This is a genomic window from Clostridium sp. AM25-23AC (genome assembly GCF_003435125.1).
In the GTDB taxonomy this organism is placed as follows: Bacteria; Bacillota; Clostridia; order Lachnospirales; family Lachnospiraceae; genus Pilosibacter; species Pilosibacter fragilis.
In genome coordinates, this window is sequence record NZ_QWGI01000001.1 from 1 (window position 1) to 57,671 (window position 57,671).

General features: G+C 48.3%; 52 protein-coding genes, 1 tRNA gene and 1 pseudogene (1 of these 54 running past the window's edge). 12 read left to right on the top strand and 42 right to left on the bottom strand.

Features of this window, described 5'->3' with window-relative positions; translation table 11 throughout:
* Nucleotides 1-36: 36 nt before the first annotated feature.
* From DW677_RS00005 to DW677_RS00055, 11 genes and pseudogenes are all read right to left on the bottom strand, one after another.
* Nucleotides 37-255 (bottom strand): annotated as a pseudogene (locus DW677_RS00005) (replication initiator protein A); the annotation flags it as partial.
* 15 nt (nucleotides 256-270) lie between these two features.
* A complete protein-coding gene (locus DW677_RS00010; RefSeq protein WP_117566265.1) occupies nucleotides 271-1,146 on the bottom strand; it encodes a ParB/RepB/Spo0J family partition protein in 876 nt (291 codons plus the stop codon).
* A complete protein-coding gene (locus DW677_RS00015; RefSeq protein ID WP_117566266.1) occupies nucleotides 1,130-1,915 on the bottom strand; it encodes an AAA family ATPase in 786 nt (261 codons plus the stop codon). Before DW677_RS00015 ends, DW677_RS00010 begins: the two co-directional genes overlap by 17 nt.
* A gap of 20 nt (nucleotides 1,916-1,935) precedes the next feature.
* Complete coding sequence (locus DW677_RS00020) at nucleotides 1,936-2,115, bottom strand: hypothetical protein (protein ID WP_117566267.1); 180 nt, start codon at nucleotides 2,113-2,115, stop codon at nucleotides 1,936-1,938.
* Nucleotides 2,116-2,137: 22 nt separating this feature from the next.
* Nucleotides 2,138-2,578, bottom strand: a complete 441-nt coding sequence (locus DW677_RS00025) for a DUF6075 family protein (RefSeq protein WP_117566336.1) — start codon at nucleotides 2,576-2,578, stop codon at nucleotides 2,138-2,140.
* A gap of 269 nt (nucleotides 2,579-2,847) precedes the next feature.
* Entirely contained in the window at nucleotides 2,848-4,530 is a 1,683-nt protein-coding gene (locus DW677_RS00030; RefSeq protein ID WP_117566268.1) for a recombinase family protein, read from the bottom strand.
* Nucleotides 4,531-4,633: 103 nt separating this feature from the next.
* Complete coding sequence (locus tag DW677_RS00035) at nucleotides 4,634-4,825, bottom strand: hypothetical protein (protein ID WP_117470730.1); 192 nt, start codon at nucleotides 4,823-4,825, stop codon at nucleotides 4,634-4,636.
* Nucleotides 4,818-5,798, bottom strand: coding sequence for a MobV family relaxase (mobV, locus tag DW677_RS00040; protein ID WP_117470671.1), 981 nt, complete (start codon nucleotides 5,796-5,798; stop codon nucleotides 4,818-4,820). The genes DW677_RS00035 and mobV overlap by 8 nt, the downstream gene beginning before the upstream one ends.
* Nucleotides 5,798-6,013, bottom strand: a complete 216-nt coding sequence (locus tag DW677_RS00045) for an LLM class flavin-dependent oxidoreductase (RefSeq protein WP_117470672.1) — start codon at nucleotides 6,011-6,013, stop codon at nucleotides 5,798-5,800. Before DW677_RS00045 ends, mobV begins: the two co-directional genes overlap by 1 nt.
* Nucleotides 6,014-6,453: 440 nt before the next feature.
* Complete coding sequence (locus DW677_RS00050; protein WP_242990665.1) at nucleotides 6,454-7,773, bottom strand: phage/plasmid primase, P4 family; 1,320 nt, start codon at nucleotides 7,771-7,773, stop codon at nucleotides 6,454-6,456.
* Nucleotides 7,739-8,371, bottom strand: coding sequence for a CHC2 zinc finger domain-containing protein (locus DW677_RS00055; protein ID WP_117566269.1), 633 nt, complete (start codon nucleotides 8,369-8,371; stop codon nucleotides 7,739-7,741). Before DW677_RS00055 ends, DW677_RS00050 begins: the two co-directional genes overlap by 35 nt.
* A gap of 229 nt (nucleotides 8,372-8,600) precedes the next feature.
* Between DW677_RS00055 and DW677_RS00060 the strand changes: the two genes are divergently transcribed.
* The 5 genes from DW677_RS00060 (at nucleotide 8,601) to DW677_RS00085 (ending at nucleotide 13,020) form a co-directional block, all read left to right on the top strand.
* On the top strand, nucleotides 8,601-8,798 hold the full coding sequence (locus DW677_RS00060; RefSeq protein WP_117470674.1) for a helix-turn-helix domain-containing protein: 198 nt from the start codon (nucleotides 8,601-8,603) through the stop codon (nucleotides 8,796-8,798).
* A 26-nt stretch (nucleotides 8,799-8,824) separates the two neighbouring features.
* The gene (locus tag DW677_RS00065; RefSeq protein ID WP_117470675.1) at nucleotides 8,825-9,664 is read left to right on the top strand and encodes a helix-turn-helix transcriptional regulator; all 840 of its coding nucleotides are present in this window, start codon (nucleotides 8,825-8,827) and stop codon (nucleotides 9,662-9,664) included.
* Nucleotides 9,651-10,292, top strand: coding sequence for a sigma-70 family RNA polymerase sigma factor (locus tag DW677_RS00070; protein ID WP_177610473.1), 642 nt, complete (start codon nucleotides 9,651-9,653; stop codon nucleotides 10,290-10,292). The genes DW677_RS00065 and DW677_RS00070 overlap by 14 nt, the downstream gene beginning before the upstream one ends.
* 692 nt (nucleotides 10,293-10,984) lie before the next feature.
* Nucleotides 10,985-11,545 carry an RNA polymerase sigma factor gene (locus DW677_RS00080; RefSeq protein ID WP_117470678.1) on the top strand — a complete coding sequence of 187 codons (561 nt, stop codon included), beginning with the start codon at nucleotides 10,985-10,987 and terminating at the stop codon, nucleotides 11,543-11,545.
* Nucleotides 11,542-13,020 (top strand): hypothetical protein, encoded by a 1,479-nt coding sequence (locus DW677_RS00085; RefSeq protein ID WP_117566270.1) that lies wholly within the window; start codon nucleotides 11,542-11,544, stop codon nucleotides 13,018-13,020. Before DW677_RS00080 ends, DW677_RS00085 begins: the two co-directional genes overlap by 4 nt.
* A gap of 65 nt (nucleotides 13,021-13,085) precedes the next feature.
* Here the strand turns inward: DW677_RS00085 and DW677_RS00090 are convergent, their stop codons facing one another.
* The 10 genes from DW677_RS00090 to DW677_RS00135 form a co-directional block, all read right to left on the bottom strand.
* Nucleotides 13,086-13,334 (bottom strand): DUF6061 family protein, encoded by a 249-nt coding sequence (locus DW677_RS00090; protein ID WP_117470680.1) that lies wholly within the window; start codon nucleotides 13,332-13,334, stop codon nucleotides 13,086-13,088.
* An 11-nt stretch (nucleotides 13,335-13,345) separates the two neighbouring features.
* The gene (gene rlmD, locus DW677_RS00095; RefSeq protein ID WP_117566271.1) at nucleotides 13,346-15,013 is read right to left on the bottom strand and encodes a 23S rRNA (uracil(1939)-C(5))-methyltransferase RlmD; all 1,668 of its coding nucleotides are present in this window, start codon (nucleotides 15,011-15,013) and stop codon (nucleotides 13,346-13,348) included.
* Between the two features lie 166 nt (nucleotides 15,014-15,179).
* Nucleotides 15,180-15,497, bottom strand: coding sequence for a hypothetical protein (locus tag DW677_RS00100; protein WP_015554931.1), 318 nt, complete (start codon nucleotides 15,495-15,497; stop codon nucleotides 15,180-15,182).
* Between the two features lie 653 nt (nucleotides 15,498-16,150).
* Nucleotides 16,151-18,511, bottom strand: coding sequence for a UvrD-helicase domain-containing protein (locus DW677_RS00105; RefSeq protein WP_117566272.1), 2,361 nt, complete (start codon nucleotides 18,509-18,511; stop codon nucleotides 16,151-16,153).
* Nucleotides 18,512-18,859: 348 nt separating this feature from the next.
* Nucleotides 18,860-20,599: a dihydroxy-acid dehydratase gene (ilvD, locus tag DW677_RS00110; protein WP_347473009.1), complete on the bottom strand. Its 1,740-nt coding sequence runs from the start codon at nucleotides 20,597-20,599 to the stop codon at nucleotides 18,860-18,862.
* Between the two features lie 289 nt (nucleotides 20,600-20,888).
* On the bottom strand, nucleotides 20,889-22,244 hold the full coding sequence (locus DW677_RS00115; protein ID WP_117566274.1) for a gluconate:H+ symporter: 1,356 nt from the start codon (nucleotides 22,242-22,244) through the stop codon (nucleotides 20,889-20,891).
* Nucleotides 22,245-22,609: 365 nt separating this feature from the next.
* Nucleotides 22,610-23,347 (bottom strand): FadR/GntR family transcriptional regulator, encoded by a 738-nt coding sequence (locus tag DW677_RS00120; protein ID WP_117503007.1) that lies wholly within the window; start codon nucleotides 23,345-23,347, stop codon nucleotides 22,610-22,612.
* Nucleotides 23,348-23,519: 172 nt separating this feature from the next.
* The gene (locus DW677_RS00125; RefSeq protein ID WP_117566275.1) at nucleotides 23,520-25,187 is read right to left on the bottom strand and encodes a Na/Pi cotransporter family protein; all 1,668 of its coding nucleotides are present in this window, start codon (nucleotides 25,185-25,187) and stop codon (nucleotides 23,520-23,522) included.
* Between the two features lie 205 nt (nucleotides 25,188-25,392).
* Nucleotides 25,393-26,106 (bottom strand): peptidoglycan recognition family protein, encoded by a 714-nt coding sequence (locus DW677_RS00130; protein WP_117470647.1) that lies wholly within the window; start codon nucleotides 26,104-26,106, stop codon nucleotides 25,393-25,395.
* Between the two features lie 167 nt (nucleotides 26,107-26,273).
* Nucleotides 26,274-26,930: a Crp/Fnr family transcriptional regulator gene (locus DW677_RS00135; RefSeq protein WP_117470646.1), complete on the bottom strand. Its 657-nt coding sequence runs from the start codon at nucleotides 26,928-26,930 to the stop codon at nucleotides 26,274-26,276.
* A 289-nt stretch (nucleotides 26,931-27,219) separates the two neighbouring features.
* On the opposite strand from DW677_RS00135, the gene DW677_RS00140 reads away from it, so the two are divergent.
* Both DW677_RS00140 and DW677_RS00145 read left to right on the top strand, forming a co-directional pair.
* A complete protein-coding gene (locus DW677_RS00140; RefSeq protein ID WP_117566276.1) occupies nucleotides 27,220-27,975 on the top strand; it encodes a 4Fe-4S binding protein in 756 nt (251 codons plus the stop codon).
* 120 nt (nucleotides 27,976-28,095) lie between these two features.
* Nucleotides 28,096-28,599, top strand: a complete 504-nt coding sequence (locus tag DW677_RS00145; RefSeq protein WP_117566277.1) for a hypothetical protein — start codon at nucleotides 28,096-28,098, stop codon at nucleotides 28,597-28,599.
* A gap of 375 nt (nucleotides 28,600-28,974) precedes the next feature.
* On the opposite strand, the gene DW677_RS00150 is transcribed toward DW677_RS00145, so the two are convergent.
* Nucleotides 28,975-29,799, bottom strand: coding sequence for an EFR1 family ferrodoxin (locus DW677_RS00150; protein ID WP_015554939.1), 825 nt, complete (start codon nucleotides 29,797-29,799; stop codon nucleotides 28,975-28,977).
* A 525-nt stretch (nucleotides 29,800-30,324) separates the two neighbouring features.
* Between DW677_RS00150 and DW677_RS00155 the strand changes: the two genes are divergently transcribed.
* Entirely contained in the window at nucleotides 30,325-31,248 is a 924-nt protein-coding gene (locus DW677_RS00155) for an Rpn family recombination-promoting nuclease/putative transposase (protein WP_117552058.1), read from the top strand.
* A 124-nt stretch (nucleotides 31,249-31,372) separates the two neighbouring features.
* On the opposite strand, the gene DW677_RS00160 is transcribed toward DW677_RS00155, so the two are convergent.
* Together DW677_RS00160 and DW677_RS00165 are read right to left on the bottom strand one after the other, a co-directional pair.
* Nucleotides 31,373-32,494: a DNA/RNA non-specific endonuclease gene (locus tag DW677_RS00160; RefSeq protein WP_117566278.1), complete on the bottom strand. Its 1,122-nt coding sequence runs from the start codon at nucleotides 32,492-32,494 to the stop codon at nucleotides 31,373-31,375.
* 168 nt (nucleotides 32,495-32,662) lie between these two features.
* Nucleotides 32,663-33,070: a ribonuclease Z gene (locus DW677_RS00165; RefSeq protein ID WP_117566279.1), complete on the bottom strand. Its 408-nt coding sequence runs from the start codon at nucleotides 33,068-33,070 to the stop codon at nucleotides 32,663-32,665.
* Between the two features lie 412 nt (nucleotides 33,071-33,482).
* Between DW677_RS00165 and DW677_RS00170 the strand changes: the two genes are divergently transcribed.
* Nucleotides 33,483-33,555, top strand: a tRNA-Ala gene (locus DW677_RS00170).
* A 249-nt stretch (nucleotides 33,556-33,804) separates the two neighbouring features.
* Here the strand turns inward: DW677_RS00170 and DW677_RS00175 are convergent.
* From DW677_RS00175 to DW677_RS00195, 5 genes are all read right to left on the bottom strand, one after another.
* Nucleotides 33,805-34,959 (bottom strand): N-acetylmuramoyl-L-alanine amidase, encoded by a 1,155-nt coding sequence (locus DW677_RS00175; protein WP_181968269.1) that lies wholly within the window; start codon nucleotides 34,957-34,959, stop codon nucleotides 33,805-33,807.
* A gap of 158 nt (nucleotides 34,960-35,117) precedes the next feature.
* The gene (locus DW677_RS00180) at nucleotides 35,118-37,280 is read right to left on the bottom strand and encodes an SH3 domain-containing protein (protein WP_242992079.1); all 2,163 of its coding nucleotides are present in this window, start codon (nucleotides 37,278-37,280) and stop codon (nucleotides 35,118-35,120) included.
* Nucleotides 37,281-37,477: 197 nt separating this feature from the next.
* Nucleotides 37,478-38,428: a DUF1177 domain-containing protein gene (locus DW677_RS00185; protein ID WP_117470638.1), complete on the bottom strand. Its 951-nt coding sequence runs from the start codon at nucleotides 38,426-38,428 to the stop codon at nucleotides 37,478-37,480.
* A 200-nt stretch (nucleotides 38,429-38,628) separates the two neighbouring features.
* A complete protein-coding gene (locus tag DW677_RS00190) occupies nucleotides 38,629-39,606 on the bottom strand; it encodes a TAXI family TRAP transporter solute-binding subunit (RefSeq protein ID WP_165860006.1) in 978 nt (325 codons plus the stop codon).
* Nucleotides 39,603-40,889, bottom strand: a complete 1,287-nt coding sequence (locus DW677_RS00195) for a galactokinase family protein (RefSeq protein WP_117566281.1) — start codon at nucleotides 40,887-40,889, stop codon at nucleotides 39,603-39,605. Before DW677_RS00195 ends, DW677_RS00190 begins: the two co-directional genes overlap by 4 nt.
* A 361-nt stretch (nucleotides 40,890-41,250) precedes the next feature.
* Here DW677_RS00195 and DW677_RS00200 point away from each other — a divergent pair, with 361 nt between their 5' ends.
* Nucleotides 41,251-42,183 (top strand): TIGR01212 family radical SAM protein, encoded by a 933-nt coding sequence (locus tag DW677_RS00200; protein WP_117566282.1) that lies wholly within the window; start codon nucleotides 41,251-41,253, stop codon nucleotides 42,181-42,183.
* 370 nt (nucleotides 42,184-42,553) lie between these two features.
* On the opposite strand, the gene DW677_RS00205 is transcribed toward DW677_RS00200, so the two are convergent.
* The 6 genes from DW677_RS00205 to DW677_RS00230 form a co-directional block, all read right to left on the bottom strand.
* A complete protein-coding gene (locus tag DW677_RS00205; protein ID WP_117484590.1) occupies nucleotides 42,554-43,396 on the bottom strand; it encodes a DegV family protein in 843 nt (280 codons plus the stop codon).
* 429 nt (nucleotides 43,397-43,825) lie between these two features.
* On the bottom strand, nucleotides 43,826-45,007 hold the full coding sequence (locus DW677_RS00210) for an iron-containing alcohol dehydrogenase (protein ID WP_015554950.1): 1,182 nt from the start codon (nucleotides 45,005-45,007) through the stop codon (nucleotides 43,826-43,828).
* A gap of 190 nt (nucleotides 45,008-45,197) precedes the next feature.
* On the bottom strand, nucleotides 45,198-45,620 hold the full coding sequence (locus tag DW677_RS00215) for a hypothetical protein (RefSeq protein ID WP_117566283.1): 423 nt from the start codon (nucleotides 45,618-45,620) through the stop codon (nucleotides 45,198-45,200).
* Entirely contained in the window at nucleotides 45,617-47,167 is a 1,551-nt protein-coding gene (locus tag DW677_RS00220) for a DNA methylase (protein WP_242992080.1), read from the bottom strand. The genes DW677_RS00215 and DW677_RS00220 overlap by 4 nt, the downstream gene beginning before the upstream one ends.
* A 46-nt stretch (nucleotides 47,168-47,213) precedes the next feature.
* Nucleotides 47,214-47,858, bottom strand: coding sequence for a DUF4317 family protein (locus tag DW677_RS00225; RefSeq protein ID WP_117470633.1), 645 nt, complete (start codon nucleotides 47,856-47,858; stop codon nucleotides 47,214-47,216).
* 364 nt (nucleotides 47,859-48,222) lie between these two features.
* Complete coding sequence (locus DW677_RS00230; RefSeq protein WP_015554955.1) at nucleotides 48,223-48,441, bottom strand: hypothetical protein; 219 nt, start codon at nucleotides 48,439-48,441, stop codon at nucleotides 48,223-48,225.
* Between the two features lie 327 nt (nucleotides 48,442-48,768).
* Here DW677_RS00230 and greA point away from each other — a divergent pair, with 327 nt between their 5' ends.
* Both greA and lysS read left to right on the top strand, forming a co-directional pair.
* Nucleotides 48,769-49,251, top strand: a complete 483-nt coding sequence (gene greA, locus DW677_RS00235) for a transcription elongation factor GreA (RefSeq protein WP_015554956.1) — start codon at nucleotides 48,769-48,771, stop codon at nucleotides 49,249-49,251.
* A 97-nt stretch (nucleotides 49,252-49,348) separates the two neighbouring features.
* Nucleotides 49,349-51,289, top strand: a complete 1,941-nt coding sequence (gene lysS / locus DW677_RS00240; RefSeq protein ID WP_117515814.1) for a lysine--tRNA ligase — start codon at nucleotides 49,349-49,351, stop codon at nucleotides 51,287-51,289.
* Nucleotides 51,290-51,471: 182 nt separating this feature from the next.
* Here lysS and DW677_RS18195 read toward each other — a convergent pair whose 3' ends face one another.
* The 7 genes from DW677_RS18195 to DW677_RS00270 form a co-directional block, all read right to left on the bottom strand.
* A complete protein-coding gene (locus DW677_RS18195; protein WP_015554957.1) occupies nucleotides 51,472-51,639 on the bottom strand; it encodes a hypothetical protein in 168 nt (55 codons plus the stop codon).
* Between the two features lie 30 nt (nucleotides 51,640-51,669).
* The gene (locus DW677_RS00245; protein ID WP_117566284.1) at nucleotides 51,670-52,512 is read right to left on the bottom strand and encodes an LPXTG cell wall anchor domain-containing protein; all 843 of its coding nucleotides are present in this window, start codon (nucleotides 52,510-52,512) and stop codon (nucleotides 51,670-51,672) included.
* A gap of 39 nt (nucleotides 52,513-52,551) precedes the next feature.
* Nucleotides 52,552-53,556 (bottom strand): hypothetical protein, encoded by a 1,005-nt coding sequence (locus DW677_RS00250; protein WP_147324907.1) that lies wholly within the window; start codon nucleotides 53,554-53,556, stop codon nucleotides 52,552-52,554.
* A gap of 46 nt (nucleotides 53,557-53,602) precedes the next feature.
* Nucleotides 53,603-55,438, bottom strand: a complete 1,836-nt coding sequence (locus tag DW677_RS00255; RefSeq protein ID WP_117470629.1) for an isopeptide-forming domain-containing fimbrial protein — start codon at nucleotides 55,436-55,438, stop codon at nucleotides 53,603-53,605.
* A gap of 76 nt (nucleotides 55,439-55,514) precedes the next feature.
* The gene (locus tag DW677_RS00260) at nucleotides 55,515-56,231 is read right to left on the bottom strand and encodes a class C sortase (protein WP_015554961.1); all 717 of its coding nucleotides are present in this window, start codon (nucleotides 56,229-56,231) and stop codon (nucleotides 55,515-55,517) included.
* Nucleotides 56,232-56,237: 6 nt separating this feature from the next.
* On the bottom strand, nucleotides 56,238-56,894 hold the full coding sequence (locus DW677_RS19140) for a hypothetical protein (protein WP_347473006.1): 657 nt from the start codon (nucleotides 56,892-56,894) through the stop codon (nucleotides 56,238-56,240).
* A gap of 251 nt (nucleotides 56,895-57,145) precedes the next feature.
* Nucleotides 57,146-57,671, bottom strand: the 3' portion of a protein-coding gene (locus DW677_RS00270) for a hypothetical protein (protein ID WP_117484607.1). Its footprint extends 188 nt past the window's final position; the window shows 526 of its 714 coding nt (coding positions 189-714); its start codon lies beyond the right edge, outside the window; the stop codon is at nucleotides 57,146-57,148.

Consider the following 57,671-nt stretch of genomic DNA (forward strand, 5'->3'; position numbering starts at 1 on the left):
TTATTAGCCACTACTGTTACAACGTTAGTATAGCACTTCAACCGTATAAATGATATAGGCACGGTTTTCCTCATCCAGCCAGCCATTCTTCATAGACAGGGACATCCTGTCCAACATCAGGCCGTACAGGAGCTTAGCATCGCTGCTAAGCCCCTTAAAGCGTTCATCCTTAATCAACAGGCGCGGAACACGATAAAATGCAAATTGTTCGGCCTCGATCCCATAATAGTAGTCAAAGTTTATTTTGCCTTTCATCTGTCTCCGCCCCCTTTACTGCCTGTTTTTCCATTCCTCCAGCAGTTCATAAATAACTGTTTCAATCTGCTCATTGGAATAATCTTCCGGAAAAAACTGGCCAATTTTATCTGCCTTAATGGTCACTTTCCGGCTTTTTGGCTTTTCTTCTGATAAAATCAACCGCACCATTGCCATTGTCAGTTCCTGGCTTTTTCCGTACTCCTTTAGTTTCGCTGACTGTGCGGTAGTCATTACCACCCCAGTCTCCCGTAGGACTTCCAGAACCCAGCCCTGGTATTTCTTGTTCAAGAATGAAATATCGACTCCTTGCACCATACCGATCTTTTTACGATCCACCAGTTCCAAAAGTCCATCATTCAATCGTGCAAGCCATATGAAACGCTGAACCGTCTTTCCGCTTTCACCAGCCTTTTTTCCGACTTCATCCAGGCTGTTTCCAACGCCCTTTTTTCCCGGATGTTTCATTGCCTCATATTTCATGGCATATGCCCTGGCTTTTTCACTTGGTAAAATATCTTCTCGCTGAATATTGGTATCCACCATAATAATGGTTGCTTCGTCATCATTATAATTTCGGACGAATACCGGCATTTCTGCAATCCCAGCCAGTTCACAGCCTCGTTTTCTCCGATGACCGGCAATAATCTCGTATCCACCATCCTGACGTGGCCGCACAATTCCAGGTGTCAGAACACCGTAATTTTTTATGCTCGCCACCGTTTCCTGCATTTTTTCATCATCCAGAACTTTCAATGGATGATCCTTAAATTCATAAAGATCTGTCAACGGTACATATAACAGCTGTCCGGCTACCTGATTGGCAACGGTATCCATTCCCAAAAGATCTTCATAGGAAGTCAGCTGAATCTCTTTATTTCTCTTTCGCATGGTTCAGTACCTCCTGTGCAAGTTTCTGATAGCTTTCTGCCCCTTTTCCATTCTTCTCATAGGTAAAGATACTGACACCTTCTGAAGCTGCCTCTGAAATTGGTTCTAACCGGGGAATGGAATCATTAAATATCCGCAGTTCATTTCCATAAGCTGCCTTGATTGCTTTTTTATTTCGTTTGGAATTGTTATATCGACTCACATCCATCGTGTACAAAATGCCCTCTATTTCCATTTTAGGGTTAAATCGTGCCTTCGTTGCCTTATAGACCTTCAAAAGCTCTGTAAGGCCGTCAGAGGCATAATATTGGGGTTGTGTTGGTATCAGTACACTATCTGCCGCCGTCATTTCGTTAATCGTCAGCATTCCGAGAGATGGCATACCATCAATGATAATATAATCATAATCTGCTTTCAGCAAATCCAGGTATTCTTTAAGGACCTGTTCCCGGTCTTCCACCGTAATCAAAGACAAGTCCATTCCAGTCAGCAATTTATTGGATGGAATAATATCTATGCCCTCTTTATGATGTAATATTGCTTCCCGTGGATCAAACTCAATTCCCATGACAATATTTTCCATCATATTTTTCAGAGTCACTCTGAGATTTTTGGGAAATCCCAAGCCAAGAGTTAAATGTCCCTGGGGATCACCATCCACCAATAAAACTCTCTGTCCCAGTCTTGCCAGTCCAACTCCCAGATTGATGCTTGTGGTGGTCTTTCCAACACCACCCTTCTGATTTGCAATTACGATTACTTTACACATGATCAAATTCTCCTGTTCTTCTACTGTTTTTCTTTTACATTGCTCTTTTTAATTTCAGCATAGGCCCGGTAATACTGCCTGGTTCCTTTGTTGCTATAAAGCTCCGATAACTCCATTACCTCAATTTTCGGATGACGCATGATAATTTTCTGGAACCATGCGATGTCATTCTTTGTTCCCATTACCCTTATCTTTAACATTTATCCATTCCTCCGCAGGGTCTCAAAGTCCCCTATTTTCTGCTGTGTACTCCGGATAGCGGATCTGGATTGCCTGCCAGAAATATGGTGCGTAAGAACAACAAAACAACTCTTCCACGTTATACTGGCTACATTCCTGCAGCTGGTCTTCTGTGTCCTGATAATCGTCTACGCTGGGCGCACCATCGCAGTATAGATTAAAAGCCATTCGGATTGCCTTAACGCTTCCACTGGTCTGCCAGCCTTCCCGCAGGCATTCTGTTTTCACATATCCGGTTTTAAAATCATAAATCTGATCAATATGCTCTCTCGTATCCCGGTTCACTCCAAGGCAATATACCAATGCCTTGTGATACACATCCTGATACCGTACCTCTTTTAATTTTTCGTAGTAGAATTTTTCATGTGCATTGTTCATAAAGTTCATCTCTCTGTTTTCTGCTCCTAACGCTGTACCTTTCATCATCAATAACCTCCTTCGTGTATTGAAAAAGGCATCCCCTATGGAATGCCCTATAAAAAATAGGGACACTCATTTCTAAGTATCCCTACCATTTACCAGTTAATCTGATAACACTGTTCACTTTTATTTATTCAAAATTATTGTGTCTCACGTGTCGAGATTCAACGCTACAACCACACGAATTCGGTCCATAAGCACTTTTTCTTTATGATTTTCGCCCACAGTATTAAAAGTAAAAAACCTCACAAAGTAAGTAAATTCAAGGATTTCTACATATTTTTTCTGTGTAGCGCAATTACAGTCTCAACTTGTGTATCGTTGTCCAAACTTATTTCCATATCTTCCTCTATGATCGGGAGCTTGAATTTGATGGATTTCAGCCATTGTCCGTTCGGCTTCCGTTCCTCAAAGATATGGATTTCGGAGATCAGCGACTCCATAAGCTGTCGGCGTTCCTGTTCATCCATCACGGCGTACAGCTTATCAAAGTAAATCAAAACTTTGTAGATATTATCGGCAGTCAGCTTTTCAGCTTCGATTGCCATTTTCTTTGCTCTGGCTTCAATCAGCAGAGACTCCGTATCCTCGATTTTATCATACATCTTGTAAAGACGATCATCAAGGTCTGCCTTGCGTTTGATGTAATGTTTATCATCGGGGTCAAGTGTATCAATTTCCTCTATCAATCGGGACTTGATGGAATAGCTCTGGCGAAGCTGTTTTTCGTAGTTTGCAATCTCCTGTTCGATAGCGGAAGTATCCACTTTCATGCTGATTTTCTGCTGCATCAAAGCGGCAAACTTCGGATTGCTGACCAACTTGGTAATCACCTCTGCGACAGCGGTTTCCAAGAGTTCTTCGTGGATTTGCTTCTTATAGTCGCACTTGTGACCACGGGTCATGGTGCGGTGTTTGCAGCCGTAGTAGTAGAAATCCTTGTACTTCGTGCCGTCTGCCTTGTGCTTGACACTCTTATTGCCGTACATACCGGCTCCGCAGATCGGGCATTTGAGCAAGCCTGTCAGCAGATGCACCTTGTTATCCTTACCATGGTTGACCTTCTCGTATTTCTTTGCCTGGGCAACCAATTTCACCTGTGCATCGTGCCAGAGTTCTTCGGAAACAAGTGCTTCGTGCAGACCATCGACCAACAGATAGTTGTCCTGTTCAATAAGACGGTAATCGTTTCTTGTGCCATGCACCTTTTCCGTCCTGCGTCTGCCATAGGCGATCTTGCCGCAGTAAACAGGATTTTTCAGTATCCTGCGGATAAGCGCCGCATCAAACAGAGGATTCTTGCCGTTCTGTCTTTGGATTTTTCCAATGCCATGATTGGCGAGGTATCGGGCAAGACCGTTTGCGCCCATGTCGGTATGCACGTACTTGTCAAAGATGATGCGGATTGCTTCTGCTTCTTCCTCATTCACATACAGCTTGCCTTTTTCAAGCGTATATCCATAAGGAGCAAAGCCGCCGTTCCATTTGCCCTCACGGGCTTTCTGGATTCTGCCCTCCATCGTCTGAACACGGATATTCTCACGCTCGATCTCGGCAACCGCTGACAGAACGGAGATCATCAGTTTTCCTGCATCCTTGGAGGAATCAATACCATCCTCAACACAGATCAGATTGACACCGAAATCCTGCATAACCTGCAAGGTGGACAGCACATCTGCCGCATTTCTGCCGAAACGGGAGAGCTTGAACACCAGCACATAGGAAACACCGTCCTTGCCGGATTTGATGTCCTCCATCATGCGGTTAAACTCTAATCTGCCCTCGATGGACTTACCGGATTTACCGGCATCCTCATACTCACCGACAATCTTATAGTCATTGTACTCGGCAAATGCTTTCATTCTGGCTTTCTGAGCATCCAGAGAGTATCCATCCACCTGTATCGTGGTGGATACTCTCGTGTAAATATATACTTTTATCTTGTCTTTTTTCATATCGTTATCCTCATTCGTGCCGCCGTATGCAGCACCGTTATGTAACCCCTACTCCGAAATCACTCTCAGAGTAGGTTTGGACACTTATCACACGTATATTATATCATGCAATGTCCGTTTTTTCAATAGATTCCTCAAAAAGTTTGGAATTGTTTACAATTTCTTTTTTCTCGCTGTCCAAACAAATCGGCGGCTCCGGAAGATTTTCAATATCCAGAACCGCCGCATATTTCTCTATTAAGTTGGCAAGTAAATCGGCAAAGCCGCTCCATTCATCCTTTTTTCTGTTATCTATAATGGCGTACCTCCTGCGTTTTGCTGTCACGATGTGTATATGCTCGAATGATCTCCGGCGGGATGCGGTCAAGAATGCCCTTGATGCGCTCATAATCGCTATGCAGCCGCATTTCCTGCAACTTCTTGACGGTGCTTTCTTTCTCGCTCTTTTCCAGAGCGGCGGTCAGCTCGTCATTTTTCTTTTCCAACGCTTTCTGTTTGCCGTCCGCTGTTTTGAAGAACTTTTTGTATTTCTTCATCTGCGTTTCCATAGCGGCAACATCGGGGATATACTTTTCAAGAAACGCCGCAATCTGTGCCGAACGCTCCTTGTAGTTCGTGAACTTCATATCGGAGAGCAGTTCTGCCAGCTTGTCATGCTGCTTGTTCAGACGTGCCATCTGTTTGAATACCCTTGTGGGGATGTGGTCACGCCCGGTCTCGCTGGCACTTTCGCCACGTTCCAGATCGGGATATTTCTTTACCATGTGTTCCCAATACTTGTCCTGCCACTGTGTCAGCTTCTTTTTGTTCCCTAAAATCTCCTTGGCACACAACCTTTTATCCTCCGTCAGAGGTACAAAGCAAAGGTGCATATGGGGCGATTTCTCGTCCAGATGCACCACAGCGGATATGATCGTTTCGGGAGCTTGATTCTGCTTGATGAACTCCAACGCTTCATTGAAGAACTCACGGATTTCAGCTCGTTTCTTTCCCTTGAAAAACTCCGGCGTAGCGGTTATGAGAGCTTCCACCACACGAACGCTGTCCGAGCGTGTGCGGCATCCGGCTTCTGCAATCTGACACTCGGATTCAGCTCTGTACTTCCTTTCGGGCTTGATAAGATGGAAATTCAAGTGTGTACGGGACGGGTCAATGTCTGGATTGCTTGCGTATTTCTCCTTGGTGCGCTCGTTATGAGCTTCAATGCCGCTGATCTCCGGTCCCTTGTATTTCGCAAATCTTAAAATAGCGTACTGTGCATTTGCCATTATTTGCCCCTCCTTTTCTGCCATACGATGTCGTAGCCCAGCACATCGGCAAGCTCCACGACTTCCTTGTATCGGATACTTTCTCTCTGTAGTTTTGCGGACAGATTGGAAACGCTGTCGCTCCATCCGTACTCGTCCGAGAGCAGGTCAACAACTTCCTGCATAGTCATTCCGGTACGGATGATCTGTGCCTTTATTTCGTTGCGTACATTCATATTGATAAAATCCTCCATAAATTTTGTTTGTAATGCGGCGAAAACGGTACGCCCTACGGCATACCCATTTCACCGATTAGTGAAAATCTGCAATCTCTGAAATCCGTTCAGAATTTTGCTTGTGATGTCCTGCCCATATATGACCATATCCCACTTTACTGTTCCGTGTGATTTGCTCTGGAACAGAGAAAATACCTATTGTTCCGTAAGCGGGATACATTGTTCAGAGAAGCACGATTTCGTGAAATGGTTTTGTTCTGCGGTCAAAATCTTTCCTGTTTTCATTACCATTGATTTTCAATGCCCAAAAACAGGGCATCCGCCAACAGCATTGAAAAATAATAGTGAAACGGACTGAAAAGTACGTGTACCAAGTGTACTTGCTGTACCGTGGTACACTTGGTACGGATGGTACACGTATTTTCGGGTCAATATCATTTTTACAGAAATGGTCTTTGCAGAAGCTCGATGCCGACAAATCCTCTGGCATACCTCCCGCCGCCGATATTGACCTTATTGGTGTACTCGATGTTGTACCGACTCTCATTCTGTTTGAGAAACGAGCAGAAACTCTTTTGGGAAAGGCTGCTCAAAGCGTTATCATCACACCACAGCTTGTAAACGGCGTACAGGTCTTTGGAGCTGACCTCATAATCTGCCTTGAAGCGGATATACCCCTCGGAGCTTAAAAACTCGATGATGTTGTTTCCGTCCGATACGGCAGCGTCCATGTTGTCCTGTGCCGACTGGCTGACCGTAAACTTGTAATCGTTGTCGATCAAACGGTGCAAGCCCTCCAACGCCCACAGGAAGATGCCCTCCGCTTCGGCGCACATCTTTTCAGCGATATAGGGATCGTCCTTTCTGTTCGGGTCTTTCTCCTTGGTGGAGAGGATGATCTGTCTGCGGAAAAAACCAACGCTGCGGTCATAGAGAGATTGCAGGACACCGTTACCCAAGCCGATGAAGCGTACATACAAATCACCTTGATAGCTCTGCTGTCCCTTTTTCTCCAAATCCATCGGCAGCTCCGCTGTGATAATCGCCTTGATGTTGTTGGTCTGGGGGAGAGCTTCCAGTTTCATATCATCGTCCAGCATCACAAGTTCATGTTCCAAATCTGCACGAGCAAAGGGACTTGTCTCCACCTTTGCGATACTGCCTGTGTTCATGTTGCTGCCAAGCAGCGCACGAAGGACGATACCGATGCGGCTTTTCCCCTCGCCGCCCTTACCGATCAGCAGGAGCATCTTCTGTCCCTTGGTGGAGGGGATAAAGCAATATCCCATAAACTCCTGCAAGGTCAGAATGTCCTCCGGCTCTAAAAGTTGGGATAAAAAATGCAGCCATGTCACAGGCTGCGGAGCATCGGGATTATAGGCAACGGGCAGACGGTTGCGGCAGAAATCCTTTTCGGGACTGAATGTGCCGTTCAGATAGTACGTGCCGTTCGCCACATGGATACGGTCTTGGTACAGAGATAGCTTTGCGGTGCAGCACTCCATACGCATGACATCCAGCAGATTGGTGACTTTCTTTGCAACGCCGCTGGTCACATAATACTTGATGCGGTCATAGATGACCTTTTTCAAGCGGTTTTCATCGTGTACTCTGCCATTGACCGTGAAAAAAGCATCGTTCACCGTGACCATCGGATAATCACGGAGAAATTCTTCACAGAATACAGTTTCATTGATTTTCTTTCCGTCAAACCACGCCGGACACTCAAAGGGCGAGGTCTGCATCATTTCTTCGCTCATGGCGCATATCCTCCTTTTTCTTTCTTGTGGTGTAGTCCTGTAGGAACGTGATCTTGCCATTTTTCATCAGCTCGTCCACCACGGCAACACGTTCTTCCAGATCACCTACGGTCAAAATATCTGCCAGATATTCGATATAATCAATCATCTGGCAGGCTTCCACAAAGCGATCATCCAGAGCATCATCCGGCGTTTTCGGTGCATACCACACTTTCCAATCTTCCAGCAGATGCAAATAATCCGTCAGCACTCGGAAGCACAGCATTTCGTCCTCCCGGAACTGACGGATATAGGGATGCTTTAACTTGTGGGGAACTGCCACAGGCTGTCCCGGCTCGGTGCTGATACCGAAGTCCGCAGCCAGTCTTTGCGCCGCTTCGTAGCTGCTCAGATCAAAGAGCCTTGCCACGAAGTCGATCACATCCCCCTTGGCTCCGCAGCCGAAGCATAAGAAATATTCCTCGTTCAGCTTCAAGCTCGGATGCCTGTCATTGTGGAACGGGCAGCAAGCCATGCCGTTGCGGCTCACTTTCAGCCCGTAGTGTTCGGCGGATTGCTTTACGCTGATTGCCGCCTTGATGCTTTCATAAATGTTCATCGCATTCCTCCATAAATTTTTCTCGACGCTTTTGTTCGTCTGCTTGAATATACGGAGAAAATGTCTATAGACCGAAAAATCACGCACAAATGCAGGAAAACAAAAAAGCCGCCCTGCAATTTTGCAAAAATGCAAAACGCAGGACGGCGATTGTTCACAGTTATGATATTGATTTTATTCCACTTGTGGTATATAATATAAAGTAGTACAGGAATGGAGGGTAATACCGATGAAATATCTTTCTACCTTTGAGGTTGCAGAAAAATGGGGCATTTCCCACCGCCGTGTCGGTATCCTCTGCAATGAAAACCGCATCCCCGGCGCACAGAGGGCGGGTGGACGATGGATTATCCCCGAAAATGCAGAGAAGCCCGCCGATGCAAGAGTCAAGAGCGGAAAATATATCAAGTCAAAAACAAAAGATTGATGCCAATAGGAAAGGGGGCGCAGAGCATGGAGCGCAAATACTTATCCGGCAACATCAGAGAGCGTTTGCAGGATTTGATGAAAGAACGTAAGATCACGCAGAGTGAGCTTGCCGCAAAAATTGGAATGGATGTCAGCACACTCAGCAGATTTATCAGCAATGCAACAGGCAAACTCGGTGACGAGAATATCAAAAAGATCGCAAAGGAATTTGAGGTATCCACCGACTTCCTGCTCGGCGTTACCGATATTCCCGACCGCATGAATTACGATATAGCCGAACTCGGCTTGTCGGTACAGGCGGCAAAAAATCTCTACACAGGAAAGGTCAATGCTGAGGTTGTCAATCGCTTACTGGAAAACAAAAACTTCGCCGCAATGACCAATATGATCGCACATTATTTTGATGATACCCTTGCTGCCGGATATGCCGCACAGAATCAGATGTATGCCACATTGAGTGCGCTGTTGATGGGAGAAGCAAAGCAGCATCCCGAAGATAGAGAAGCCATTACAGAAGCCGCAAAGACTGTCAGCGTTTCAAGGATGCCGATGTATCAAGCTGATCTTACTGCTATTCAGAACACCTTTATGAATGTGTTGAAAGAAATCAAGAAGGAGATCGGCTCCAATGTCTCAGACGCACAAGCCATGAGCAAAGAAGCGGCACAGCATATGTACGCAGAGCTGACAAAGGGGCAGGATGTGACAAAGCCGAATATCACGCCCGAAATGGTTGCCGAAGCGATCACGGGCAGCGTCAGCGGCATGGAGGGTGTTGACCCCGAAGCATTAAAACAATTCAATCAGGCATTGATCGGACTGCTCACGGTCAAGCCAACAGAAGATGAACATGACGGCAGTTGATAACGAAAAACTGTGTGCGCTGGCGCAGAACGGGAACATGGATGCGCTGAACAGTCTTGTGGAAAACAATCTGCGTTTTATCAAAATGACGGCGCATGAAATATGGAGCGCACAGATAGAAGTCAATCGGGCACTCGGTGTTACCTTTGACGATCTTGTGCAGGAAGGCTGTCTGGGACTGATGGGATGCGTGGAGAAATTCAATCCCGATGGCGGCAACAAATTTCTGACTTACGCAGCTCCGGCAATTCGCAATTCCATGATCGACTACATCCGAAGTCAGAGTACATCCTTTGAAGCAAAGCACATGGGCGAGATCGTCAGTCTGGATGAGGTGACGAAATTTGAAAATCGGGATCGTCATGCCTTTGTCCCCGATTCCAATATGACCAATCCCGCACAGATTTATATTGCAAAGGAAACGCACGAAGAACTTCACGCCGCCCTTGATGCAATCAGCAATCGAGAGCGTGAATATCTGTTGTACCGTTTCGGATTTGAGGACAATATAGAGCATCCTTTGACGGAGACAGCGGAGCATTTCTTCCTGTCAGAGAGCAGAGCGAAATCCACGGAGAGGCTGGCGTTGGATAACGTATGGTTGGAACTGCCGTGGTGGTTTCACTAACGAGGGGAACAGACGCTGCGGCGGGTTTTATATACCTCTTGCGCCCCCGTTGTCACAGAAAATCTTTCCGCACAGCTTCAAGATTTCCTATGCCAACTACACACGAACAGGCGGATTTTGCTCATGCTAAATCCTTCGTTTTGTGTTCCTTTCAGCCCACAAAATCCGCCTGTTCTGCTTCCGCCGAAAAGTGTCTGTCTGGCGTGGGACAGCCCCTTTCCAGCGTCAGCGGTCGCCAAAGGTATAACACACTAGACTTTGCAAGCAAAATCGTGTGCCAATAGGGATGCTGCTCACCCCTATTGGAAACCCAGAGCCAAGGGATTTCACCCCTTTGGATACCCCCATCATTTTCTCACAAATGGTACCCACATTGAAAAAACTGCGTTTTACCATGTCGGACCTTTTCTCGAAAATGCCACAGCACACGACATTCATTTTTGCAGAGGCTTTGCAAAAATCTCAACCTGTGCCGTGGGGTGCCGAGCAAAAATTCCGTGTTTGCCAACACAGAAAATTTCCTCGTCACGCTGCTGCGGCAGAAAAACAATAGCGGACTTTTTGTTGATAGTACCTGGTCTGCTATCTCAAAAATATTTTTCAAAAAATTCCAATAAAAGTGTAGTGAACAGCGTGTAACCCCGGTGTATTAGGGTGAAAGGCCTTGATACAAACGAAAGGAGTGTGATGATATGGATGATAGCAAAATCATAGAGCTTTACATGGAACGTTCCGAACAAGCCATATCTGAAACTTCCAAGAAATACGGAAGATACTGCCACTACATTGCCTACAGCATTCTGCATAACGATGAAGATTCGGAGGAATGTGTCAACGATACATATCTCCGAGCATGGAACTCCATTCCACCTAAACGCCCGAGCAAATTGCAGACGTTTCTTGGAAAAATCACTCGCAATTTATCTTTGAATAAATGGGAAAAGCTCTCTGCTGAAAAGCGTGGTGCGGGACAAACCTCACTAATTCTCGACGAACTATCAGAGTGCATCCCTGCTGAACAAGATGCAGTAAATACTGTTGAGAATATGGTCATCAGAGATGTACTCGACCGTTTCCTTGATGAACTCCCAGCAGAAACAAGAAAAATATTTGTTCGTCGTTATTTTTATATGAGTCCCGTAAAAGAAATTGCAGATGAATATGGCCTTTCTGAAAGCAAAGTGACAGTTACCCTTTTCCGTACAAGAGGTAAACTTAAATCTGTATTGGAGAAAGAAGGTATAACGTTATGAAAAACAAACGTCTTTTAGACATTTTTGGAGAAATTGATGATCGACACATTGCCGAAGCAGCTCCCGTTGCAAAGAAATCTCGAAATAAGCCAATTTGGTTTAGATGGGGTACAATCGCTGCCTGCATGGTCTTAGTCCTGTCCGTTTGCTTCGGTTCCTTTGCGGTTGTTGCTGAAGCAAAGGAATATAAAGCTGCTGTTCAATTCTTTAATGACTATGGTATGTCTACGGAAGGACTTACTCGTGGTGAGATTAAGGAAGTGTATCGTGATATTACAACGAAGTCGTTCACTTATTCTAAGACCGCCGAAGTGATTCGAAACAGTATTTCTTCCGATAATATCGGTGGTTACGAGATTGTTCAAGACAATCCAACACCAGAGGATATTGAAAATCTTTGGAATTATAAAAATTATACCGGTGGTTTTATTGGTGCCACACAAACAGGCGTACACTATAAATACCATTCGGAATACAAAGAAGATGAATCTCTTGGCTTAGAGGTGCACGATAAGAGCTATCTCGAGAAATACGATGGAGATAACTTGCTTTGGAGTGTTTCTATTTCCGATTTTTGGATTGAAGATTATAGCATCGTATCGGATGGTGTAATTGCCTACGGTAGAACCGACACTTGGTCCAGTACTCAAATTTCCCATGCATGGATGGCTAAAATCGACTTAGATGGTAATCTCGTTTGGAAACACATGCTCAATAACGGATTTGACGATGAATACATCGCTTCCGTTTTGGAAAATGCTGATGGCAGCTATGCCGTAATCAGCCGTGGTGATCTGAAATATTTCTGTCTTAGCCAGTATACGGTGGATGGAAAAGAAACCTACTTCCATAAAGCCGAAGTAGGTAACTACGGGATTTGGAATGCAGCTCGGTTTGAAGATGGTTACATGGTTCAGCTCGGTAGCTATATGACGAATGAGCACGCAAAAATCGTTAAGGTTGACCGCGAAGGTAATATTACAGAGTCCTTCTCCTATGGCGATGAAGATTCTTACTATTACATTACCGATATGATTGAATATAACGGAAATATCTATTTGTCTGCGTACGCTGTTCCGAGACTTGCTAATGAAGATCAGAGTGCAGGCGGTAGATATGAAATTGCCGGAGTATTGAATTATCTGTTTGATAATAACATCTGGGAAATTTCCAGTGATGAACTGACGCCTATGGTACGGGACAACTACACCGCAATGTTGTTGGTATGTGAGCCTAATGCAGGGAAACCCCAAGAATACTACTCTGTCAACGGGTCTCTTGGTGGAAAGCTTTCTGTGAGTGATACGGGAAATCTACTTTGGGATGTAGAAAGCATTACCTCCACATTCTTCTCTCCCGCAACAAGTTCCTTCACAATTGGCGGCACAAGCTATGTATTCAGATACACTTTTGATACTTCTGGAATGCTGATTAGCCAGGAGAAAACAGGTGAGGTTGTGAATTACAGAAGATAATACAGTTAAAATATGGCTGAAAACACAGCCCGTAGGATTTTGACGTCCTACGGGCTGTTTCCATGTCAGCTATCCAACGGCTTATACTGCGTGACCGCTTTCAGATACTTCTCCGGATCGCCGTTCAGTATCAGATCGGCGTACTCCAACGGCGCATTGTAGATCAGCCAGTCCAACTCTGACCGCTGATACATATTGTCGGCAACCTCGTTCTCCACGGCAATGGTGTCAATGGCAATCATACTGCCGTCGTTGAATTTCAGTTCCACACAAGCGGTATCCATGTTGAACTCACAAGAAATCAAATACGTCATATCCGCCCTCCTTAAATCATGCCGAAGTGCGTCAATGCCTCCTTGATTGCTTTTTCTTTATCTGGCGGGCATTGCGGCTGTTTAGCGTCCTCAGACTTCGGCTTATTGTAGTTCTCACGCTCAATGATACCGCACTTCTGTTTTACCTGTGCGATATACAAGCTGCTAACTTTCAAGCCGCTGTGCTCCAACACATAATTTTTGATTTCTTGGTAGGTGGCTTTCTTTTCCGCATCGGTCAAATCCAGCTCGTCCATATCCAAGTTAATCTCGATATGCTGCTTTGTATTAAGTTTGGACAATAAGCATACCGTCTCTACCTGCGTCGTCCCCGGGAACATGTCGACACAGCATACTCTTGTGACCTCATAACCTTTTGCCTGCAGCACAACGAGATCTCTCGCAAGGCTCGTTGGTTTGCAGGAAATATAGATCATTTTTTCGCATCCATAATGGTCGATGATCTTTGGAAGCGCCTTCGGATGGATTCCGTCTCTCGGCGGGTCCAAAACGATGAGATCCGGGCGTTCCTCTAAGGTATCTAATACTTTTAAAACATCCCCCGCGATGAAGTCGCAGTTTGTCAGTCCATTCTGCGCCGCGTTCACCTTCGCCGCCTCAACAGCTTCCTCAATGATCTCCACGCCGGTCACATGTTCTGCCGCCGGAGCCAGGATCTGGGCAATGGTACCGGTTCCGCTGTAGAGATCGAAGACCTTTCTTCCGTCTGTCTCACCGATGTATTCGCGGGCTGTTTCATAGAGCACCTCTGCACCGAGAGAGTTGGTCTGGAAAAAGGAGAATGGAGTGATCTTAAATTTTAATCCCAGAAGCTCTTCCATAAAGAAGTCCTGTCCGTAAAGGATCACCGTGCGGTCATTCTGTACCACATCCGCAAGGCTGTCGTTTTCTGTGTGGAGAATTCCGGCAAAAGAGCCTTCCAGATCCAGTCCAAGAAGTTTTTCTTTCCAGCCCTCAAGCAGCGCTTCCTTATTCTTATCACTCTTCCATGTTCCCTCCGTCTGGGTGGAGGTCACAAGATCCACAAGGATCTCCCCGGTCTTCACACCGCGGCGGACAAGAAGATGTCTCAGATAACCGACATGCGCCATTTTTTTATAGAAGACTGCTCCGTGCTCCGTAAAATAATCCAACGTCGCTCTTAAGATCTTACAGCAATCCGGATGCACCAGCACACACTGGTCCACGGTCACGATATCATAAAAACTGCCGCGTTTATGCATTCCCAGAGTCATGGGACCGTCCTTAAACTCATCTCCGAAGGAAAATTCCATTTTGTTGCGGTACGCCTTTGTCAACGGACTACCTTTGATCCCCTCAAAATTGTAGCCGGCCGGAAGAACCGGATCTAAAAGAGCCCGGACCTGCTGCTCCTTGATCTTTAACTGTTCCTCATAAGGAACCGTCTGGTACGTACATCCGCCGCAGTCCGCACGATGAGGACATGCACCCTCTGTGTTTTCGTATGCTGCGGGAGTCACGACCTTAAGGAGTCTTCCCTCGCATCTTCCTTTGCGCTGCTTGGAGATCGCGATCTCGACGGTCTGCCCCGGGAGCGCGTTCTTTACAACTACCTTTTCCTCTCCGATATGGAGGATTCCTTTATTTGGAAAATCCATCTTTTCCACTGTACCAGTGTAGATCTCACCTTTTTTCATATAATTTTTGTACTCCTTTTTCTGCCGGGAATCGGATTTTTCCGTTTCTGATCGCACAGCGCGTAAACGATGCCTCGTTCCCTGATATGTTTTTATGCACAGAAAAAGGCTGTGCAAGCGATCCCTGCCACAGCCTCGTTCTCATTGTGTTTGTAAGCATTTCGGCTTAAGCTTCTTTCTCGTCATCCTTCTCGACAGCTTTTTTCGGAGTTTCCTCCTCTTCCTCGAAAAAGTCATCGTCGAAATCATCGTCGAAATCGTCTTCAAAATCTTCCAGATAATCCGGTGTAAAGAAGCGATATACTGCGTATGCGATTCCGGCTACAGCAGCAACAGCGCCGATGATAGCAAGCACCCAGAGGATACAATTCTTTTTCTTATCCTCTTCTTCTTTTTTATGAAGCAGTTCATTCAGCTTGGACGCGTTTATAAGCTCTTCCATTTTGCTGAGTGCGTCTTTACTCATCGTATCGAATTTGTTCATCCTCACACATCCTTTCTGTTTCACAGCCGCCCCGGACAAGAATAATCCGCACGGACAGATACTTTGTAATAGTATATCATGATTTTATGGTTTTTACTATCCCTAAATTTTCATAGTTTTAGACACCATTTTTTTATACCGCAGTATATGGAGCTCTACAATTCAAGTCGAACGTCTGTGAGACTTGGCGCGTGATTCTGGTCAGCGTAAGCTGACATATTCTTTACAGAATCACTGCGCATCCTCGCGGAGCGTTTATCTCAGTCGGAGACCTAACTCCCACTGAGACTAATTTGTTATTACTCACCACCTGAAGAGGTGGAGGCTTCTCGACTGAGATAAACATGATAAAATAAAACTGCTGTCGCACCTCCAGCAGAAAGGAGGCGGTATTTATAGATTACATAAACACTTTCCTTGTCTCTGTCGCGGCAAGCATAGTTGGCTACTATGTTTGCAAATGGCTGGATAGGGACAACCGACAGTAACAGCCTAAACGGTTCGGCTCACCGCAAAGAGCAAGAAAACCCCCGGAGGTGCCACTCCGGGGGTTTTCGCGTACTCATAGACATATAAGCACTTTCCTTAGCTGTTTTTAATTATATGCGATTGCCCCCCAAAAATCAATACTAAATTTCTTTTGGCTAATTTATTTACAGCTTCTTCAGCTTCGCAAAGGAAGCAAACATCTTCCTTGTCCCGATCGTCGCATGATCAAAATCGACTGTGACCTCGAAATCTTTTCCGCCGTCCGCGATGGATTTCACGGTTCCGTCACCAAAACGCATGTGATGGACGCGGTCACCTTCGGAGTAATCCAAAGACTTCGGTTTTTCTACGGTGAACGCCTTTCCGAAGGTCGGCGTGTTCTTCGGCGCCGCAGAAGTCCCGGAGGCATATGGATTCTTATAGGCATCGGATTTCTGTCCAAAAAGACTCACACCCGCCGGACGGTTCTGGAATCTTCCGGTGTGACCGTCAGCCGCTTTTCCATCCGCGCCGGAAGCCTTCGCCCACGGAAGTCCCGCTTCCTCCGGAAGGTTCCTGTACGCGTCTGCCATTTTCTTCCATCCGGTCTTTGAGTCATCCTGATCCGGACGTTCCAGACACACATCCGGGATCTCGTCAATAAACCGGCTCGTTCTTTCAGGCTGTACCTGCCCTTTTATCATACGGCTCTTCGCCGCAGTCAGAGTCAGGCGCTTCTCCGCCCTCGTGATCCCCACATAGCAGAGACGGCGCTCCTCCTCCAATGCCTCCGGTCCTTCCATCAGAGACATCATACTCGGGAAAAGACCATCTTCCATTCCTGCAAGATACACATACGGGAACTCCAGACCCTTTGCGGAATGAAGCGTCATGAGGATGATCCGGTCCTCGGATTCGTCCATACTGTCAATGTCCGCAACCAGGGCAACCTCCTCTAAAAATGCAGACAGACTCGGTTCCTCGGCGCTCTCCCAGTAGGAGACTGCCTTGTTGATCAATTCCTCAATATTTTCCATTCTGGACTCGGCTTCCACCTCGCCCTCTTCCTTCAGCTCGTCACGATATCCTGTCTTATCAAGGATCGCCTCGATCACATCCTTGATCGGAGTCTCTTCCTTTAACATCTTCCGGAACTCGCTGATCTGGTCTGTAAATACTCCGATCTTTAACGCCGCTTTTCCGATTCCCGGAACAGCCTGCGCCCTCTCCAGCGCCTCATAGAAACTCATATCGTTTTCCATCGCGAACATGTTCACCCGGGCGACACTCATAGCTCCGATTCCGCGCTTCGGAACATTGATGATCCTCTGCACAGCCAGGTCATCCCGCCCATTGGCGATCGTCTTTAAATAGCAGAGAACATCCTTGATCTCTTTTCTCTGGTAGAAGTTTACGCCGCCCACGAGACGATACGGGAGATTGTACGCAACACATTTCTCCTCGAATATACGGGACTGGGCATTCGTGCGGTAGAGGATCGCGTAATCCTTCCATGGTCCGCCTCTCTTCACGATATCCCGCACAATCCACTCCGCTTCCTCAAAGGAAGAGCTGAACTCCCGGAACACCGGACGCTCGCCCACCTCATTCTCGGTCCAAAGTGTCTTATCCTTTCTTCCGGTGTTGTTCCTGATCACCTCATTCGCCGAATCCAGGATCATCTTTGTGGAACGGTAATTCTGCTCCAGCTTGATCACCTTCGCCCCCGGGAACGTCTCCTCAAAGCTTAAGATATTTCTGATATTCGCTCCGCGGAACCGGTAGATCGACTGGTCATCGTCGCCCACCACGCAGATATTCCGGTATTTTGCCGCTAAGAGGCTCACAAGCTTAAACTGTACCGTATTCGTATCCTGATACTCATCCACCATAATATAGCGGAAACGGTCCTGATAATACTCCAAGACCTCCTGCTTTGACTGGAACAACTCCACGGTCTTTACGAGAAGGTCATCGAAATCCAGGGCATTGTTCTTTTTTAAGCGTTTCTGGTACTCCATATAGAGCTCCGCAATCCGTTTCAGTCTCGAATCCCCCTCAGCCTTCGCGCTGAGCATAAATTCTTCCGGACTGATCATCTCGTTCTTTGCGGAGGAGATCACGCCGAGGACACCCCGTTCTTTTAATACCTTCGTATTCACCTCAAGATCCTTGAAGATCTGTTTCATCAGGGTTTTTGTATCATCGGAATCATAGATGGAAAAATCCGTCGTGTAGCCGATATTCTCAATAAATCTCCTTAAGATCCGCACACAGAGGGAGTGGAAGGTGCTGACCCAGACACTGTCCGCGCCGTATTCCACAAGGCTGTTGACACGGTCCCGCATCTCTCCCGCCGCCTTGTTTGTAAAGGTGATCGCCAGGATATTCCAGGGCTTCACACCCTTTTCCTCTATTAAATAAGCAACCCGGTGCGTCAGCGCCCGTGTCTTTCCGGATCCGGCGCCCGCCAGCACTAAGAGCGGACCTTCCGTAGTGAAGACAGCTTCCCGCTGCATCGGATTTAATGTATCGTAATTGTTCATTCTGTTCCCCTTTCACGTTTCCGGAGGCTGACGGTTCTGCACGTATCTCCCACATACTGAAACCGCCGGTATTCCGACAACAGATACCATCATTCTACCACAGGAACACTCGTTCGTGCAATCTTTATTATATGAAAAGTATGTGTCTGTTCCTGTATGCGGATAGGAATTTTCTGAACTGATAATTCCGTAACAGTACAGTGGCAGCAGTAGATTTTTCCGATTGGGAATGCGAAATGGTAATGATATAAAAACGCCCCGGATCAGAGAGAACTGTCATCTCACGATCCGGGACGCTTCTTTTGCAAGCTGGCAGCCAGCATTTACTGCCAGTCTCATTTTATTTTTTTAGAATTCCAGATATGCACCTTTCATCGGGCTTGCCGCATGCTCGCTGAACATACGGAGCACACCGCTCTTGTATCGGAGCTCTCTCGGCTTCCAGTTTTTCTTTCTCTCGGCAAGGATCGCGTCGATCTCCTCCGGAGTCTTTCTCTCGCCCTTGATACCGATGATGTTTAACTTTCTCTCCATCACATCGATCTCGATGAGATCGCCTTCCTCAACGAGAGCGATCGGGCCGCCGTCTGCCGCCTCCGGGCTGCAGTGTCCGATAACCGGACCTGTGGATGCACCGGAGAATCTTCCGTCTGTGATCAGGGCGATGGAACGGCCAAGCTCCTTGTCGCTGCTGATGGCCTCGGAGGTGTAGAACATCTCCGGCATACCGCTTCCCTTCGGTCCCTCGTAACGGATGAAGACTGCGTCACCTTTCTGAACTCTATGTTTCAGGACAGCATCCAGACACTCTTCCTCGCTATCAAACGGTCTCGCCTTGAGAACTGCCTTGAACATCTCCTTCGGGCATGCGGTGTGCTTGATGACCGCACCTTCCGGAGCAAGGTTTCCGCGCAGAACTGCGATGCTGCCGTCGGTTCCAATGGCCTTGTCAGCCGGACGGATGATGTCCTGTCTTGTGATGGAGATTCCGTAGCGCTCGTTGAACTTCTGAAGCCATTTTTCACAGCGCTCATAGAATCCGTTCTCTTTTAATTCCTTTAAGTTCTCGCCGAGAGTCTTTCCGGTCACGGTCATGACATCAAGGTGAAGGTGGTCTTTGATCTCCTCCATGATCGCCGGAACGCCGCCTGCATAGTAGAAGCACTCTGCCGGCCACTTTCCTGCCGGGCGGATATCAAGAAGATACTTCGCGCCGCGGTGGAGTCTGTCGAAGGTGTCACCTGTGATCTCGAATCCAAGCTCATGAGCGATCGCCGGAAGGTGGAGTAAGCAGTTTGTACTTCCGGAGATGGCCGCATGTACAAGGATCGCGTTTTCGAAGCTGTCCATCGTCACGATATCACTCGGACGCATGTTGTCCATCTTCGCAAGCTTAACTGCCTGTTTTCCGGCCTCTCTCGCGTAGTTTAAGAGATCCGGGCTTGTCGCAGGCATCAACGCACTTCCCGGGAGGGCAAGACCAAGAGCCTCGGCCATGATCTGCATGGTGGATGCAGTTCCGATAAAGGAACAGGCGCCGCAGCTCGGACATGCGTTATGTTTTGCCCAGTTTAAGCGGTTCTCGTCGATCTCACCGCGCTCATACTGGGCGCTGTACATGCCAAGCTGTTCCAGGGTCAACATCTCCGGACCCGCATTCATGGTTCCGCCCGGAACAACAACAGCCGGAATATTCACGCGGAATAAGCCCATGAGGTTTGCCGGCATTCCCTTATCACAGCTTGCGAGATATACCCCTGCATCGAAGGGAGTCGCATTTGCGTGGATCTCGATCATGTTCGCGATCATCTCACGGCTTGCAAGGCTGTAGTTGATTCCATCGGTTCCCTGGCTCTCGCCGTCACAGATATCGGTGCAGAAATATTTCGCGCCATGGCCGCCTGCCTCAGCGATTCCTTTTTTTACTTCATCTACAAGGATATGGAGATGTCCGCTTCCCGGATGGCTGTCACCTGCCGTGCTTTCGATGATGACCTGCGGCATCGCAAGTTCTTCCGGTTTCCAGCCTGTTCCGATCCTTAACGGATCAAGCTCCGGTGCAAGTTTTCTCATTTCCTGACTCTTCAGACATTTCATGATATTTCCTTCTTTCTTTGTGGGGTGTTACTCGTTATTGAGCGAATGATATCTTTTATTGAAACTGTTTTTTCAATTTTGTTCGCAACTGTTCAGTACCCTCACAGTTACGCGCAAAAATCCATTCCAAATCGGCTGTGCCGATAGGATTTTTGCCTTCTATTCTAAGTTTTCTTACGGTCAGCGCTGTAAATGCGCAGACCTACTGAACAGTTACTTTTGTTCTTTCTCTGCATTTCGAATGCACCGCGGCTTTGGGCTGCGTGCCTGCATCTTTCTACTACGCAAAGAACGAAATTACAAGTGCTACAAGGAATCCGGTCACACCGACTAAGGTCTCCATGATGGTCCAGGTTTTCAGGGTCGTCTTCTCGTCGATTCCCACGAGGGATCTTACCAGCCAGAAACCGGAATCATTGAAGTGGGAGCATACGGTGGAGCCGCCCGCTACTGCCGCTACGGTACATGCCAGATATAACGGAGACAGCTCACTGATTCCAGGAAGTGCCGCAACGATACCTGCCGCCATGGTCATGGCAACGGTCGCGGAACCGACACTGATGCGGACAAGGACTGCAATGATAAATGCAAGGACAACGATCGGAAGGTTCATGGATGCAACTGCATTTCCGATCACATTTCCAAGACCGGAGTACTGAAGGACATAGCGGAGCACGCCGCCACAGGCGGTAACGAGAAGGATGAGACCGGTCGGCTCCAAGGACTTTGTCATAACCTTCTCAAGCTCTTTCATCGTGTATCCATGTTTTAAACCGAGACCGAACATGGCAGCCAAAGTCGCGAGCAGCAGTGCTACGAACGGCTCACCTAAGAACTCAAAGACCGGAGCAACACCGGCTAATGCCGGAACAACGCCGCAGATGGAGTCCAGAATGATGAGCACTAACGGGATCAGGATGATCCCAACGATCAGCCAGAAGCTCGGAAGCTTGGACTCATCAATCTCTTCCTGATTTGCCACACTCTCCGGTACCGGAACATAAAACTTCTTACCACAGATGGATCCCCATACCGGACCGGCTACGATCATTGCGAAGATTCCGCAGAAGATTCCGACTAAGATGACCCAGCCAAGATCTACATTTAACATTGTCGCTACGAGAACCGGACCCGGTGTCGGCGGAATGAACGCATGTCCAACAGCAAGTCCCGCAAGGAGCGGGATCACATAGTGAAGAGAGGAACGCTTTGTCTTCTTAGCAAGGGAGAATGCTAACGGGATCAGAATGATCAGTCCTGCATCGAAGAATACCGGCATCGCGATCACAAGGCCTGTGATTCCAAGCGCCCACGCGGCCTTTTTGTCACCGAATTTCTTTACCATCGTGACAGCGATCGTCTGTGCACCGCCCGAGACCTCCAGGATCGCACCGAACATGGATCCTAAGCCTACAAGCAGGGCAATTCCTTTTAACGTGTTTCCAATTCCATCATTGACCGCCGCGATAATATCTTTCGTCGGCATTCCCGCAAGAAGTCCGATGCTGATCGCTCCGATCAGGATCGCGATCATTGCCTGCACATTGAATTTGATGATCAGGACGAGCAGGATCACAAGACCGATCAGTGCTGCCAGGACAAGGCGGGTCGGGTTAAGTACAACTCCTTCAGACATAGTGGATTTACCTCCCAGTGTATTTGTTTTGGTTGTTCCGCGCAAAGATCCGTTTCATACCCCTGAACCGGACTACTCTGCGCTTCATGGTTGCATTTGGAAATAACAGTTCATATTTTGTTTTTCCTGCTTTCCGCTTTTTCATCAGACATGTCAGGCTGTTTAGTAAATTCTTTAATGTATTTGTCTGATGTCTTATGTCTATGGGCTTAATCTAACATTTTTCTGTGGTATTTGCAATACTTGTCTGATGTATTTTGTCTTTTCTCTTTTTCGCACAAAAAAAGCAGGGGAAAATTGTGCATTATTTTTCCCTGCTCGCTGCATTCTTATTCCATTTGAATGGCTTCTGACATTTTACTCTCCTACTGCTCTTTCTCCTCTTTTGTCTCGCCCTGCGCCTTATAAGCCGTCCGGCGTCTCAAAAGCTCCTGCCTGTTATACGTCAGATGCATCACCATTGCACACCGCGCCCCGGTGGAATCATGATTTGCGATGGCTTCCGTGATGGCCCGGTGGGTCGTGATCGTCTCTGTCCGCAGTGAGCGCCTCGTCAAGTTTACAAAGGTATTGATTCCCGAATTGATGATCGGGATCAGGGACTCCATGACCTGATTCTTGCTGCACCGGGCGATCCAGGTGTGGAACTCGATGTCCTTCGGCATATGATCCTTGTCCGCCAGATATAGTTCCTCCGTCTCCTTACACAGCCTCTTTAAGGTCGCGATATCCTCGTCCGTCGCGTAAACTGCCGCCTTAGCGGCAATCTCCGGCTCTAAGATCAGACGGACGTCAAAGAGATCCAGCGCCAGCTTAAACCTGTCATGGAGCTTTGCATTAAGCCTTAACGGATCGTCCTCCGCAGGCGTCAGACTGCTGACATACGTTCCCGCGCCTCTCCGCACCTGCAGAACTCCTTTCGTCACCAGACCTTTCACCGCCTCGCGGATCGTGCTTCGTCCCACCTCAAACATCTCCGCAAGTTCAAACTCGTTCGGAAGCCGATCTCCCACCTCCAACGGTTTCTCTTTTATATACTCTAAGATCCGGTCCTCGATCTGGCTGCCCAGAAGTTTCCGGTCATCTTTTTTCTTCGTCTCCATAGTTTCCCCCATGTTCTGTTACAAGTTGTCTGATGTCTTCATTATACGGAAGATCGCATATGCTGGCAAGCTGATTTTTCCAAATGACCGCAAATACTAAAAAATCCCGCACACAGTCCGGATATTATCCGGAATCTGTATGCGGGATCAAAATCATCAGATGAAATGCGCTTTACAGCTCATCCTTCACATATCCGGCCACATTATAGGCATGGTCGGAGATACGTTCCAGATTGCTCAGGATATCTAAGAACACAACGCCGGCAGACGGGTTGCACTCGTTCTTGGAAAGACGCTCGATGTGCTTGTCGCGCATCTCCTCCTCGAGAGTATCCACACGGTCTTCCAGCTTGCTGACCTGACGGATATCCTCCATTCCGCCATCCTGACGGGCAGCGACTGCATGGTCCACAGCTCCGATGGCCGCGCTTGAAATCTCTTTGAGATCCTCGATCCCGGTCTCTGAGAAAGCGAGTCCATGTTCCTTCAGGTACTGTGCCGCCTCCGCGAGGTTTTCCGCATGGTCGCCCACACGTTCTAAATCGCTGATGCTGTAGAAGAGGTTGCTGACCTGAACCTTCTGCTTCTCGTTTAAGGACAGGTTGTTGACCTTAATGAGATATTCGGTAAGCTTCTTATTTAAAATATCGATCTCTGTCTCGTTCTTAAAAACCTCATCCAGACATTCATATTTGTTTTCCACAAGGACGCTTGTTGCAAGCTTTAAGTTTGCAAGGGCCATCTTACCCATATGAACGACTTCCATCACACCGACTTCAAGAGCAAAGGTCGGGGATTTGAAGATACGTTCGTCGAGAACCGGAAGCTCGTCCTCCTTTGTCTCCTTCTGCTCCTCTTCCTGACCTGTCTCGCGGACGATCAGACCGGAAAACGCAACGAGCTGTTTCGCGAACGGGAATAAGAGCAGGGTGTTCGTCACGTTAAAGAATGTATGGAACACCGAGATCTGGAAAGAATTGATACTGCTCTGGGCAATATCCGGGCGCATCATGGAAATGATATACATACCGATTCCAAATACGACCGCACCGAAGCTGTTGAAGGTCAGATGGATCACGGACGCGCGCTTTGCGTTTCGGCTTGTGCCTGCACTGGATAAAAGGGCAGTCAGACATGATCCGATATTCTGTCCAAGAGTAATATAAATCGCGGCATTTGTGGATACCACTCCGCTCATCGCCAGAGTCTGTAAGATACCAACAGAGGCGGTGGAGCTCTGGATGATCGCAGTTACAAGGGCACCGACAAGAATACCGAGGATCGGGTTCCTTCCAAGTACCGCAAACGCCTTCGCAAAGATCGGGGCATCCGTGTACGGTGCTACAGAACCTGACATGAAGGTCAGGCCCACAAACAGGAGGCCGACACCGATACAGATCTCACCTGCCAGACTCTCCTTTTTCTTCTTGGAAAACATCAAAAAGGCGGCGCCGATGGCAACTACGAGCGGCGCGAAAAACGACGGCTGCAGGATCTTCATCGCATCCCCCAGAGAGTTTAAGGAAACCATCCATGCGGTGATCGTTGTACCGATGTTTGCGCCCATGATGACTCCGACCGCCTGGGTCAGATTCAAAATTCCGGCGTTTACGAAACCAACGACCATGACGGTTGTGGCTCCGCTGCTGTGCAGGATCGCGGTGATCAGAGCGCCGAGACCGACTGCCAGAAGTCTGTTGTCCGTCACCATTCTCAGGAACTTGTTCAGCTTACTTCCCGCTGACTTCTGCATGCCGTCACCCATGATGCTCATACCGTAAAGGAACATGCCCAGACCACCGAGGAAACTGAAGATACTTTCCAGATATCCGATATTCATAATGCCTTCTCCATTCTCTTTTGTCGCTGCCTGTTGTCTTAACACGGCGGCGTGGCAAAAGCGCAGTTTCGATCCGATTCTGCAAAATTTGCCTTCGTGTTCCATCATATCATAGAGCACACGCTTTTTTCAATTATAAATATAATATTTGTAAATTTTAGGTAAAGAATACAAAATGAATTTCGAATTTTTAGTGAATGTCCCGTTACTTCTTCAGAATCTTTATCGCTTTCTTTACATCCTTATGGAAGTCCTCCCATTTCTCCGGATAATCCACAAAATATTTCGGGCAGATCTTTCCCGTCACGTCGTAGTGGCGGATCACATCATCCGGCTTCAGATCAAATTCCACACAGAGGTACGCGCATAAGTTTACAAGCGTCTGATATGTACTGTCATAAAATTTTCCGGTCTCATCCGGGTGGCAGCACTCGATGGAGATCGTGTCGCTGTTGCGGTTGTTGGATGCGTAGGCCACCTCATTTAATGGAACGCACTGGACGACCTCACCTTCCAGACCGATCACAAAATGGCTGCTGACAGAGGTGGTCTTCGAACCCGTCTGGTCCTTTAATCCCTCAAAATAATTCCGGTTTTCCAGAGCGGTGCTGCAGGGATTTGCGACATAGTGTACCACGATGCCGTTTACTTTCTCAAGTGGGATCTGCGGCCGTGAGTACTCATTCGGGGTCAGTAAATTCACATTCACATACTCCGGAACCGCCACATCCGCCGGATTTACCTGTTTCCTCCCCGTAAGCTTCTTTGTCACGAGCACAGCCGTGACGATCACGGCGATCACGATCACGGCGGCCAGTCCGCCTACGATCATGCGGCGGGTCCGCTCCTGCTTTCTTCGTCTTCTCCGGTTTTCCTCCCGCCGGATCCTTCGCTCTTCGATCTCATCTCTGTATGGCATTGTTCTTTCCTTTCTTCTATATATAGAATTGTGATGTCTATTCCGCAGGTCTATGCACTTACTGGGCTGACCGTAAGAAAACCTATGCCGGAAGTCAAAAATCCCATCGGCACAGCCGATTTGGAATGGATTTTTGCGCGTAACCGCGAGGACACTGAACAGTTACATTATAAAAGCGTAAAAATATTCTTCTCAAATTCAATCAGCCCGTCTTTTTTCATCCTGGAGAGCTCCGCAGACAATGCGCTCCTGTCCACCGCGAGATAATCCGCGAGCTGCTGGCGGTTAAAGGGGATTCCGAAGGTCTTTTTCTTCTGTTTTTCAGACTCAAAGGATAGGTACGCCATCACCTTTTCCCGGATGGACCTCTGTCCCATGTGGTCGATCTTCCGCGTCAGCATGAGATTTTTCTTTGCCATAATATAAAGAAGGTTGTGGATCAGGCGGTTGTGGTGGGAGCATGCCGGGGTGCAGACGTTTAGGATCTTTCCGATGTCCAGAAACAGGATCCGGCACTTCTCCGCCGCCTCCACATTTACCATCAGAGACTCGCCAGGCATACAGGCATAGGCCTCTCCGAAGAGCTCGCCGCTCCCAGCATGTCCAAGGACCTGCCTGTTTCCCCAGAAATCGTCCCGGGAGATATCGACACTTCCGGAGAGGATGAATCCCATGGAGCGGATCGCAGTTCCTGCAAGAAAGACCGCGTCGCCTTTTTCGTATTTCTTTTCGACTGCGGAGAGACATTTCAAGATGCTCTCCTTTTCTTCCGGGTGGATTCCGGCGAAAAGCGGGGAATCCGGAATTTCTTCTTTGTGGATCATAGTTTTCCTTTCTTTCACCTAACACGGGCGGCCATTTGCACTTTCCTGTTTCCTTCTTCCATCACGTGCGGTCTACCTTTTTTCAGTTCTGAATGTACCACATTGCGGATTTTTCGTTGGAAATACAACATACTTTTTGTCATCATTGTAGTATATTGACGATACAAAAGTCAATACATGACACTTACAAAATCTGCCACGATCCGCTTTTTCCGGATACATGGCAGCAAATACACCGCAATAGAAATTGCTGAGACAATATTTACACATTTTGAAAGGGGAACTTAAATTGAAAAGAACGATCGTAAAAATTGATGAAGAAAAATGCAACGGCTGCGGAGCATGCGCAGCAGCCTGTCAGGAAGGCGCAATCGCGATGATCGACGGAAAGGCGAAGCTGATCCGCGACGATTACTGTGACGGCCTTGGAAACTGTCTTCCGGCCTGTCCGGCGGACGCCATCAGCTTTGAGGAGCGCGAGGCTGCCGCTTATGACCATGAGGCGGTTCTGGCACACATGGCGGCAAGAAAAGCTGCTTCCCTCATGCCGACAGAGGCACCGTCCCCGAAGCCGGAATTTACAGGATGCCCGGGAAGCATGAGCCGCACGATCACACATGCCTCCGCGCCTGCATCTAACAACGCAGCGATTCCGGGACACACTGCACCTGTCTCCATGGAGAGCCGACTCTCCCAATGGCCGGTTCAGATCAAGCTCGTCCCGGTCCGCGCCCCGTACTTTGACGGTGCAAAGCTTCTCGTTTCCGCGGATTGTACTGCTTACGCATACGGAAACTTCCACAACGATTTCATTGACGGACATGTGACACTGATCGGATGTCCGAAGCTGGATTCCGTGGACTATTCCGAGAAGCTCACAGAGATCATCCGCAATAATGATATCCAGAGCGTGACCGTTGTCCGCATGGAGGTTCCGTGCTGCGGTGGGATCGAGTCGGCCGTGAAGAACGCGCTGATGGCCAGCGGAAAGTTTATTCCGTGGCAGGTGTACACGATCAGCACCGATGGACGGATCTTAAAATAAGATCCCGCCCCTGCCAGTTCTTTTTGGAAATCCCATCAGCATAGCCGATCTGGAAGGGATTTTTGCCTGTAACTATGAAGCTACCGAATAGACATTTTTATATTTAAGAAGGGAACTTATATGTCTCTATCAACTACTATAAACATCTCCGGCCGCACTCCGGAGCAGGACGCTGTCATCTGCGCCCTCATCGGGCTCGCCCGCGCCGCGGAGGCAAAGGAGCTTCCGGCCGGAACCGCGCCGGTCCTTTTCGCGGCCCTCTCAGCCGTGACACCAGGGGATCCGCTCTCCACCTCTGCCGCCAGAGACCTTGTGGAGCAGATCCATAAGCAGAAATCCATTGTCTCCCCAGACTGCGCCGCTTGCCCATCCCCCTGCGGAAGGACTGCGGACTTTCTTCCGAAGGACTTAAACTGCACCGACAACGGCCTCTTCGAGGACCGGAACCGGCTGCTCGCAGAACTCAGCCAGCACGCGAAAGAGGAATGGAAGCGCATTCTCGCGGAGCAGGAAGATCCGGAGATCACACGACTCTTTATGGACTGCGTGTTCATGGCGGGATATGCATATGAAAAGGAGCTGTTTGCGCCGTATTTTGAAAAATTGGCGGCACTGAATGACTGAATGCAGGAGTCAAAGTCCTGTGCCAGGTCTCCCACGGATCATCCCGGGAACAGGCTCCGGCAGGCAGGCTTCAAACCTGTCTATCTCAGTCGGAGACCTGACTCCCATTGAGACAGATTTGTGATTACTCACCACCTGTTATGAAGTGACTTTTGTCAAGAGTTAATTTTTAGAAATTCTTCTTAACTCCAGTCACATTTTTTCTGACAGCATTAGAAAAGAGTTCTATTTTAACAGTCCCCGGCAGTTGGCCACTCTAAAAAAGTGGGAATCTTCTCGAATGAGAAAAAAATTGATACAGGGAGCCTATGTTCGCCCTCTGTATCAATCTTTTGCATTGATTTTTTATGCATTTTTTATACAATCATAGAATCATCAGATAAACCACTCTGCCTCAGCCCGTCTCTGGTAATTCTGTTTTAGCATTTCCACATGAGATAAAAATGCCTCGTCATCAAAATACTTTGCGCCTGCCGGACATGCCTTGATGCAGGCATGGCACTTGATGCAGATTCCGGTGCAGGTATCCGGCGCGTCCTTCGGGATGGATCCCATCGGACAGACTGTCGCACAGATTCCGCACTTCGTGCATTTTTCCGGGTCTGTCTTCGGTTTCGCCTTTAAGAACACTGCAGGTTTTCCATCCGTTCCAAGCGGTGTATAGTAGGCAGTCACCGGATCATCGCCGCGGACCTCGATCTTTGCCGGGATCTCCGTCATATCAGCAACTTTCTTCGCGACCTTCTCACCAAATTCCGCGATCTTCGCGAGATCATCCGCATCCGGACGTCCTGTCGCAAGCTTATTGCTGAACACATGCTCTGTCGGGATTCCAGCAGCTGCGATCGTATGGAAGCCGTGAAGCTCCAGCTCGTTGCGAAGCTCGATCAGACCGTTGTCAAAGTTTCTGTTTCCGAATACCGATACCGGTACTGCAAATGCGCCATTTCCCTCAAAAGCGCTCTGCACATACGGTAGCATCTTATTCGGAATTCTTCCCGCGTAGACCGGTGTGCTGAAAAATACAAGATCCTCACTTTCAAAGCTCGTAACACCTTCCCGGTTCTCCGGAAGTGTAAAATCAAATGTCTCCATCGGCACAGAAAGAACTTCCGCCGCCTTTTTCGCCATCGTTGTGATTACTTTTTTCGTGTTTCCTGTGGGGCTGAAATATACCGCCCATACTTTTGTGATCTTCATAATACCTCACCTTTTCCCTTGATATATGATTCTTTATTAGCAGATAAAATCTGCTTTATGAATTTCTTCCCATCAGTATAGCATATTGCAATGCAAAAAGAAACCTCCTTCCCACAAAAACAGAAGCCCCTGGAATTTTACTTCCGGAGACTTTTCCATTTTCTGTTTCGTGAAATTTACAGTTCCGGTGCCTCATCGAGTACGAACTCTACGCTGGCATCTTTCTTGATTTCTACGGTGTCTTCAGCTTCCTCGATTTCGGTGGAATCTTCTGCTTCTGTGTCCTCAATGAGTTTATCAATTTTTAATATTTTTTAATACCCAACTACATTGCCATCCCCACTCCTACATGCTAATATAATCCCAAGCAAGGTTTCTAACGAATTCTATGATCTATTTTCTATTCTGGCCATTACGGCATCTGAAGACTCTTTGCTGAAATCACCCAAACAACTGGCAGGGAGTCGGGGATGTCTCGTATCAATTCCTCTCCTGCCCAATTTTCCAGGAAAGGAAGGTAACTGAATGGAAAATCAAGTGATCCATGCTCTCATCTCCACTGAAGAGTATAGGGAATCGCCCGATTTTATGAATGTCAATCTCAGCGATTTCGCCCTGTTTCTCGCGGTAATGAAGCACAAGGAGGCGCAGGAATGCGTACTCAGTATTATCCTGGATGAACCAGATCTCAGGCTTACACAGGTAAGGGTTGAGGACGTTATTCTCAACAAAAACGGAAGACGCGGAATCCGGCTCGACGCCTGGGCATTGGCGGAAGATTCCAGGCAATTTGCTACAGAGATGCAGAATGATGCGTCTGAGGACGATCTCAGGAAGCGCTCCCGGTATTATCAGGGACTTCTTGATACACCGGCGCTAAAGGCAGGAAAACACACAAAATACCGCCACTTGCCATCAACGATCGTGATATTCATCACCCAAACTGATCTCTTCGGAATGGATCGCGCAATGTACACATTCACAGAGCGCTGTCACCAGATTCCGGGGATGGAACTGGGGGATGAGACAATGAAGATATTTTTGAATATGAGCAGTAAGAACGAACGGGATGAACTCGTGAGTCTTCTTCAATATATGAAAAACTCTACGCTCTCCAATCCCGAGATTATTATCCTTGATGACAGGATCCGCAGGCTGGACGCAATTGTTACTGAAGTAAAGCAGAGTGAAGAATGGGAGGATGCACATATGAGTATTTTATCTACTGGTATTGACATCGGACGTAAGGTAGGCCATGAAGAGGGCCTTGAAGAAGGGCGCAAAGAAGGGCGCAAAGAAGGGCGCCTTGAGGGAATCCATGCGATCATAAATGTTCTAAAAGAACACAATCTTACCGATTCCGAAATCATTCAGCAGCTATGTAAATCTTTTCGCTTAGATACAGGCACTGCAGAAAAAATGTTTCATGATTTCTCACATCATGATTAATCTCTGATATTTCAGTTTAATCTTATGTCAAATATGGACTGAATAAACGCCCGGCTCCATACACTGATTGCATAAAGCCGGGCGTTTGATATTGTCTTAATTTTATATGTTTTTGAAATATTCTCTACGGTTTACAACTTTTACAAGCTTCATATCCCTCATCAATCAGCTTCTCCCGCTCCCCCGTATACTTTTTTCGGTTCTCAGACTTGATATTCTTCACAGAATCGCAGTCCGTGCGGTGGAATTTCATGGTCTTCGTGTTGAGGATATAGGTTCCGCTCTCTTTTCCAGAGGTTCCTGCATCGTTTTTTCCGGTACCTCCAGATGCCCCTGATGAATTGTTTCCAGTAGACGATGTACCTGACGTTTTTCCGGTACCTGACGTACTTCCACTTTGACTGCCTCCTGTACTTCCGCTCTTCGCCAATTCACTCTTTCCCGTCGCATAGTCGATCGTGACTCCCGGCTGAACATTGTAGACGTAAACACAGAACAGGACTCCGTCGCCTTCGTCCTCCACCGATTCCGCTTCCATCAGAACGCCGGATGCTACGAGATTGTCTCCCTCAAAAACCGGTGTCACGCGGTACATCACATGGTTTCCGGTTTCTTTTACATAGTCGGCTGTCAGGTTCTCAAACGGCAGCATTCCCTGAACATTAAGGTATCTCGTACCCGTGATCAGATTCTTTTCGTTCGCGTTCTCCGCAGTCAGCTGGTATCCGATCAGATGGCATCGGTTATACAGATATTTTCCATCCACAAAATCATATTTCGCATTGATCCACCCTGTTGGCTTTACCTCTCCGATGGAACCCCGCTTTTCCGTCGGCATCGTATCGGTACTGACGGAGGCATAAGCCACACCGCAGCGGCCTAATGAATCCAAATCACTGTAGCGTTCAAAGGAGACATCCGTCAGGTCGTCCTCCGTAAAATACGGAACATTTCCATTGACCGCCACATAGGGGGAGTCCGTATACTCCGGAATATCGGAGAGACGGAATTCCCCGGTTGCCGACGGGTTTCCTGTCATCCCCGATGACGTTTTATTTCCCTGTCCGCCGCTATTCCCAGCTCCGGAGTTCTCTGCCGCCTCAGCAAGACTTCCAAGGATATTTCCCGCCGCATGAGCAACATCTGCCGCCACACTGGCATTAGCGGCCGCATCTCCCCCACAGGCCGTTACCGTCAAAGAGACCGCCGCGATCACGCAAAGCAGCCATTTTCTTAAATGATTCATATTCTGTCATTCCCCTCTGTTGCCATATTTTCTATCGCAGTCCGCCTTTCCGCCAAATGCTCCGTACATACTCCCCCCTGTCCCAATCTCCAATCTCCCGCTATATTTTCTGAAATATCGGAATTGGAACTGTCTCCAGCGTCATTCTGCCTATCATACATTCATATTTTAACGGGTATACCGCTCTCTCGTAATTTTCTCGTGGGAAGATCCCGCAAATTCTTTCGTCTCCACGCACTTCCACACGCTGAGGTCCACCGGAAAATACACATCCGCCGGATAATCCCTGTTCCAGTGGTAGAGATAGATTTCCTCGATCCGCTCCGCACAGCCGGAGACGTCCGCATTCTCCACAAAGCAGAACTCCCCGTCCCCCGCAGCATCGAGAAACGTCTCATCCACCAGGATTTTCTCCGCATCACTCTCCGCAAACTGTTTTCTGCTGTAGGCATTCATCCAAAGTTTTTTTCCATCCGTAAGTTCCAGAATATCTGCCCGCAGGACTCGATCCTGGCTCTGGCGGCGATGGTTGAACATCATTCCATTATGGTCATCCACGCATACGATCAGTATCATTTGATCCCCTCTTTCCGTTTCTTTTCCATATAGGTATTATACACTATGTTTCCGTTTATGTAAACATATGTTCGGCATCTCTTTCCTGAAAATCTTACCGTTCAGCTCTAGTTAGTTAAAAGTTAAATCTGCAGTAACTGTTCAGTAGGTCTGCGCACTTGCTGCGCTGACCGTAAGAAAACATAGGCTGGAGGGCAAAAATCCCATCAGCGAAGCTGATCTGGAATGGATTTTTGCGTGTAACTATGAAGGTACTGAATAGTTACAATCTGCGTTAAAAATCCCTGAAAGCCCTTCGCTGGTCTGGATAATGTTGTGGCTGTGCGGTAACTTTTTTTCATTTTTCCCATGGAAAATCTTGACATCTGTCCCCTGCGGTGCGATAATAATGAGGTCAAAAAAATATCGTTATGGGCTTGTAGCGCAGTTGGGAGCGCACCACATTCGCATTGTGGGGGTCGTCGGTTCGAATCCGATCAGGTCCACTGAAAAAACACCATTTCCATTGAGAGATGGTGTTTTTTATATGGAAAGAGTCCCCCCCGTAGTTTTCAACATCCTCGCATTCATCTGCGTTAATCTACATCTTCGCGCAAATGCACATCTTCGTCATGTAATTTTTTTGATTACCAGGAAGTTCCGGTATAACCTCCCATTAATTCCAAAAACCGCCGCCAGGTATTTTCCCCAGCAGCGGCATTCCATTCATTCTGTCTTGAACTTACGAGCCCGGATCACTGTCCAAAATAACTGTTCACACCGACAACAAGTCCATCCGCCAGTTTTCCTAACGTCGCATCATCATGAGCAGATTTCCCATCCCCAAGCTCAATATCAATACTCGGAATCGTAGAATACGACGTCTGGGTCAGATCCATCTCCATGGATCCCGACGAGAAGATCTTCACACCGTTCTGCTTCAATCCTCCCACCAGAGCGCTTCCGAGCTTATTGTGGGACTCCCAGTTGGACGCCACCGGCTCCATGGCACGATAGGCGGCATTATTCGGCACACTCATATAAAATGCGCCCTTGTCCGTCTTCGTGGAATCCCAGTGCAGGGCGATATGGCAGTCTGCCTTGTTGTTCGCCATGACGGTTCTCGCCACATTGTCGAGCTGCACATCACTTCCATCGCGGATCATCAGCACATCATATCCCGCCGCCAGAAGCTTATTCCGGAAGATCTGCGCCATACGGAGCGTCACGGTACTCTCCGCCGTTCCATCCGCGAACGTCATTCCGCCGGATACCGCCACCGCCTTTGTCGCGCCTGCGCCCGTCGTTCCGCCTGTCACCTTCGCCGTCTGATCCGGATGACAGAATGTCTTTACCTTCGATCCACCGGATGTTCCATGTCCGGCATTTACGGCAACTACCTTGTTTTTGCGGTTTGCGGTCCCATTGTGATAGAATACCGCACAGCCGCTGTTGATCGCGGACATCCCCGCATATTTCCAGTTAGATTCCATTCCTACCTGATAAGCTTTATCCACATACGCCTTTAAGGAGTCCGGCACTGTCACAGTTCCATCGGCAGCGGCTGTGGATGTTCCGCCCACGGTTGCCGCCCCCGTTTTCGCAGTGCTGCTCTGCGGCTTGCTGGTCGTCAGATAGCGGCTTGCCACATAGACGGTCATTTTCGCCCCGCCGATCTGCACCTCGCTCCACTCCCCATTGTTTTTCACTCTGGAAAGCTCTGTCCCGCGGGGCAGGCTTCCGAGAACCGCCCCGGATGCAGTGGACGGCTGATTCCTGTAATTTAATTTCGACGCGTTCACATAAACCGTATCCGCAAACGCCGTCATCGGTACCGCTGCGGCGAACAGGATACCGAGTCCCGCACAGAGACCTGCCGCATGTCTTTTAATACTCTTCTTTTTCTCCATATTTTTTCCTTCCCATGCATTCCGGACCTGATCCACCCGGAAAAATTTTAATATGTCCCGGCTTCCCAGTCTGAGGAATTCATTTCTTCAAGCCTTACTTTCCTTATCAAGACAGCCCGGCATCTCTACCAGGCTGTCCGAAATCTTCCAATTTTCAATTAATCGCCAAGTACATTCACGATCTTCGCCGGAGTACGATAGTTCCAGGTGGAGATCTTGATACCGGATCTCGCGTTGGACGCATGGCACACCTGACCATTACCGATGTAAAGTGCCACATGGTTGATTCCGCCGCTGCCTGAGTAGAATACGAGGTCACCCGGACGCATCTGGCTCGAGGTGATCGACTTTCCGCTTCCAGACTGCGCGCCGGAGTTATGCGGCAGGGATACACCGAATTTTGCCATGACAGACATCGTAAATCCGGAGCAGTCCGTTCCGTTTGTCAGGCTCGTTCCGCCGTAGACATATCTGTTTCCGACGAACTGAACTGCGTAGTTTGCGATCTGGGCACGTTTGGAGGAAACACTTCCGGACTTCGATCCGGCAGCCCCGTCGTTTGCGCTGTTCTTCTTACCGGAATTATTCTTTGAACTGTTCTTTGAACTGTTCTTAGAATCATTCTTCGAAGAGGTATCTGCAACCTCAACCACCGGCGTATACTTGATCGCCTCTTCCAGACCGTACTTAACGTCAACATAATCGCTGGACAGGTATGCGTCCTGATCATCGATCTCGATCTTTACCCAGCCATCCTGCTGATCCGCTACAAGGAATCGCTCGCTGTTGGAGATCTGTGTGTAGATCGAAGAATTCGTGTTCGGCTCTGTGCGGACATTGACGCCGTCCGTGTTGGAGATCGCCATCAGCTTTGCAACCTGAAGCGCTTTGTCCTTCGCCTGCTGTCCTGTCAGGATATACTCAGATTTTACATAACCGGTAATGTTTCCGGAACGGATCTTGTACCAGCCCGACGTGGAGGTGTCCAGGATATCACAGCCTGCGTTGCTCGGCAGCTTCGCGATGATCTTGCCCTTCTTCTCATCCGGATTGTCGCGGACATTCAGGTAATTGGACACATTGGATACACCGAGATTATCATAAAGGCTTAAGACCGTCTGTCTCATATCCTGCTTGATCGCCTCATCCAGAGCGTATTTTACGGTGACATAATCCGCAGAAATATATCCGGAAGAAATCTGGATCCAGCCGTCCTGCTGCCCCCTGATGTCATATCTTTCGTTTTTAAATACCTGCTCCACAACATTCGCATCCGCCTTCGGCTCTGACCGGACATTTAACTTATCCGCATCGATCACGGCACGCTCAGCCACATTTTCCGCAGCCAGTTTTTTCGCCTCATCCCCGGTATAGACATACTGGGAGCTTACATAACCGGTCACACCGCCAGATGAGATCTTATACCAGCCATCTGTGGAGGTATCCAGAATCTCGCAGGCACCGCCCTTCGGCAGCTTTCCTATGACCTCACCGAAGCTCTCCGGGGTCTTTCTGACGTTCAGATAGCCTGAGACCTCCGCAATCCCAAGATTTGCATAGCTGTCCACAATACTCTGGACCGTCTTTTCATATTCCTTAGACGCAATCTCCTCGGCAGAAAGCGTGGTCTCCAGAACAATATTTCTCTCCCCGGTGCTCTCAGATGCAGCCTCTGTTGTCTCTAAGGAAGCCGCTGCGGTCTCAACCTTCATCCCTCTGGAAAAAGTGTCCCTGTGATTTCCGATCACAGTTCCTGCAACCGCAACCACCGCGACCACTGCAACAGCCGCTCCTCCTGCCGCGAGGATCTTCATATACGGCATCGCCGCCTTTTTCTTTTTGATCTCACGCAGTCTTAAGATATTTTCACGCTGACTTGCCTGATGCTCTTTTTTCGGGCGCACGGGCTGCAGTTTTTCCCTTCGGTTTCCGGAACGTCTTCCCGCAGAACGGGATCTCTGTCCCTCTGTCTCCGATTCAGCGCTGTCGGCTTCTGCAGCCTTTGACTCCGGTTCTGTGCTGTCGGCTTCTGCGGCCTCTGGCTCTGTGTTGTCGGCTTCTGCGGCCTTTGACTCCAGCTCCGTGCTGTCAGCCTCTGCGGCCTTTGACTCCGGCTCTGTGATGGCGGCCTCTGCGGCTTCGACCTCCGGTTCTGTGCTGTCGGCTTCTGCGGCCTTTGACTCCGGTTCTGTGCTGGCGGCTTCTGCGGCTTCGACCTCCGGTTCTTTCCCGGATTTCTCCGCCGGGATCTCCGGGATCACCGGCTCCATCTGATCCGGAACGTCTTTCTTAGTTTCTTCTATCATTTCTCTGTCTGACATGTATGTTCTCCATCACCCCGTCCCATAGACGGTTATCGCATATTGTTACAATTTTTGCTCTACCCGTAATTGTAACAATCCCGGCAGAACCTGTCAAATTTTTTCCGCCGGGATTTATGATAAATTTCTGTCAAATTTCTTAAAAAAATTACATCTGCTGCCGGAATCCGGCTAAGACCCGGATCTTTTCCCGAAGCTTACGCCTCTTCACTCTTCTTTCCAAGCGTCTGGAAGTGTTCCATGCTGCCGTAAAGCTCCTTGATCCGAGCAAACTCCTCCTTGTCCAGAAAACTCAGCTTTCCTCTTCCGAATGCCTTCGCCGACTCGATCATAAACCGGGCTGCCTCATCCAGATCTTCCATATGGGTAGCTCCCGTTGCACATCCGGCAACGGTCGTCTCTGTCGTGATCGCAACGCCTACCACCGGGGCTTTTGTCGCCGTCGCAGGCTGCAGGATGCTGTTTAAATGGAAGATTCCATTTCCATAAGGCGTGATATCCTGCTGTGTCAGAGCAAATACATAAGGAAGTTTTCCTGTTGTCATCTGCATCACATCGAGAAGATCCTCGCTGACTCTCAAAATATACCCCTGACATACCGTCGGTGAGATTGCGAATCCACGGTGGTTGATGATCCTGTTTCCCTTTGTGGTATCCACAACCAGGACTGCGTCCAGATCGTCCGTCACTTCCTCCTTATTCACCTGCCAGGTCTCCACCGGGGAGTTCATAAACGGCACCGGTTCATGGGGAGCTGTCGGAGCGTCCGGGCAGACATGCGTAGATATGAATACATCGCCCTCAAGGAAATCGCCCTTTGCCTGCATTCTGAGAAGCTTTGCGGCAACCGCTAACGCTGTCAATGCACCGTCACCGTCAGAGACGAACCCGATCTGTTCCGGTCTTGCCCCCAGACCGCCGAGACGTCCGAGAATACCGATCGTTCCAGCGTTTCCGCCCTTTGATTTTCCGTTTTTTCCCGGAATCAGGATCCTCACCATGTCTGTATGGCCTTTTGGTCCTTCAAGCGGATACGTTTCCACCTGACACATGGGATCGATGGATCTAAAATACTCCACCACCTCGCTGCCGGACGCTGATGCGCTGTCTAACATGTCAAATAATTCGATCAACTCTTTGTACAACATAGGACATCTCCTTTTCCCGGTCTCTTATAAGACCGCTTGTTATTTTGAGGGATATTGTAACTGTTCAGTACCCTCACAGTTACGCGCAAAAATCCATTCCAAATCGGCTGTGCCGATAGGATTTTTGCCTTCTATTCTAAGTTTTCTTACGGTCAGCGCAGTAAATGCGCAGACCTACTGAACAGTTACGGAATATATTACTATTTGAAATATCCCTGCTCCTCATAATACCGTTTTGCCCCGTCATGAAGCGGAATCGGGATCTTAGAAGCCCGGAACTCCCTGTCATCCATCGCCCGCATAAACGGTTCTCCGGCTGTATACACCGGTCCGTTGACCTCCAATGCCCAGGCGATCTCATGAACAAGGTCTTCATCCATATCCGCAGACACGCAGACAAGGACTTTTTCGCAGAAGGTCCCGACCTCATCGTCCTGATTTTCATAAGTTCCTGCCGGAACTTTGATCTTACTGTACTCCGGATGGCCGTCTAAGATCTCATCCAGTTCTTCGTCCGTGTAGGACAAGAACCGGATCCCATCCTCCGCCGCCAGCTCCTGGTAAGCCGGGACAGGGGACTCCGTGAACGCATGGATCCCATCAGCCCACTGGTCCCGGACCCCGTCGGCTCCACCTTGGATCCCATAATACCAGATCTCCGTGTTCTCCTTGTCGATTCCAAGGACATCGAACACTTCTCCGGATACCTTTGCCGTCTCAGAACCTTCATTTCCCACGGCAAGCGGATGCCCCTTCAGTTCCTGTACCTTCGAAAGTCCCAGTTTCTTCGGGGATATCCATGTGGAGACGATCGGATAACATGCCGCTACTGCACGAAGTTTTTCCTTTTTTTCTCCCTCACAGGCACCGGTTCCCGTATACGCCTCGTAAGCTGCCCCAGCCGGAACGATCACGAGATCATATGTCCCGTCAAACAGATGCTCTATATTCATATAGGCGCCTTTTGACGGCCAGGTCTCCACGTAGACTCCGGGAACTGTGTTGCTGATGGTCGCCGCCACGGCTTTTCCAGCCCGGTCAGTCACGCTGTCCTCAGTGAAGGTCCCCATAATGAGTTTTCTCGTCTCCCCCATACCGGGATCCGGATTTGAGCATGCAGTCAATACACCGGAAGCGGCAGCTATAAGAATCAGGCTCCGTGCGTGTCTCCGATTCATGCGATATATCCGTCCACGCATACCGCTCCGTACGGGCGGATGCTCATACGGTATGCGCTTCCCTCTCCCATTGCCTTTTCAATATAAGCGATGTACTCGTCTGTCACGGAATTCGGCAGCATCGCCATAATAACGCCCGCAAATCCGCCGCCGTGAACACGGCATGCGCCGCAGCCTTTTTCCTTAATAAATAACTCTGTGAGTGCTAACGCGGAAGTGATCCCCTGCTCCTCAGATCCCGGAACATAGCAGTTCTGGAGCCATTTCCAGGAAGAATTTCCAGATTCAGTGATCAGGCTTAAGAATTCGTCAAAACGGTTCTCCTTTAATGCCTGAACCTGTTTTTCAACACGCTTGTTCTCCTCAAAGAAGTGAAGGGCACGTAAGAACGCGCGGTCACCCGCCTCTTTTCTCACTTTCGCCGCATTTTCGATCACTTCCTGTTCCGTGATCTCCGCGCAGACTTCCTTTCCAAACACGGCTGCCACCCTCTTCATCTCATTCGGGATGGAGGAATACTCAGCGCTTAAGTCCGCATGACCTTTTCCGGTCTGGACAATGATCAGGCTGTGATCCTGAGCACCGAAGTCATAGTCGATTTTCTCAATAACCGGTTCTAAAGGATTCTTGAAGTCGATGGTGATCATGCCGCCCACCGCGCATGCCATCTGGTCGAGAAGACCTGAACCTTTATTCCAGTATTTGTTCTCCGCGTATTTGCCGACATGGGCATATGTAACGACGTCCACTTTTCCGTCATTGAAGAACTCGTTGATCATGGAACAGATCAGCATTTCGTAGGAAGCGGAGGAGCTGACTCCGGCGGCGCTGATCACGTTGCTTGTAATGTAAGCGTCGAAACCGCCGATCTGATATCCCATCTCCTGAAATCCGGCCAGCATTCCCTTTGTCAGGTCGATGGTTCCGGCCATCTTGTCGCTCGGCTTTAAATTTTTGATATTGATCGTGAATTTCTGGCTGTATGTCTCACTGATAATGTGGATCTCATCGGTTCCGTTTGCCGCCGCGCAGGCAACACAGTCAAGGTTGATGCTTCCAGCCAGAACTTTTCCATTATTGTGGTCTGTGTGGTTTCCGCTGATCTCGGTACGTCCTGCGGAAGTAAAAAGACTCACCTGATCCCCCCCGAATGACTTTTCGAATCCCTCAAGAACATGCTCATAGCGCTTTTCATTCTCAGCGGCACCGTCCCCATACATTTCTGTAAAAAATCCGGTCGCTTTCGCGCTCTGTAATGCTTTCCTTGCAGCTTCTCTATCCATAACCCCAGTTCTCCTTTTCGATCCGCCTTGGCGGATATTTTTATTTTCTTCACAGCCGGCACCTTATGCGGAAGCTTTGCTGTGTTTTCCGGGTTACTGTACCCACAGTTACTGTACACGGGTAGGAATTTTCTGAACTGAAAATTCCGTACAATACAGTGGTGGTAGTGGATTTTGCCGATTCGGAATGCGAAGCATCGGCAAAATCAGTTACTGTTTGCGCAAGGCGTGAACAGTAACTACGCGCAAAGCAGGCGCAGTAACTTTTCCGGAAATCAGGTTGAAAAGAAACCTTTTATTATTATATAATACCTCGTATATGTGTTGCAAGGAAAACTTATTTTTTGAAAGGATCTGTTTTATGCTTCAGACAGACTGGAATGGCAAACCGTACCACTCTCTCGACTATGAATTAAAAAAGATATTTGGGAAAAAAGTCTATAAACTCGCTCTGGACGGCGGCATGACATGTCCAAACCGGGATGGCACACTGGGAAGAGGCGGCTGTATCTTTTGCAGTGCCGGCGGATCTGGTGATTTTGCAGAAAAGCAGGCCGGATCCCTTAGAGAGCAGGCTGACCTTGCGAAGGCCCGCGTCAGCCGGAAGATCTCAGGAGATGACGCTGCCTATATCGCGTATTTCCAGTCATACACAAACACTTATGCCCCACTCTCCTATCTGAAACAACTCTTTTCTGAGGCAATCTCTCTCCCGGAGATCTGCGCACTCTCCATCGGTACACGGCCTGACTGCCTCCCGGATGAAACCGTAGAGCTTCTTTCCCGGTTAAATAAAGAAAAACCAGTCTGGATAGAACTCGGTCTGCAGACGATCCATGAGGATACGGCAAAACTCATCCGCCGGGGATATGCGCTCCCCGTTTTTGAGGATGCCTACCGCAGGTTAAAGGCTGCCGGACTCACGGTGATCGTCCATGTGATCCTCGGACTTCCCGGAGAGTCGAGGGAACAGATGCTGGAAACCGTGAATTACCTTGGGAAGCTCCATGTGGATGGGATCAAGCTGCAGCTCCTTCATGTGTTAAAAGGGACAGATCTTGCCGATCTTTATGCATCCGGCGGGTTTCACACACTGGAACTGCCGGAATATCTGGAACTGATCGGTGACTGCTTAAAAATCCTCCCACAGGAAACTGTGATCCATCGGATCAGCGGCGACGGGCCAAAGTCGATCCTGATCGCACCGGAATGGAGCGGGAATAAAAGACTGGTTTTGAATTCCATTGCAAAATATTTAAAGGAACATCATATTTTTCAGGGGATGGACCTGTAACTGCTTTCTCATTTCGATAAAATGAATGTGCCTTGTCACATTCCTGCGCCTCGTGCGGTCGCTTGCGACAGTCTACATCTTCGCGCGAGTGCGCATCTTTGGCACGTCAGTGCCTTTTTATGTAACAGGGAATTTCTCAGAATTTCCTGCTACATAAAAAGGCGTTAAATCCATCATCCGGATTTTTCTCCGGGTGGATCGAACGCCTTTCTCATTTCTCTTCCGTTATTTATACTGCCACGTAACTATTCAGTACCTTCATAGTTACGTGCAAAAATCCATTCCAGATCAGCTTCGCTGATGGGATTTTTGCCTTCCAGCCTATGTTTTCTTACGGTCAGCGCAGCAAGTGCGCAGACCTACTGAACAGTTACACTGCCACAATGATTCCGCCGTCCCCTGCATAAACGGTAGCAAGTCCGGCTGTCTCGGTCACAATGATCTTTTTGAACTTTGCGGCCTGTTCAAATTTTTCTTTTACATACTGGGCACGTTCCGGCGCATTGCAGTGAGCGATCGTAAGACACTTATCTTCCACTGTTCCTGCATCTTTCACAACGATCTCCACCATTCTCTGAAGTGCCTTCTGGATTCCGCGGGCCTGATCCAGTTTGATGATCACGCCGTGATCCGCACCCATAACAGGCTTAATGTTTAATTTTGTCGCGAAGAACGCCTGAAGTCCGGTGAGTCGTCCGTTCTTTCTCAATGTATCCAGAGTTTCCAGAACGAAATACGTCTTCTGTCTGTCGCGGTACTCGAGAGTTTTCTTTACGATCTCTTCAAACGGAATATCCTGCTCACAGAGTTCCTGAACATAAAGCGCGAGATTTACTTCTCCGGTAGAAGCAGACTCAGAATCGATCACCACGATATTCTTCTTTCCGGTTCCAAACTCTTCCTCATAAAGATTCTTTGCGAGAACCGCACTGTTATAGCATCCGCTCAGGTGGGAAGAGATCGTAATAACAAATACATTCTCCTCCTCGCAGCAGTAAGCTTCCTTAAATGTCTCTGGAGACGGGCAAGCAGTCTTCGGACACTCCGGGCTTTCCTTTACGATTTTTAAGAATTCCTTCTGGTTAAAATTCTTATCGTCAACAAACTGGTGGTCTTCCACCATAAGCGTAAACGGGATCAGGGTAAAATGCGGATCCTTCCTCTGCTCCTCGGTAAGATCCATGCAGCTATCCCCAATAATTCTATAATTCATACTGCTTCCTCCAGCTCTATTCCCTATCACAGTTCTCATTTATTTTTCCCTGTGATGTAGTATTCAATACCATATATTATAGAGTGGCTTCTACAGAAAGTCAATAGAATGATAGAAAAACCTCGCTTGATATGTCCTGGAAACGTTACTGTACACGGGTAGGAATTTTCTGAACTGAAAATTCCGTACAATACAGTGGTGGTAGTGGATTTTGCCGATTCGGAATGCGAAGCATCGGCAAAATCAGTTACTGTTTGCGCAAGGCGTGAACAGTAACCTGCAAACAGAAAATCTCTGCCGGATATTCCCGGCAGAGATTTTCCCAATTCGATCTCCATACAAGATCTGATTACACCACAATATTTATATTATGTGGATAATCTTTCCAGCAGCTGCTTAGCACCCTCACAGCCGCATCTCAAATTATCGTCAAAAGTCAACTTCAGTTCCGTAATATGTGCAGGTAAGCAGCTTCGCCATATTCGCAGGATCGATCTCTCTCGGGTTCGATCCGGTACATGCATCGCCAACCGCGAGTTCCGCGATACGGTCCACCTTCTCCTTAAATTCGTCCTCATTGATACCGAATTCTTTCAGTGTCTTCGGAATATTCAGCTTCTCATTGAATTCATTGATCTTCGCGCAGAGACTGTTGATCAGGGCCTGTCTGGATCTTCCCTCTAATCCCATTCTTCTTGCGATCTCCGCGTAACGCTCAGCTGCGACGGTATCCTTCGCGTTATACTGGATGACATACGGAAGATAGATCGCGTTCGCGCATCCGTGCGGAATATGTCCGGTGGAGAACGCAGCTCCCGTCTTGTGGGCCATAGAGTGAACGATTCCAAGAAGCGCATTAGAGAATGCCATTCCCGCGAGACACTGCGCGTAATGCATCTCCTCTCTCGCATGGGTATTTCCATTGTAAGATGCCGGAAGGTATTCCAGAACCATCTCGATCGCCTGAAGTGCCAGCGGATCCGTAAACGGTCCGTTTAATGTGGAGACGTACGCCTCGATCGCATGGGTCAGGGCATCCATACCAGTATAGGCAACCTGTTTCACCGGAAGTCCCATCACGAGATCCGGATCTACGATCGCAACGTCCGGAGTAATATTAAAGTCAGCCAGCGGATATTTTACGCCTGTCTGATAGTTTGTGATAACAGAGAATGCCGTTACCTCTGTAGCTGTACCGGATGTGGACGGAATCGCCGCGAATCTTGCTTTCTGTCTCAGTTCCGGGAAGCTGAACGGAGTGATCAGGTCTTCAAATGTAGTCTCCGGGTACTCATAGAACGCCCACATCGCCTTCGCCGCATCGATCGGGGAACCGCCGCCCATGGATACGATCCAGTCCGGCTCAAACTTGCGCATCGCTTCCGCGCCTCTCATAACGGTCTCCACCGACGGATCCGGTTCTACGCCCTCAAAGACTTCAACTTCCATTCCGCCGTCTTTTAAGTAATGAACAGCCTTGTCAAGGAATCCCTGGCGTTTCATAGAACCGCCGCCTACTACGAGAAATGCTTTCTTTCCCTTCAGATTTTTCAGTTCTTCCAGACATCCTTTTCCATGATAAATGTCTCTCGGTAATGTAAATCTTGCCATACGTTCTCTTCTCCTTTCACAATTCTGTCATTACAGACAGGGATCTCACGTTTCCGACCTGTGTTTCACAGGTTTTACTAAGAACCAATCACGCTTCGTTTTCCTAAGCTTTATACACATTATACCATTGTTAAATTATTAACGCAAGCATTTTGTTGTTAATTTCATAACATTTTTATATCGTCTAACTTTACTTTTCATGAGCAGTGAATGCGAGATCAAAAATATCTTCCAGCAGAATTCTTTCCCCTTCCTCTAAAATCAAACAATGACTCTCCTCGTCCACTCTCTTTATATGACCAGAGATCGTCCGATATGCTCCGCCGTCCTTCTTTTCATCGGGTACAAAAAAGGTTACGGTAATTTCCGGCCTGGATTCCTGTTTCTCCAATAGCAGCCGCAGCTTCTCATTCAGCTTTTCCTTTTCGTACTCATCCAGCACGATCCGTTTTTCCGTAATACGTTCCGTCTCTTTTAATACTGCGCCAAATCCGGTGAGCGCAGCAAATGGAGCAAACTGGGCTGCCCTGTCCCTCACCGGCATCCGGGTATGCTTTGATTCTCCCGGATATGGAAGATCGATCATATCCCGATATTTCTCCCATGTACTCATGCCCTGTGACCTCCGATCTGGCTGTTCCGCGTTACCGTGGTCGCACCCTCTTCCAGATTCATTCCCTTTAAGACTGCGTTCTTTCCGAACTTTTTCTTGATCTCCAGAACCGCCTGCTGCATCCGTTTTTCCCGCGCTAATTCTTCCTCTTCCTTCTTTTTCTGCTCCACCTGTGTGCCGTAATCGGTAAAGAGATTCAACTGTTCGTACTCCTGCACTTTCTGTTCCGTTCCCTCACAGACCACATGGTTTGCGGAAATCGCGATCCGGCGCACAAGAAGCTTTGGATTCATGATCTCATCGTAGAGCTCCATAACCGCCTCCGTGATCCGTTTCGCGGAGGAAGTTTGCCCGCCAAGATTTCTGGAGCCGTGGGCGTGTTTCGGGATCCGTCTTCCATAACGGTCCGTGGATATCTCCCCGTTGTAGTCCTTTCTGAGTTTTGAATCCGTCAGGTTTTCGATATCGTATCCCACCGTCAAGACCACCTGGTCCGCTGTCAGCTTTTTCTCCACAAGATCCAGAGCCAAAAGGTCCGCCATCTCCCGCACGACGAGCCTTGCCTTCTGGACGGTATATGGACAGGCAAGAACCTGCCCGGATCCGACGCTGTGGTTTTCCGGCTGGTACGCCTTGACATCCGCGATCGTACACGGCTCATACCCCCAGGCATGGTCGATCAGAAGTTCCGCGTTGACACCGAACATCCGGTACAGAAGATCTTCGTTATAATAATCGTTTTCCTTTCCGAGGGAGCATCTGGCGATATCCCCCATCGTGTAGATTCCCCGTTCTTCCAGTTTTTTCGCGTATCCCCGGCCCACACGCCAGAAATCCGTCAGCGGACGGTGTCCCCACAGATATCTCCGGTAACTCATCTCATCCAGTTCCGCGATACGCACTCCGTCCGCGTCAGGTTCGATGTGCTTTGCCATAATATCCATCGCGATCTTTGCAAGGTACAGATTCGTTCCGATCCCCGCAGTCGCCGTAATTCCGGTTTCTTTCTGCACATTCCGGATCATCCGTGTCGTCAGCTCATGCGCCGACATATGGTATGTCTCAAGATAGGAAGTCAGGTCGATAAAGACCTCATCGATCGAATAGGAATGGATATCTTCCGGTGCCACATATTTTAAATAGATCTGGTAAATTTGTGAACTTTTCTCCATATAGTGGGCCATCTGCGGCGGCGCAGCGATAAAATCCAGCGCAAGATCCGGTCTTTTCGTCAGTTCAACCGCATCACAGGAACTTCCCGTGAATTTTCCACCGGGGGCCCGCCGCCTTCTCTCCCGGTTCACCTCTTCCACCTTCTGCTCCACCTCAAAGAGGCGCGCGCGTCCGGGAATCCCATACGCCTTTAAAGAAGGCGATACCGCAAGGCAGATCGTTTTCGATGTCCGGCTCCGGTCCGCGACGACAAGGTGCGTCGTCATCGGATCCAGTTTTCGATCCACCACCTCAACAGAGGCGTAAAATGACTTCAGATCGATCGCTGCGTAAATTCTGTTTGATCTATCCATCTTGCTCATTCTATCCGCCATAGCCCGTCTCCCTTCCGACATCAATTTCCATTTCCCCCACATACCTTCACAAAATATATGCACTCACTGGCAAGATCAAATTTAAAAAATCCCTATGCGGCCGCGCCGGATCCGCTTCAAACACCTGAATCCGCCCATTATCCGGTCCCCGGTCCTTAAACGCCGGAAACATAAATCCGCAGACCGGCATCCCCGGCTCATAATCTCCGCTCACCGGGCACACCGCACAGATCAGGAACCGGTAAACTTCCTCCGATTCCCAGAGGCTTTCCTTATCCTTTGCCTTTCTCGGAACATCATAATTCCCGTGAAAGAAATAGACCGCATAATCCCCCGACGCCGGATATTTTTCCCCAAACACTTCATAAAAAATATCAAGCAGTGCATCGTTTTTCAGCTCACACTCCCGCAGTGCGCAGAGCAGCTGCCACACACTCCCGGGCTTTTTCTCCTCCCCCGAAAAGACATATTCCTTCAACGCCACATTCGTCTCCGAAAACGGGATCGTCTTCGCGATATCAAGATTCTTCTGCTGATCTGGCAGGGAGAGCTGACGGAAATTCTTATTAAATGTCCCGTCTACAAACCCGTCCCTATCCAGATAAGCCCCTGCAATCCGGTCAAAGCAGTTTCTCTTCAATGTCATTCTTCTCGTAAGCTCCAGCATATCCTCACGGTTGATCTGATTCATATATTTTCTCCGTTTTCTCTGTTATTTAGTCTTAGCTTTTATTCAGTCTTATCTGTCATCTTCCAGCACTCCAAAAAACCTACAGAACCTGTCACCAACATCCCTTACTAATACATAGCCACTAAATGTCTCTGCGGCTTTCCTAATATGGTTTATCTCGATTCCAGACTCAATTCTCTCCCTAAAATCTTATGTTTCCATTATACATTTAGAACATATGTTCGTCAAGTTTTTCTATCTTTTCCTTCTTACAAGACTTACAGGACCTGCTGCCGACAGCCTCTTCCAACTTCATCGCAACAAAAAAGACCCCGCAGAGCATTCACACGCCCCGCAGGATCTCCCCAATTTCTCTTTTCCAAATTTAAATGGAATGCTGTCTCACATACTCCCAGGTATAAGTGCCGCTTTTTCCCTCATCCTCAAGGATAAACGGTGTGATCTCCTTATATCCCTCATCCTCCATCATATTTGCCGCCTCAAGACATGACTCAAGGTTATTTTCAAAATCTACGGAAATATATGGATTCTTGTCGGAATCTCCGTTGCCGTCCTGATCTAAATGTGCAATCGCGTACTGCATATTGGTAACTTCCTTTCTCATAAATATTTTTGATCAACCTGATTATAGCATAGCGCGGATAGGATATCAAGTAAATATCAGTAATTATTCCTGTTTTTATCTTGTCTGTTATTTCCTGTCCTTTCCCTGTTTTCTGTTTCTTCCTAATAAGATGCAGCCTCTGTCCATACGAGTCATTTTTTATCAAAAGATACCGTGAAAATCCTCAAAAACAAAGCCTTTCGTCTTCTTGACAATCCCCAGTGTTCACGCTATAATACAGAGAATGTAAAGCTAAAAATTATAAAGGGTCATTCTGCCCCGAAACAATAAGAAAGGTAAGACGTCATGGCTGATAAGAAACATATTTTAACTTATGCAGGACTGAAAAAATACGAGGATGAGCTTCAGGATCTGAAAGTAAACCGCCGTCGTGAGATTGCCCAGAAGATCAAAGAGGCAAGAGAACAGGGAGACTTATCCGAGAACGCCGAGTACGATGCTGCGAAAGACGAGCAGAGAGATATTGAGTTAAGAATCGAAGAGCTCGAGAAGCTGTTAAAGAACGCGGAGGTCGTTGTTGAGGACGAGGTAAACCTTGACAAGATCAACGTCGGATGTATCGTAAAGGTTTACGATGTCGATTTCGACGAGGAGATGGAATTCAAGCTCGTTGGTTCCACAGAGGCAAACAGCCTTGAGAATAAGATCTCCAACGAGTCCCCGGTCGGACACGCGCTGATCGGAAAACGCGTTGGTGACGTTGTTGACGTTGAGACACAGTCCGGAGTTATCCAGTATAAGGTACTCGATATTAAAAGAGTCGATTGATCGCCGCCGTGTACAGACGGGAAGCTTCCGGGCTGAAAATTCTGTACACGACCGTATCGATCATACACAAAGACTACAGTGAAGGAGAAATAGAAAAGTGGCTGAACAGCAGAATCAGAACAAGAATGCAAATGCAAAAGAGCAGGATATCCACCAGCTCTTAAAGGTGCGCCGCGAGAAGCTTTCTGAGTTACAGACAGAGGGCAGAGACCCGTTCCAGATCACAAAATATGATCAGACAGCTCACAGCGCAGATATCAAGGATCATTACGCAGAATATGACGGAAAGGAAGTTTCCATCGCAGGACGTATTATGTCCAAGCGTGTCATGGGTAAAGCTTCCTTCTGCAACGTCCAGGATCTCAAGGGCAACATCCAGTGCTATGTATGCCGCGATGACCTCGGTGAGGATTCCTACAAAGACTTCAAGAGAATGGATATCGGCGATATCGTCGGCATCAAGGGCTTTGTATTCACAACAAAGATGGGCGAGATCTCTGTTCATGCCCATTCCGTAACACTTCTCTCCAAGAGCTTACAGATCCTTCCGGAGAAGTACCACGGACTTACAAACACAGATACCCGTTACCGTCAGAGATACGTTGACCTGATCATGAACGAGGACGTTAAGAAGACATTCGTTATGCGTTCCAAGATCATCAGCTGCATCCGCAGATACTTAGATGACCTCGGATTCCTTGAGGTCGAGACTCCGATGCTCGTCGCAAACGCAGGCGGTGCTGCCGCGAGACCGTTCGAGACACACTATAACGCTCTCGACGAGGATGTAAAGCTTCGTATCTCCCTTGAGCTCTACTTAAAGAGACTCATCGTCGGCGGTATGGAGCGCGTTTACGAGATCGGCCGTGTATTCCGTAATGAAGGTCTTGATACAAGACACAACCCGGAATTTACTCTTATGGAGTTATATCAGGCATACACGGATTACCAGGGAATGATGGATCTCACAGAGGATATGTTCCGTCATATCGCAAAGCAGATCTGCGGATCCACAACGATTCCGTACGCAGATGTCGAGATCGACCTTGGAAAGCCGTTCGAGCGCCTTACCATGATCGATGCGATCAAGAAATACACCGGTATTGATTTCAACGAGATCACGACAACTGAGGAAGCAAAGAAATTAGCGGATGAGAAGGGCGTTCACTACGAGGATCGTCATGTCCGCGGCGACATCATCAACCTCTTCTTCGAGGAATTCGTTGAGGAGCACCTGATCCAGCCGACCTTCATCACAGACCATCCGATCGAGATCTCCCCGCTTACCAAGAAGAAACCGGGTCACCCGGAGCAGGTTGAGCGTTTCGAGCTCTATATCTATGCCCGTGAGATGTGCAACGCATACTCCGAGTTAAACGACCCGATCGACCAGAGAGAGCGTTTCAAAGCACAGGAAGCAGCACTTGCTGCCGGTGATGACGAGGCAAATACCACTGACGAGGACTTCTTAAATGCCCTTGAGATCGGTATGCCGCCGACCGGTGGTATCGGATACGGTATCGACCGTCTTGTTATGTTATTTACAAACTCCCCGGCGATCCGTGACGTACTGCTCTTCCCGACAATGAAGTCCTTAGATTCCGACAAAAAATCTTCCAAGTCTTCCGTAGCCGCTCCGGCAGCAAAGACTGTTGAGAAGATCGATTTCTCCAACGTTAAGATCGAGCCGATCTTCAAAGAAATGGTTGATTTCGAAACATTCGCAAAATCCGATTTCCGCGCAGTTAAGATTTTAGCCTGTGAAGCGGTACCGAAGTCCAAGAAACTCCTGAAGTTCACATTGGACGACGGAGAGCGCAAGGACCGCGTGATCTTAAGCGGTATTCACGAGTATTACGAGCCGGAAGAGCTGGTTGGAAAGACAGCAATCGCGATTGTGAACCTTCCGCCGAGAAAGATGATGGGAATCGATTCCGAAGGTATGCTGATCTCAGCAGTCCATGAGAAAGATGGCCATGAGGGACTGAACCTCCTGATGGTCGATGACAGAATCCCGGCCGGTGCAAAGCTGTACTAATAACGAAACAATCTACTGTGCCCGGGTGGTTCCTTACGGAGCCGCCTGGGCACATTCTTTTTACATTAAAATACGCATCACATCGCCATTGATCTGATAACGGGAATGTGATGCGTACTTTTTTCATATGAATGTCTCCTGATCGCGGGTTACAGGACCCGCGATTTTACCATTCAGCCGTTCTACTTCGTGATCTGGAAGGACCGGTTGATCGGGGAGGCCAGATAGTTACCGCCAAGGACAACGACTGTCATGGTATAACGTCCCGGTTCTGTCGGCGGAGTTGTGGTGCTGGAGTATGCTCTCCATTTGCTTGTAAATCCGGAGGGATGAAGCGTTTTCTTTTTCATATCTGTATCCTCATGTTTCTCTTTAATTTTTTATTTTTCCTTACTTCTCTTTTTCATCACAAGACCTGCCGCCAGAAGGACCGCGCCTGCGGAGAGCAGGATCCCTACCGGCCACCACAGCTGTCCTGTCTGGGGAAGCTTCTTTTCGTTCTCCACGGTTGTCTCCGTAGATGTCTCTGTTTCACTCTCTGCCGTACTCTCCTCCACTCTGGTTTCCGACTGTGTCTCCGCATCTGTGATCGTCACCGTCTCGTCAGCCGCTGTTGTGATCGTCGGCTTCTTATTCGGAGTCGGATCCCAGTCGTCATCATCGCTGTCATCATAATAACGGGTCGGAGAGGTCGGATTCGATGGATCCGTCGGGTTTGTGGGTTCCGTTGGGTTTGTCGGGTTTTCCGGTTCTTCAATATCACACTTGATATCTGCTTCCGCCGCGGCACCGCCCGCTTCCACGAGAACCGGTGCCGGAATGTAGGTCTTGCCGCCAACGGTCAGTGGATCCCCCGTCACAAGATAGAGAGTCTCTCCATCCGGAAGATTCCGAAAAACCACATGCTTTCCGCTTCCCGTTCCGGTCCGGTAAGGCTGGATCCCCTGCGCCTTCACAAAATTTGTCAGAGTGATCGCAGCCTCTCTGGAACCACCTCCGGAAACATCCGCACCGGATGCCTGAAATTTCTCATTCAGCACATAGACACCCGCCTGTTTTTCTGCAACCCGATAGAGATATACCGTCATTCCGGCCTGTTCTGTTTTTATGTTCAGACTACCCCGCTGTGCCGCGTAGGACGGATTTTGAAATATCACCATCCATACCGCAAGCACGGCAAAAATAAAGCCCAGGATCTTATTCTTTTTCCGAATTCCTGTCATCTTGGATTCCTTCCTTCTACATCGATTTCTGTATCTGATCTACATGCTTCTTTTTCTCTTCCCTGCTGCTGCCGCTGTGCCCATAAACAGGAGTCCAAGACCCGTGAACATTCCCCGTCCCATTCCGCCTGTGGACGGAACCTTCTTATCGAGGACCGCACCTTCCACGGAGTCATGTTCTCCATCGTTGACCCAGGCTTCGTTAAACAGCTCGTCCCCCTGGATCGCGTCGTCTGTCACGACCGCTTCATAGGTCACTGTAATCGGATTTTCACCCGTCAGATCTTCATAATCGATGATTCCGGTATTAAAGAGGTTTACAAGATCAACCTCAACCCGGAATGCGTTGGAACCACTGGCTGTTACCGTGTAATACCCGGAAGGAACTTCTTTTCCATCCCTGCCCGCAGTCACACGGAGCGTACCGTCGATAAACTTCAGATACCGGCTCATCTCATCGTGGAAGACCATGGTCTCCACAACAGAATCCGGGATCGCATATTTTTCATCTGCTAAAAGGAACTGTCTGGCAATCTCATTGTCGTAGTTGTCCCTGATTACGCTTCCCGCTCTTCCGGCACCGGATGCGCTGTACATGCGGACTGTCTCCGCACCGGACGCACTGTGTACGCGGACTATTCCCGCGCCGGACGCACTATGTACGCGGACTTTGCGAATCTCCCTTGCGGAGTTTGCCGGTGAGGCGTTGGATGCCGTTACAACATAGCGTGCAAGCAGCTTTGGAAGACTGGAGTTCAGTGTAAACTTGATCTTCTTTCCCTGACTTACGGTTCCGATCTCATCCTCGCCGTCTGCCTTTTTATCGATCGGATAACTTGTCGTCTCGTAGATGTCCGCGCCATGAGCCGCCTTGATCTGGAATCCCGTCTCATATCCGCCGGAAGCTACCGATACGATATGACGGTTTTCCGGAAGGTCATCATCTACCTTCGCCACAGCCGCCAACGAAGAAAATGCCATGGCAGCCGTCATCGCAGCAGCGGCTGCGGTGACGGTCATGAAACTTTTCCATGATTTTTTCATGTCTCTACCTCGTTCTCATAACTAGCAACAATCCGAAAAGTCTGAATTACTGTTCTTCTTTCTTTTTCTTACCTGTCACGATCACAGCACCTGCTGCAACTCCCATCAGGGCGATTCCTGCTGCTGTGAAGGCTTTTGTTCCAACTCCACCGGTGGACGGAACATCTGGATCGATGACCGGGCCGTCAACGATATCCTCTTCGCTGTCGTTGACCCATGCACGGTTCTCCACCTTGTCTCCATTGATAACACTGTCTTTTACCGTTGCGTCATAAGATACGACGATCTGTGCCGCATTCTTCAGCTGATCATACGAGATCTGACCATCATTAAACGCTGCCACAAGTCCTACTGTTACCCGGAAAGTCTCACCTTCAAGATCTGTACGCACCATGTAATATTTCTCCGGCAGTTCCACAAGCTTTCCATTATTCATGATTTCGACTTTCAATGTAGCCTGATTAAGAGAAAGATTACTGCTCATCTTATCATGGAATATCAGCTGATAAGACTTCTTTTCTATAATATATGGTCTGTCATCATCTGGTCTGTCGTCATTTGGAGTACGTCTTTTTACCTGCGCTGACAGTGACTGCGGCAGATTGGATTCCAGTGTAAAAGAAATAACATCTCCTGGCCTTGCTGCCTCGATACGGTCCTGACCATCCGCTTTTTTGTCCACCGACGGTTTACTTTCCTTATCGCTGTCCCAGTAAATTCCATCTTTAAAATAAGTGAACGTTTTGATCAGATTGTTTTCATCAATTCCCGTAATGCTCAACGTTCTGGATCCACTTTCATTCGCTGCATCCACCAACTCCTCGATCTTTGCTTTGGATCCATCCGGATTTAATCCGGCATCAATGCCAAAATCTTCAATTCCTGTCACTCTCCAGCAGCCTTCGCTGTTCTCCGGCGCATGATATGTCGCATAAAATTCAATGGTTCCCGGCTCCACCGCCTCAACATAAAAACTGTTTGCGCCCATCTCATTGGAGGTCAATACTGGTGAGATCGTTTTCCCGTTTTCTCTCAGATTCACAAGTCCCACAAGTGCATTCACAAATGTGTTTCCAGAGATATCCGCGCGAACAGCCCCTGTATTACTCTGATCCTGAATCACTACTTTGGCGCGCAGATCATCCGTACCGGTTACCTTATTATTCTTAAAACTCAGCACTCCGCCATCCGAGCCGCCGCCAAAATATCCATGAATAGCAAAGCTACAGTCACGGAACGTATTCCCACTGACCATATTTCCAGATTCCGGAACTACAAAATTATCTCCAAAGAATTCAACTGCCTGCTTAAAACCTGAAATTTTACAATTTTTCACATCAAATCCCGGACTGTCAAATAAAATACCATCCGCAAATTGTGAATCTGTTCCCTTGATCGTACAGTTTTCAACATGAAGAGAAAAGCCAGTTCCACCTACTGCGCCATTGTGATTGGAAACCGCTGCTGTAAACTTTCCCTCTTCAGCCGGTACATTTCCAGCATCAATTGTAAGTCCTTTTAAAGTAATATTACTGCCAAACGCGTTAATTCCGCCAGCATCTGAAAGGTTGTCTGCCACTGACGCATTCATCACCTGAATAACGCTGTTTTTCTCTCCCTCAACCGTGATGTTCTTAAAATCTGCCGGAATTGTAAATCGGTCATATGTACCAGACTTTATTTTGATGGTCCACCCATCTTTATTTCCGTTCCCCGAGATCTGATTTATGGCCTCCTGGATATCCCCGGCTCCATCCTTCGCGTCAGCAACCGCTGTCTTTGACTCCAGATCGAGAGTTGCCCCAAAAGCGGTTCCTGAAAATGCTGTCATCGCTGCTGCCGCTGTGCAGACTACTAAAACCTTGTTCATTTTCTTTTTCATTTTCGATTCCCTCCATGTCAATTTATGTCGAAAAAAGCTCCGTTTTCACTTTTTGTGAACCGGCGCATTTTTTTCATCATTCTTCCGGTTCTGTTACCCGGTGTCCGCGGACAAGGAGCCTGTGGGTATTTACCCCATACGGAGTACAGGTATAAAGCGTCACAAGGTCTTTTCCGTTCTGGACATAAAGTTCTTCCGTCTCTTCCGGAAGTGTTACGAGGATCTGATCCACCTCATACGTGAATGTCTCGTTTAAGACATCCAGAGTGAACCGATCTCCCACTTCTAGTTTGTCCAGGTCAGTGAACAGTTTCGCCTTCACAAGACCGTTATGGGCGGCCAGCACACAATGGGTATTTTCACCGCCCACCGGCAGGCTTGTCCCATACCAGAAACCGGCGCCCGACTGAAGCGCCCGCTCTTCCGTTCCGTGGTAAATGGGAACGTGGACCCCGATCTTCGGAATGTCCACATATCCCATCATCCCTGTTTCCCATGGATCCAGAAGGTGGTCAAGCTCCTCCCGTTCCTCTGCGGGAACCAGAAACTGTTCCTCTTTCTTTGCAAGTCTTTCATTGTACTCTCTGGCCGCCTGGATCATTCCTTCGCAGTCGATCCCCTGAAACCGGTCATACGCCGCGATCGCCTTGTTGAACTGATACTGATAGTACCAGTCACAGATATGCGGGTACAGAAAAATTCCCAGTCCCAAAAGAAACATGACTGCTATGAGGATCCCGCGCCCGGTGAGCCATGAAGGTTTCCTGCCGGAATTACCGGATCCATGCTCCATTTGCATCTACCTGATATCCATCCGGTGTTGTGGTGTTCGCAAGTATTGCGCCAAGTGTTCCCTTGTCGGATGCTGTGTTGAAGTAATACCACTTGCCGTCGATCTCATGCCAGCCGGTGTACATGTGTCCTCTTGTGTTGTCCCGTTATCCTCCGTGAACCCGCCGCCCTCTAAGATCCAACGTCCGGACTTACCAGCTGCGTTTGTGGCTTTGCCTCTTGTGGAGGTGCTATAGTCATAATCACTGCCACTGCCGCTTGATCTCCACTTGTAGGTGATCGTGAAGGTCGTTCCATCTTTTCCTACAATATATCCAACCGGGAATTTATCCCAGGTCTGATCGCTGTAACTGCTGCTCTTACCCTTGGATGCAGGAATATCCGCAAGCGTGAGTTTCGTTCCAACCTCAAAGGTCTTTGTAAGTTCTGTCTGACCGTTCTCAGTAAATGTTCCGTTATATGCAGCTGTCTTGTTAAGCTCAATATCCGGATCTGTAGCTGTTGACGCTGTTCCATCAAAGTTATATTTCTTTGCAGCCGGTGTCAGCGTACCAGATGGTTCACCTGACACATCCGCCAACGACACCCCCGGCACAGGCCCAACTACCATACAGGCCGTCATGAGTGCTGCCAGAACACGTTTTTTTATTCTGCGCTTCTTCATCTCTCTTTTCCTCCTTTTTTTCGAATCGTGGATCGTAACTGTATCTCTGTCGAACAGTTACTGTGAGTCAATATTTCAATTGCTGCACACAAGATTCTTCTGCCTCTTTATGCTCACAAAGCTCCTCCTTTCCCCCTTGTTCCTTAAAATTTTATAAAAATCACTCCCTAAACTGCATTCTATGTAGCAAAGCTGCCCGGTATTCCTGCGGTTGGAAGTGTTTTTATCAGTATTGTGATCCCCCTGCGTCCTCAGGAATTTTCTTCGCGATATTTCGCTAAAAATGGATCATATAACCGCTTTTCCGCGTCCAGCCGCGCCTGAACTGCCTCCTCATAGGTTGCGAAGCTGCCAAGATTGTAGGATTTTCCCTGAAAGCCAATGGAGGCTCTCCATCGGTTGTTTTCTCTTCTGTATACTTCGCGATGACCGGAAGTATTATTGGAAAATGTCTTTCTGCACGCGATCCGCTCCACACAGGTTCCGTCCATAAAATGGATGGCTTTCTTCATATTTACCTTTCTCTGTGCTTCCTGAAGACAGCCGCAGCTTCTTGTGACCCCGGAGCGGAGATTCTCTTTTCGGCAGATGCATTGTTTTCCACAGTCACACTGGCAAAGCCAGTAGTCACTCATCCTTCCCGGACGATCCGCGCGATCACCTTCGGACGATCCACTTTGCTCCATCGTACCTTCCTTTTTTTCTGTCAGCTCCGCTGCAGGTCCCAGAACCACAAGCCTGCCGTACCGCTGTCCGGTGAGATCAAGGCGTTTTTCC

Bases quoted from the DNA above. Each gene is read 5' to 3' on its own strand.
- DW677_RS00225 (WP_117470633.1), bottom strand. From the start codon at position 47,858: ATGAATCAGATCAACCGTGAGGATATGCTGGAGCTTACGAGAAGAATG.
- DW677_RS00245 (WP_117566284.1), bottom strand. From the start codon at position 52,512: ATGACAGGAATTCGGAAAAAGAATAAGATCCTGGGCTTTATTTTTGCC.
- DW677_RS00155 (WP_117552058.1), top strand. From the start codon at position 30,325: ATGGAAAATCAAGTGATCCATGCTCTCATCTCCACTGAAGAGTATAGG.
- DW677_RS00220 (WP_242992080.1), bottom strand. From the start codon at position 47,167: ATGGCGGATAGAATGAGCAAGATGGATAGATCAAACAGAATTTACGCA.
- DW677_RS00255 (WP_117470629.1), bottom strand. From the start codon at position 55,438: ATGAAAAAGAAAATGAACAAGGTTTTAGTAGTCTGCACAGCGGCAGCA.
- DW677_RS00090 (WP_117470680.1), bottom strand. From the start codon at position 13,334: ATGACGTATTTGATTTCTTGTGAGTTCAACATGGATACCGCTTGTGTG.
- DW677_RS00205 (WP_117484590.1), bottom strand. From the start codon at position 43,396: ATGAATTATAGAATTATTGGGGATAGCTGCATGGATCTTACCGAGGAG.
- DW677_RS00065 (WP_117470675.1), top strand. From the start codon at position 8,825: ATGGAGCGCAAATACTTATCCGGCAACATCAGAGAGCGTTTGCAGGAT.
- DW677_RS00105 (WP_117566272.1), bottom strand. From the start codon at position 18,511: ATGAACAATTACGATACATTAAATCCGATGCAGCGGGAAGCTGTCTTC.
- DW677_RS00010 (WP_117566265.1), bottom strand. From the start codon at position 1,146: ATGCGAAAGAGAAATAAAGAGATTCAGCTGACTTCCTATGAAGATCTT.
- DW677_RS00195 (WP_117566281.1), bottom strand. From the start codon at position 40,889: ATGGATAGAGAAGCTGCAAGGAAAGCATTACAGAGCGCGAAAGCGACC.
- DW677_RS00230 (WP_015554955.1), bottom strand. From the start codon at position 48,441: ATGCAGTACGCGATTGCACATTTAGATCAGGACGGCAACGGAGATTCC.
- DW677_RS00085 (WP_117566270.1), top strand. From the start codon at position 11,542: ATGAAAAACAAACGTCTTTTAGACATTTTTGGAGAAATTGATGATCGA.
- DW677_RS00115 (WP_117566274.1), bottom strand. From the start codon at position 22,244: ATGTCTGAAGGAGTTGTACTTAACCCGACCCGCCTTGTCCTGGCAGCA.
- DW677_RS00050 (WP_242990665.1), bottom strand. From the start codon at position 7,773: ATGAGCGAAGAAATGATGCAGACCTCGCCCTTTGAGTGTCCGGCGTGG.
- DW677_RS00060 (WP_117470674.1), top strand. From the start codon at position 8,601: ATGAAATATCTTTCTACCTTTGAGGTTGCAGAAAAATGGGGCATTTCC.
- DW677_RS18195 (WP_015554957.1), bottom strand. From the start codon at position 51,639: ATGAAAAAGAAAACGCTTCATCCCTCCGGATTTACAAGCAAATGGAGA.
- DW677_RS00015 (WP_117566266.1), bottom strand. From the start codon at position 1,915: ATGTGTAAAGTAATCGTAATTGCAAATCAGAAGGGTGGTGTTGGAAAG.
- DW677_RS00100 (WP_015554931.1), bottom strand. From the start codon at position 15,497: ATGAACAAATTCGATACGATGAGTAAAGACGCACTCAGCAAAATGGAA.
- DW677_RS00045 (WP_117470672.1), bottom strand. From the start codon at position 6,013: ATGAATGTACGCAACGAAATAAAGGCACAGATCATCCGTACCGGAATG.
- DW677_RS00180 (WP_242992079.1), bottom strand. From the start codon at position 37,280: ATGTCAGACAGAGAAATGATAGAAGAAACTAAGAAAGACGTTCCGGAT.
- mobV (WP_117470671.1), bottom strand. From the start codon at position 5,798: ATGGCAAATGCACAGTACGCTATTTTAAGATTTGCGAAATACAAGGGA.
- DW677_RS00125 (WP_117566275.1), bottom strand. From the start codon at position 25,187: ATGAATATCGGATATCTGGAAAGTATCTTCAGTTTCCTCGGTGGTCTG.
- DW677_RS19140 (WP_347473006.1), bottom strand. From the start codon at position 56,894: ATGAAGAAGCGCAGAATAAAAAAACGTGTTCTGGCAGCACTCATGACG.
- DW677_RS00020 (WP_117566267.1), bottom strand. From the start codon at position 2,115: ATGTTAAAGATAAGGGTAATGGGAACAAAGAATGACATCGCATGGTTC.
- rlmD (WP_117566271.1), bottom strand. From the start codon at position 15,013: ATGAAAAAAGGTGAGATCTACACTGGTACAGTGGAAAAGATGGATTTT.
- DW677_RS00175 (WP_181968269.1), bottom strand. From the start codon at position 34,959: ATGGAGAAAAAGAAGAGTATTAAAAGACATGCGGCAGGTCTCTGTGCG.
- DW677_RS00190 (WP_165860006.1), bottom strand. From the start codon at position 39,606: ATGAATCGGAGACACGCACGGAGCCTGATTCTTATAGCTGCCGCTTCC.
- DW677_RS00250 (WP_147324907.1), bottom strand. From the start codon at position 53,556: ATGAAAAAATCATGGAAAAGTTTCATGACCGTCACCGCAGCCGCTGCT.
- DW677_RS00120 (WP_117503007.1), bottom strand. From the start codon at position 23,347: ATGGAGACGAAGAAAAAAGATGACCGGAAACTTCTGGGCAGCCAGATC.
- DW677_RS00135 (WP_117470646.1), bottom strand. From the start codon at position 26,930: ATGATCCACAAAGAAGAAATTCCGGATTCCCCGCTTTTCGCCGGAATC.
- DW677_RS00185 (WP_117470638.1), bottom strand. From the start codon at position 38,428: ATGTTGTACAAAGAGTTGATCGAATTATTTGACATGTTAGACAGCGCA.
- DW677_RS00070 (WP_177610473.1), top strand. From the start codon at position 9,651: ATGACGGCAGTTGATAACGAAAAACTGTGTGCGCTGGCGCAGAACGGG.
- DW677_RS00145 (WP_117566277.1), top strand. From the start codon at position 28,096: ATGTCTCTATCAACTACTATAAACATCTCCGGCCGCACTCCGGAGCAG.
- DW677_RS00130 (WP_117470647.1), bottom strand. From the start codon at position 26,106: ATGCCATACAGAGATGAGATCGAAGAGCGAAGGATCCGGCGGGAGGAA.
- DW677_RS00210 (WP_015554950.1), bottom strand. From the start codon at position 45,007: ATGGCAAGATTTACATTACCGAGAGACATTTATCATGGAAAAGGATGT.
- DW677_RS00025 (WP_117566336.1), bottom strand. From the start codon at position 2,578: ATGAAAGGTACAGCGTTAGGAGCAGAAAACAGAGAGATGAACTTTATG.
- DW677_RS00260 (WP_015554961.1), bottom strand. From the start codon at position 56,231: ATGGAGCATGGATCCGGTAATTCCGGCAGGAAACCTTCATGGCTCACC.
- DW677_RS00030 (WP_117566268.1), bottom strand. From the start codon at position 4,530: ATGAAAAAAGACAAGATAAAAGTATATATTTACACGAGAGTATCCACC.
- greA (WP_015554956.1), top strand. From the start codon at position 48,769: ATGGCTGATAAGAAACATATTTTAACTTATGCAGGACTGAAAAAATAC.
- DW677_RS00165 (WP_117566279.1), bottom strand. From the start codon at position 33,070: ATGATACTGATCGTATGCGTGGATGACCATAATGGAATGATGTTCAAC.
- DW677_RS00160 (WP_117566278.1), bottom strand. From the start codon at position 32,494: ATGAATCATTTAAGAAAATGGCTGCTTTGCGTGATCGCGGCGGTCTCT.
- DW677_RS00080 (WP_117470678.1), top strand. From the start codon at position 10,985: ATGGATGATAGCAAAATCATAGAGCTTTACATGGAACGTTCCGAACAA.
- DW677_RS00150 (WP_015554939.1), bottom strand. From the start codon at position 29,799: ATGAAGATCACAAAAGTATGGGCGGTATATTTCAGCCCCACAGGAAAC.
- DW677_RS00200 (WP_117566282.1), top strand. From the start codon at position 41,251: ATGCTTCAGACAGACTGGAATGGCAAACCGTACCACTCTCTCGACTAT.
- DW677_RS00055 (WP_117566269.1), bottom strand. From the start codon at position 8,371: ATGAACATTTATGAAAGCATCAAGGCGGCAATCAGCGTAAAGCAATCC.
- DW677_RS00215 (WP_117566283.1), bottom strand. From the start codon at position 45,620: ATGAGTACATGGGAGAAATATCGGGATATGATCGATCTTCCATATCCG.